Below are 57,671 nucleotides of genomic sequence, written 5' to 3' on the forward strand. Positions count from 1 at the left end.
CGTCGATTTTCGACAGCGGGTATTACGCGAGCATTCGCGTGGTGGATCTGGCGACGGACGCGGTGATCGTCGAACGCAGTGCAACGCCGGACAATCAGGGTGTGCCGCAGTGGTTCATCAATGCCATCGGGCTCGAGCCGGCGGGCGGCGAGGCGATTGTGAGCCGCGGCTGGCAGCAGACGGCGCGGGTCGAGGTGGTGAGCCATCCGATGTTCGCGCTGGCCAAGCTGTGGCAGAGCGCGCTGGGCAGTCTGGGCTGGTTGCTGGTATGTGGCGTGCTGAGTGCGATTCTTGGCGCGCTGCTGTTGCGTCGTCAGTTGAAACCGTTGGACTACATGGTTGCGCAGTCTCAGGCGATTGGTCGGCGCGAGTTTCTGACGCTGCCCGAACTGCCGCGCACGCCGGAGCTGCGTCGAGTGGTGCAGGCGATGAACCAGATGGTCGAGAAGCTCAAGGCGCTGTTTCAGGAGAGCACCGAGCGCAGCGAGCGGCTGCGTGTCGAGTCCTATCAGGACAGCCTGACGGGGCTGTCCAACCGCCGTTATTTCGACATGCAGCTCAAGACTCACGTCAGCAATCAGGACGAAGAACGCGCAGGTTATCTTCTGCTGTTGCGTGTGCAGGATCTGGCGGGCCTGAACGTTCGTCTGGGCGGCAAGCGCACCGATGCATTGTTGATCGCCGTCGCTCAGTTGTTGCTCAAGCACTGTGAGAAATACCCTGAAACCCGCAACCTGATCAGTCGGTCTCGCGGCGGCGAGTTTGCGGTGCTGGCGCCGGGCATGGACCGTGACGAGGCGCTGGAACTGGCTCGCGATCTGGAGCTGGCGCTGCAAGCGCTGGCTGCTACGGGCGCGTCCGATGTTGCTCCTGTCGCACATATGGGCCTTGCGCCGTACACGCCGGGCGATGCGCCGCTGACGTTGCTGTCTCTGGCGGATCGGGCGTTGTCTCAGGCGGAAACCCAAGGCGAGCAAAGCTGGAGCTGCGTCGAGCATGGTGTGGTGAAGAGCACGGGAGACGATCAGCATACCTGGCACCTGCTGTTGGATCAGGCGTTGACCCGGGGCGGCTTCGAGCTGTTCTTCCAGCCGGTGGTCGAGACTGGCGACTCCACCCGGGTCCTGCATTACAAAGTGTTGTCGCGACTGGTCAATAACGAAGGCCAGACTGTTCCGGCAGGGCGCTTTCTGCCGTGGATCGAACGCTTCGGTTGGTCGAGCCGGTTGGACTTGTGGATGCTCAAGCAGGTGCTGGCCCATCTCGAGAGTCATGACCAGTCGTTGGCCTTGAACTTGTCGGCTGCCACTCTGAACGATGCCGGCGCGTTGAACCAGGTGTTCGATGCGCTTCGCCAGCATCCGAAGTTGAGCGGGCGCCTGACGTTCGAGATCGGCGAGGAGCAATTGCCCGAGCAGAAAGTGCTGGAAAAACTTACCCGCCGTTTGCAGGAAGCCGGGTTCACCCTGGCGCTGCAGCGTTTCGGCGGGCGTTTCAGCATGATCGGCAACCTGGCGCATCTGGGGCTGGCGTATCTGAAGATCGACGGCAGTTACATCCGCGCCATCGACGAAGAAAGCCACAAGCGTTTGTTCATCGAAGCGGTGCAGCGTGCAGCGCACAGCATCGACCTGCCGCTGATCGCCGAGCGCGTCGAGACCGAGGGCGAGCGTCGGGTGATTGCGGAGATGGGAATAGAAGGGGTGCAGGGCCAGTTGATCGGTGATCCGGCGCCCTGGAAGTGAGCCTCCGTCGCTGATATTCGCAAGACACCTGTAGCAGTCCGGCTTGCCGGCGGAGGCGATTTCAACAACGCCACCGCCGGCAAGCCGGACTGCTATAGATATTCAGGGCACCGCCGTTCGGCAGCACACATCAGGTTTGTGGCCTAGGGCTTTAAATCAACCGCGTTTCATCGTCATTGATAAGGTCGCTCAGGCCGCCCAGTGTTTCACGGGCCTGGTTGCGGTCCATCAACTTCGCCTGCGCGGCAGCAGGTAGATCGGTGACATTGAGGATGCCTTTGCTGGTCAGCACCTGAATCAAGTCGTCGAGTACACGGATCATCTCCATGTCGCTCAACTTGAGCTGGTTCAGGCTCTTTTCCACCATCTCATCGGCGTACCAGGCCTGGATCTCATGATCGTCGGCTGGCAGTTGCCCGGTCGCTTCGGCGAACTCCGCCGCCTCGACTCGAACAAGCAATCCATCTGCATCGCGCTGAACGTAAAACATGGCTCATTCCTCAATGAATGCAAAGGCTGGCAGCCGTCGGTGACGGCTGCCAGCACAGTACATCAGCTCTCGCGACTCAGCTATCAGTGATGATCGACCTTGATGGTCGGATCGGCACCGCTTACCAGCGAGCTGATCATGGAGTTGTTCCATTGCACGCCTTCCACCTTGATATGTACATCAGCGGTGTTGGCGACGGCAGTGGCGTTGGCTTCAGCGGTGGTCGTGAACTTCCCGGCGCTGCTGACTTCGATGGTGGTGTCCTTGCCATCGTTGGTGATCTGCAGGTACTTGGTCAGATCATTCACGTTGTTACCATTCTCACCTTGCAGCAGATCGCTCAGATCAAGCTTGTCGCCCTCGCTCGCATGGAAGTCCTTGATCACGTCAAAGCCGCCGTTGTTGGTGTCGCCTGCTTTCCAGGCGAACGTATCGGCGCCAGCGCCACCGGTGAGGGTGTCGTTGCCTTTGCCACCAATCAGAATGTCGTTGCCGTAACCGCCATTGAGGATGTCATTGCCGCCCTGACCGAACAGAATGTCATCGCCATTGCCGCCCAGCAGCGAGTCGTTGCCATCCTGCAGCAGGGTGTACTTGGCTTCATACGTGTTCGACGCATTGGCCAGGTGAGCGACGTCATCAACGTGGGTGCTGACGAACTGATGCAGCGCTTTGTCATCGATGGTCGAGACGTTGACGTTCAACGTCGCGGCCGCGAATGCCTTCAGCGCGGCGGTGCCTTCCAGCGTGCCGTAGTTGATCATGTCGCCGAACAGGATGTCGTTGCCGTCACCGCCGTTCAAGGTGTCAGCGCCTGGACCCACGAGCGTCTCGTTGCTCAGGATCGCGTCCTTGAGCTTGGTGACGTCGATAACGGTTTGCGAGTGGTTGTTGGTGTCGTACTGATCCAGCGAGGTGGTGGTTTTGATACCAATCGCTTCAATCGCCGTTTTGGTGGCCAGGTCGTTGTAGGCCGCCATGGTTTCGGTTGGCGCCGCACCGCTCACGGCTTTGCCATTGGCGTTGTCGTGGTAGGTCGGCTCACCGTCGGTGATGAAGTACGTCAGCATCTGTGCGCCCGGGTTGCTGGCGGCAGAGCTGGAGAACCACGCGCTGGTCTGGTTGAACACCGACTCATAGTTGGTGTTGCCACTGGCCTGCAGATTGGTCAGGTACTTGTTCAGCGTATCGAGCGCTGCCTGCCCGCCGTGAGTCAGGTCAACCGTGATGCCTGTGTGAGCACTGGTGTCGAAGTTGGTCAGGTAGATTTTGACCGTTCCCGAGCCCGTGCCTTGAGCGGCGGCGGACAGCGTTGAGAACACCGACTTCATCTGTGCAATCATGGTGCTGAGGCTGCCGGACATGCTGCCCGACGTGTCGACCATGAATGCAATGTCATAGTTCTGACCGGGGACCAGCTTAATCGCCGACACATCGGCCACGACCACGTCGTTGGCAGCAGTGCCGGTGACGACGCTATTGCCCGCGGTGCCTTCAGTGGACGTGTAAGCACCCGCGTCGACCTTCACCACAATGTCCTGGCTGGCAGACGCAGTCGGAACCGCCGATGTAATACCGGTGAGGGGCGCTTCGGTCGCTGTCGCGGTGACATGCAGCGTGAAGTCGCCCTTGTAGTACTCAGGTGTCTTGATGACCAGGCTGGTCAGGTCAAGCGCGCTGATGTCTGCCGGCGTATTGGTGCCGACGATGGTCACGCTGTGGCCCGCCGCGTCAGTCAGAACGGAGCCCGCCGGGGCGCCGGTGACGGTCACGGTGTGAGTCTCGGAACCGTCTGTGCTGTCGCCGAAGCTTGCAGTCACGCCGCTCAGTTTGATCGGGTTGTTCTCGGTGCCATGGTTCAGCGCGTAGGCGGTGTAGTAACCCTCGCCTGCAACGGAGGCATTTTCCGTGAACGTCACACCGTTCAGGCCTGAAGCTTTCAGGTCGTCGACCGATGCGTAGAGCGCAACATGTGCACTGTCCAGCGCTACGGAGGTAACAACCTTGGTGCTGTTGTTCGTGTCGCTCAGGCCAATGCTGTAGTTGCCCGGACCCGCTTGGTTGTAGTGGTAGATATCCAGCGTGTAGTAGCCGGAAACCGTAGGGACGAAGCCCGAACCCACGTTGCTGACGGCTGCGCCCGCACCCCAGGTTGCGCTGGCGACCTGATTGCCACCGATGGTGATCAGCAGGCTGTCATCGGCAGAACCGGTGAAGTTGTAGGTGTGACCCGCTTCCAGGTAGATCAGGCCGGACAGCTTGGTACCTGTGCCTTGCGCCACAGAGCTTTCAGCAGCCGAATCGGCGGTGGTGTGAGTGGTCGCGGCGGTCGTGGTGGTGAAGCCCTTCAGAATGGTCGCCGGATCTGCGCCGTTACCACCAGTGCCCATGTTGGTCAGCGTGCCGACCCATACATCCTTGACCAGCCCGGTCGAATGCACTTGAGCGCCGGTCAGGTCTACGACTGGCGTATCGGCAACGGGTTTCACTGTGATGCTGCCAGTCGCCGTACCTGTGCTGCTCAGGCCTTGGCTGTCGACGGCCTTGTAGGTGAAGCTAGTGCTGCCGCTCCAGTCCGCAGTCGGCTTGAAGTACAGGGTGGCGGTGTTGTCGGTGGCCTTGATGACACTGTCTGCCGTCACTTCGTTCAGACCAGCCGCATCGCTGTAGAACTTGCCATTCGCCGCCGTGCTCGCCAGCTTGAAGGAGGCGATGGTTCCGTCGACATCACTGCCGTGCAGGACGACGGAGATCAGCGGGTTCGGATCCTCATTGCCCACAATGCTGGTCGAGACGTCGCTACCGGTCGCAGCGGAGACGGTCGGCGCATCGTTGGTACCGGTGATGGTCAGGGTCAGATGACCCGGATTGCTCACGGCGCCCGCCTTGTCGGTCGCGGTGAAGGCGACGTCGAAGGTGATCGACTGGCCCGCCCCCAGCTTCTGATAAACCTCGCTGCTGGTGTCGATGGTCCATTTGCCGGTGTTTGCATCGAGCACGAAGCCGGTTGGAACATTGCCGGTGGTGGCACCGCTGGCGCTCGTTGTCGTACCGGTTACGGCGTAGGTCAGCTTGTCGCCGGTGTCGATATCGGTTGCAACCAATTGACCCGCATTGCCTGGAGCGGAAGCATCTTCTGCAACGCTTTGAACGCTGTTGGTTGCCACTGGCGCATCGTTGGTGCCGGTAACGGTCAGAGACAGGTGGCCAGGATTGCTGACGGCACCCGCCTTGTCGGTCGCGGTGAACGCGACGTCGAAGGTGATCGACTGGCCGACACCCAGCTTCTGATAGACGCTGCTGCTGGTGTCGATGGTCCACTTGCCGGTGTTCGCGACGTCGAAGGTGATCGACTGGCCGACACCCAGCTTCTGATAGACGCTGCTGCTGGTGTCGATGGTCCACTTGCCGGTGTTCGCGTCGAGCACGAAGCCGGTTGGAACATTGCCGGTGGTCGCACTGCTGGCGCTGGTTGTCGTACCGGTTACGGCGTAGGTCAGCTTGTCGCCGGTGTCGATATCGGTTGCAACCAATTGACCCGCATTGCCTGGAGCGGAAGCGTCTTCGGCAACGCTTTGAACGCTGTTGGTTGCCACTGGCGCATCGTTGGTGCCGGTAACGGTTAGCGTCAGGTGACCCGGGTTGCTTACAGCCCCAGCCTTGTCGGTCGCGGTGAACGCGACGTCGAAGGTGATCGACTGGCCGACACCCAGCTTCTGATAGACGCTGCTGCTGGTGTCGATGGTCCACTTGCCGGTGTTCGCGACGTCGAAGGTGATCGACTGGCCGACACCCAGCTTCTGATAGACGCTGCTGCTGGTGTCGATGGTCCACTTGCCGGTGTTCGCGTCGAGCACGAAGCCGGTCGGTGCTTTCCCAGTGATTGCGCCGCTGGTCGCGGACGTGGTGCCGGTCACTGCGTAGGTCAGTGCGTCACCTGCATCTACGTCGGTGGCGGTCAGTTGACCCGCATTGTTCGGAGTGGTCGCATCTTCTGCAACGCTCTGAGCGACGTTGGTGGCAACCGGGGCATCGTTGACACCTACGACGTTGACGGTAACGGTCGTGGTATCGAAGCCGCCGTGGCCGTCGGTCACGGTGTAGCTGAACTTCACCTCACCGTTCACATCTTTGGCCGGGGTGAAAATCACGTTGCCGGTGGCGTCCATGATTACGGAGCCGACGACCTTGGTGCCCGATGCATCATAGACAGCAGACGCCACTTTCGGATCGTGGCCTTGCAGCGAGCTGATGCTCAGTTTGTCGCCGTCGACATCGGTGTCGTTGGTCAGCAGGGTAGTGGCCTTGATGACCAGCGGCTGGTCTTCGAGCGTGGTCAGGGTGTCATGACCCAGAGTGGCTGTGCCGCTGGTGCCCAATACGCTGAACGGGCCCACCACGTTGCCGTTCACGGAGGCGACTTCGACCTTGAGTTGCGCCTGTCCACCCTGATCCCAATAAACGATCTGGATATCGTGGGCGCCGCCGGTTGTCAGAGTGAAGTCCGTGGTGCGTTCGGTTGGCGACTGGTTAGCGTTGTACGAAGCAACCTGCTTGCCATCGATCAGGACGATGTAACCGTCGTCCGCCGTGATTTTCAGCTTGTAGGTGCCCGCGTCCATGGTGACCTTGCCGGCCAGCTCGAGGATGGCATCGGTCGAGGTGGTTTGCGCAGTACCCGCCGTGTAGACCAGCGAGGTCTTGTCGCCGCCCAGGAAGGTATCCAGGTTGCCGGTCTGGCCCAGGTTGTTGCCGAACGAACCACCGTAGTTGATTTTCGTTGCATCGAAGGTGGCATCGGCCTTGTGCGAGGCGATGAAGTCCAGCGCCTGCTGAATGGTGCCAAGGTTCGGGCCGTTCTTGTTGGCGCCGCTGTCGTTGTAGGCGTAGTAGTTACCTTGCAGGCTTGCCACTGGCGCGGCTGCGAAGTGGTCAGGCAGTGCGACCGGTGCGTCGTTCACACCCTTGAGGGTCAGCGTGCTTTGCGCGGGATCGGAGCTCACGCCGTTGACGTTGTTGCTGTCGTTGCCCGTGTCCGTAACGGTCACGGTGACATTGCGGGTACCGTCTTGCAGGGCCTGATTATCGTTGCTGTAGGTAATCGCCTTGATCACCGACTCGTAGTCGGCGCGGTCGGCATTACCCGACAGCGTGACAACCAGGTTGGTGCCGTTCCGGACAGCGGTGTAGTCAAGGGTCACGCCGTTGACGGTCACAGTGCCGGTGACGCCAGGGCTGCCGGCGGTGCCGGTGCCTACTGTGCCACTGACGTTGATCGAACCGCCCAGCTTGTCGTGGCTCGCGTCGTAGTTGCTCAACGTGACGGTCGCGCTCTGCAGCTGTTTAACGGCAACGCTGTTGTCTACGTCGGTGATGCTGAGGCTGCCTACCAACTGAGTAGAGCCAGTCTGGTCTTCGGTATACAGGCTGTTGCCCGCGGTCACGATCGGGGCATCGTCAACCGTGGTGATGTGGATCGTCGACGTGGTGCTGGAGGTACTGTGCTCAGCACTGCCGTCATCGATGGTGATGTCGATGATGCGGTTTTCTTTCACCGGATCATGCGACGTGCTGTCGAAGGTGATCGACGAAATCGCAGCCTGGTACTGCTCGGCGGTACCAGGACCAAAGGTGATGACTTTGCCGGTTACGTTGCCTTGAGCGTCCTTGATATCCGTCAGGGTTACGCTGAGGTTGCCAGGGTTGCCAATGGCCAGCAGGTCGCCCGTTTTGTAGTTGGTCAGGGTGACGGTCGCGCTCTGCAGCGTGGTGCTGTCCGGATCGCTCAGGGTGAAGTCGCGAGCGATCAGGCCCGGGCCTTTGCCTGGCGCGGTGACGTCGCCACCGACCAGTGTTTCGTTCCAGGTATTGCCGAAGTCAGTGCCATTGCCATCGTGGCCAATGATCGGTGCGTCGTTGACCGCGATGACGTTGATGTTGCCGGAGGCGATGACCGAGGTCGCGCCATTGACGCCGTCGCCGTTGGCACCCGAGTCAGTGACGGTGACAGTGACGCTACGGTCGCCTGCAACCGGATTGTCGCTGGTGTTGTTGAACTTGATCGCTTCGATCAGCGCCTTGTACTGATCGATGGTTGCAACGCCGTCGATGGTGTAGCCGGTCACTTTGCCGCCCACTTCGATAGGCGTCACGGTGACGCCGGTTGGAGGCGTGCCGGTGAAGCTCAGTACGTCGTTCGCCTTGACGTCGACCGATACCACGGCGTGGGACAGGGTGCTGTTGTCGACATCGTCCAGGTTCAGGTTGCTGACGACCGAAGTCGCGCTGTCGCCTTCAGTGAAGGTCACCGCATCCGTATGTACAGTTGGAACATCGTTGACGGTGGTGATGTGGATGGTCGAAACCGTGTCGGAAACAGCAGTGCCGTCGCTGACGCTGATGGTGATGTTGCGGTTTTCAGGGTTCGGGTTGTGCGTCGAGTTGTCGAAGGTGATCGATTTGATCGCCGTCTCGTACTGAGCAGCAGTGCCCGGACCGAAGGTGATGACCTTGCCGGTGACCTTGCCGTCGACATCTTTGATGTCGGTGGTGGCGTATTGCAGACCGGCAGCATCGACCACGTTCAGGATGTCGCCATCGTGGAAGTTGGTCAGGGTGACAGTCGCGCTAGCCAGCGTGCCGTTGTCCGGATCTTTGATGGTGATGTCAGCAGCGATCTGGCCCGGGCCCTTGCCTGGTGCAGTCACATCGCCGCCCACCAGGGTTTCGTTCCAGGTATTGCCGTAATCGTTGTAGCCACGGTCATGACCGAAGATCGGTGCGTCGTTGACGGCGACCACGGTGATTTCACCATGGGCCAGGACCGAGTCCTTGGTGCCGACGTTGTTGCCTTTGGCGCCAGTGTCGGTGACGGTGATTTCCACACCGCGAGTGCCCGCAGTCGGGTTGTCGCCCGGCGCGCTGAACTTGATCGACTCGATCAGTGCCTTGTACTGCTCGATGGTGGCGATACCGTTGATGGTAAAGCCGGTGACCACGCCATTGACCGTTGTCGGCGTAACAGTGACGCCGGTCGGCGCTGTGCCGGTGAAGGTCAGCAGTTCGCCAGTTTGCATGCCGGTGACGTTGACGACCGCCTTGCCCAGCGTGGTGTTGTCGACATCGTCCAGGTTCAGGTTGCTGACAACCGAAGTCGCGCTGTCGCCTTCAGTGAAGGTCACGGCATCGGTGTGCACGGTCGGAACATCGTTGACCGTTGTGATGCGGATGGTCGAAGTGGTCGACGCAATGTTATCCACAGCACCACCGTCGTCGATGGAGATGTTGATGATGCGGTTGTCCTTGACCGGGTTGTGCGAAGAGCTGTCGAAGGTGATCGACGCAATCGCAGTCTGGTACTGGGCAGCGGTGCCCGGACCAAAGGTGATGGTCTGGCTGATGACGTGACCCAGCGCATCTTTGGTCTCGGTGACGTTGTAAGTCAGGCCGGCATCCTTGACCACATTGAGGATGTCGCCATCCTTGAAGTTGGTCAGGGTGACAGTCGCGCTCTTGAGCGTGGTGCTGTCGATGTCCTTAAGGGTGAAGTCGCGAGCGATCTGGCCCGGGCCTTTGCCTGCTTCATGGACGTTGCCGCCGACCAGGGTTTCGTTCCAGGTGTTGCCGAACTCTTTGCCAGTACCGGTGTGACCGATGACCGGGGCGTCGTTGACCGGCGTGACGTTGACCGTCAGGGTCTGGCTGGTCGATGCCGCGCTGCCGTTGCTCGACTCGGTGGCGGTCGAGGTCACGGTCAGAGTAATCGTGCCGTTGGCGTCTTTGGCCGGGGTAATGGTCAGCGAGCTGAGGTCCCAGCCAGTGACAGAAACCTGGCTGTTGTTGGCGCCGGCAGTGAAGGTGTGGCCGGTCGTGCCGTCAGTCAGCACGGCACCTATCGGGATGCCGCTGATGACAGTGCTCAAGGTTTCCGAGCCATCGGTGTCGACCAGTGCTGGCGCGATGTCCAGGTGGATCGCGGTGTCTTCGTCGCCGTTAGCCGTCTTGACGGTAAGGTCTGGCGCGTCAGCGACCGCAATCACGTGGACGGTGAAGTCCAGCGGGGTGCTGACGGCTGCAGCGGCGCCGTCTTTGGCGGTCGCGATCAGGGTCAGCGCGACATCGCCGCTGAAGTTCGCTGGAGCCTGGAATTTCAGGGTGCTGGCGTTCCAGTTGGTGATGTCCACCGAAGCATTATTGGCATCAGCGGTGAAGGTGTGCCCTGGGGTGCCGTCGGTGATGACCGAGCCTTTCGGCAGACCGTTCAGGGTCAGCGTCAGGGCTTCCGAGCCGTCAATGTCGGTGCTGGCGGCATGAACCGCCGACAGCAGGATTGGCTGGTCTTCCAGACCCGTGTTGGCGTTCTGGGTCACCGAAATGTTGTCCAGAATACCGCCAGTGGAGTTGCTGTCCGCGGCCTTGAATTCAAGGTGAGCGGTGCCGTCGGCGGTGACCGGAACCTGGAAGGTGTAGGTTTTCAGGCCCAACTGGTTCGAGTTCAGTGTGCCGATCAGGGTGGTGCCCCAGAACACATTGATGACGGAGTTATCCAGAGCGCCCGCACGCGGCGAGTAGTCGACCGACACGGTGTAGGTCTGGCCGGCCTTGGCCGAGAACTCGGTCCACAGGTTGCTGGCGTCGCCGGAGTTGCGTTCCAGTTCGATGATCTGGTTGCCGGCTTTCGGATCGGTCACGCCATATACGCTGGCCTTGCCGATTTCCACAGTGCCGCCGGTGTTGTCGGTGTGCCATTGGCCGTTACTGAACTCGCTGACCGGGATGGCTTTCCAGTCGCCGATTGCAGTGGTGTTGCCCTGGAAGTCGATGGTTCTGACGAAGCCATCGGTGTCCATGGTCAGGGACGGCGTGTCGGTGACCGGAGCCACGGTGACGCTGCCGCTCACCACAGGCGAAGCAAGAACGTTCTGGCCGTTGGCAGCCAGGCCGTTATCCACTGCCTTGTAGGTGAAGTTATTGGTGCCGCTCCAGTCCGCATCCGGCACGAAGTAGATAGTCGCGCTGTTGCCCGACGCCGCGATGTTGCTGGTGGAATCGAGCAGGACGGTGTGGTCTGCATCGGCGTAGAACTTGCCGTGCGCACCCAGATCGACCAGGTTGAAGTGGTCGATGTGGCCGTCGATGTCACCCCCGTTAAGGGTGATGGCAATTGCAGGGGTGGTCTTGCCAGCGTCTTCGTCGCCGCTGCCATGAGCGCCCGCGACGACGGTCGGAGCATCGTTGACCGGGATGACCTTGATCACTGCCTGAGCCGGAGCGGAGTCGACCACGCCATCATTGACGGTGACAGTGACCACACGGTTTACGGCCGAAGGATCGTCACTGGTGTTGATGAAACGCAGGGATTTCAGAACATCGTTGTACTCGGCTTGAGTGGCGTCGCCGATGAGGGTGAACACCAGCTTGCCGTCGACGGTTGCCGAGGTGACGGTGATCTTCGCGTTGGTGCTGGCGAAGTACAGGTTGTCGTCGGTTTGCGGGTTGGTGAAAGTGACCGTCGCGCCTTTGAGGTTCGGGCTGTCCGGGTCATTGATCGTCATGTAAGGCATGACCTTCAGCGCAGTGCCGTTCTCGGTGAAGCTGGTGGTGCTGGCGGTGCCACCGGCCGGGCCGTTGAGGTCCAGAACCGGGGCATCGTTCACGGCGGTCACCGAGATGGTGCTGGTCGCTACGTTCGACAGATTGTGTTGCGCCGAGCCGTCATTCACTTGAACCGTGATGACGCGATCAATCGTGCTCGGATCATCGCTGGTGTTCTTGTACATGACCGATTCGATCATCGCCTTGTACTGATCCAGTGTCGCTTCGCCGGTCAGGGTGACGGTGATCTTCCCATCGGTGGTACGGGTGTCGCTGACAACTGCGTGGATACCGAACTTGTCGGTAGCCGTCAGTACGTCAAAGGCCTGAGCGTTGGTCAGGGTGATGGTTGCACCTTTGAGCGTGCCGTTGTCCGGGTCGATGATGCTGAGGTTGGCGCTGGAAATGCTGACGCCTGTGCCGTTCTCGGTGAAGTCGACGCTGTAGCCAGCGCCGGTCGCTGCCGGGCTGCTGTCCAGGTCCAGAACAGGTGCATCGTTGACCGCAACGACGGTGATCTTGCCGTCCACCAGAACCGAAGTCTCGTTGCCGACGTTGTCACCTTTGAGGCCGGTGTCGGTAACGCTGATCCGCACGCCACGGTCGCCCGGTGTCGGATCTTCACCAGATGCGGCGAACTGGATCGACTGGATCAGGGCCTGATAGTTGGCGACGCTGGCGTTGCCGGTCAGGGTGATGGTCATCGTGCCATTGGAGTCCGGGCCCGAAACGCTGTAGTCGATGCCCAGATCGGTTTTGCCGTTGCCCAGGTCGTGGCTGGAGCCGACCAGGTCTTCTGGCTGCACGTGGGTCAGGGTGATGACAGCACCGCTCAGTTGGGAGTTGTCCACATCCTTGATGACAAGGCCGTTGGCGATGGAGACCGCGTCGTGGTTCTCGGTGTAAGTGTTATTGCCCAGGACAACCTCGGGCCTGTCGTTCACAGCCGTCACGTTGATCGTGGTGGTCGTGGTGTTCGACTGGCTGTTCAGGATCTCGCCGTCGTTGACGGTGATGGTGATCTTGCGCGGCGTGGTGTCCGGGTTTTCGCTGGTGCTGCTGTAGGTGATCGACTGGATCATCTTCTGGTACGAAGCCAGGTCAGCAGAGCCGCTCAACACGACGGTAATCTTGCCGTTCTGAAGGCGAGTGTCGATTACGGTGGCGTGGATGCCGAACTGATCGGCTGCCGCCAGAACGTCACCGGCCTTGGCGTTGGTCAGGGTGATGACCGCGCCTTTCATGTTGGTGTTGTCGAAATCACCGATCTTGACGTTGCTACCGGAGATGCTGATGGCCGGATCGTTCTCGGTGTACGCGGTGGTGAAGCCGGTGCCCGAGGCGTTCGAGTCCAGATCCAGGGTTGGTGCGTCGTTGACCGGGATAACGGTGACATTGGCGGTGGCGACGTTGGAGCTGTCCTCGCCATCGTTGACCTGAACGGTGATCGCGCGGTTGCCGCCGACCGGGTCTTCGCCTTCGCTGACGAACGCCACGGATTTCAGTACGGCCGCGTATTCAGCCTGGGTTGCAGCCCCTTTGAGGGTGTAGACCAACTGACCGTTGACGGTTTCCGAAGTGATGGTGATTTTGCTGTTGGTGGTGTCGAACACCAGCTTGTCGCCGACCTGCGCGTCCTTGATGGTCACGGTGGCGCTTTGCAGGTTGGGGCTGTCCGGGTCGCTCAAGGTCAGCAGCGGCATCAGTTTGACCGGTGCGGCGTTTTCAACGTACGGCAGGGTGACCGTGTTGTTGCCCGGGAAGAACGGACCGTTGAGGTCGACAACCGGTGCGTCGTTCACGGTCGTCACGCTGACAGTGCTGGTCGCGACGTTGGACAGGTTGTGTTCGGACTGGCCGTCATTGACCTGCAGGGTGACGGTGCGGTCAGCGCCGCCTGGGTTATCGGTGGTGTTCTTGAAGGTGATTGACTGGATCACTTTCTCGTAAGAAGCAACGCTCGCATCACCGCTCAGGGTGATGGTGATCTTGCCATTCACGATACCGCTGTTGGTCACCTTGATGCCGAACTGGCTGGCGATACCCAGAACGTCGCCTGTCTGGGCGTTGCTCAGGGTGATGGTCGCGCCTTTGAGCGTGGTGTTGTCCGGGTCGACGATAGACACGGTGCCCATGATGTTGAGCGCCTTGCCATTTTCGACATAGGTCACGGCGTAACCGGTCTGCGAAGCGCCATCGGCCGAATTCAGATCCAGAACCGGTGCGTCGTTGACCGCAGTCACGTGAACGGTACTGGTGACTGGAACGGAGTCATTCTGGCCGTCGTTCACGGTCACGGTGATGTTGCGATCTACAACGCTTGGGTCGTCACTGCCATTGTGGAAGGTGATCGACTTGATCACGGCTTCGTATTCGGCAGCGGTCGCGTTACCGGTCAGTGTCAGCACGATCTGGCCGTTGACGGTGGTCGTGGCGACGTCGATGTTTGCGTTAGGACTGCCGACGACCAGCGTGTCGGAATCCTGAGGGTTGGTCAGGGTAACCTTTGCGCCTTGCAGGTTCGGGCTGTCGACGTCGCTGACCTTGATGTCGGCTGCAATCGGTACACCGGCGCTATTGCCTTCGGTGAAGGTGACTTCGCTGTTGACGCCGTTGGTGTCGCCATTCAGATCAACAACCGGCAGAGCATCGTTGTCGATGATCGTGGTGGTGACGCTGCCATTGGTGGTGCTTGCAACGATGTTCTCGAAGTTGCCACCAGTGATGGTGCCAATCGCAACGGTGACGTTTTCCACGCCTTCAGGAATGGTGTCGTTGATGGTTGCCAGGTCAAAAGTAACGCTGCTGGCGTTGGCCGGAATCTTCACGCTGACGACTTGGGTGTAGTCGCTGCCGTCGGCTGCGGTACCGCTGTAGGTCAGGTTGATGGTGACTTCGGTCTGCGCCGGGTTGCTCAGGCTGATGGTGTAGGTCGCAGGCTGACCTTCGGTCACTTCAGTGCTGCCGGTGATACTGGCAACAGTTGTGTCGATGGTATCGGTGATCTGCACCACGGCTGGCGTCGTGTCGGTCGCCAGGTTTTCGAAGTTACCGCCAGTGGCACCGGTGATGGTGGTGCTGACAGTGGCATTGGTGTTGTAGACGTCGTTGGCCTGAACTGGAACAACGACTGAGCCCGAGGAGTCACCGGCTTTGATAGTGATGGTCGAACCGTCGGACAAGGTCACGGTAACCGGAGTCTGCGCCGGGTTGGTCAGCGTCGCAGTGTAGGTGATCGACGTGCCTTCGGCAGACGTCGCAGCGCCAGCGGTCAGGCTGACAGTCGTGGTGTCCGGGGTGTCAGTGATCTGCACTACGGCTGGCGTTGGATTGGTCGCCAGGTTTTCGAAGTTGCCGCCAGTGGCACCGGTGATGGTGTTGCTGACAGTAGCGTTGGTGTTGTAGACGTCGTTGGCCTGAACTGGAACAACGACTGAGCCCGAGGAGTCACCGGCTTTGATGGTGATAGTCGAACCGTCGGAGAGGGTCACGGTCACCGGGGTCTGTGCCGGGTTGGTCAGCGTGGCGGTGTAGGTGATCGACGTGCCTTCGGCAGACGTCGCAGCACCTGCGGTCAGGCTGACAGTAGTCGTGTCCGGAGTGTCAGTGATCTGCACCACGGCTGGCGTCGTGTCGGTCGCCAGGTTTTCGAAGTTACCGCCAGTTGCGCCAGTAATGGTGGTGCTGACAGTAGCGTTGGTGTTGTAGACGTCGTTGGCTTGAACAGGCACGACGACGGAACCGGTCGATTCACCGGCTTTGATGGTGATCGTCGAACCGTCGGACAGCGTGACGGTGACCGGAGTCTGCGCCGGGTTGGTGAGTGTCGCCGTGTAGGTGATCGACGTGCCTTCGGCAGAGGTCGCGGCCCCAGCGGTCAGGCTGATGGTCGTGGTGTCCGGGGTGTCAGTGATCTGAACTACGGCTGGCGCAGGGTTGGTCGCCAGGTTTTCGAAGTTACCGCCAGTCGCGCCGGTAATCGTGGTGCTGACAGTAGCGTTGGTGTTGTAGACGTCGTTGGCTTGAACAGGCACGACGACGGAACCAGTCGACTCACCGGCTTTGATGGTGATGGTCGAACCGTCGGAGAGGGTCACGGTAACCGGAGTCTGCGCCGGGTTGGTCAGGGTGGCGGTGTAGGTGATCGACGTGCCTTCGGCGGAAGTCGCAGCACCTGCAGTCAGGCTGACAGTTGTAGTGTCCGGAGTGTCGGTGATCTGAACCACGGCTGGCGTCGGGTTGGTCGCCAGGTTTTCGAAGTTGCCGCCAGTTGCGCCAGTAATGGTGGTGCTGACAGTAGCGTTGGTGTTGTAGACATCGTTGGCTTGAACCGGAACGACGACGGAGCCAGTCGACTCACCGGCTTTGATGGTGATAGTCGAACCATCGGACAAGGTCACGGTCACCGGCGTTTGCGCCGGGTTGGTGAGCGTGGCCGTGTAGGTGATCGACGTGCCTTCGGCAGAAGTCGCAGCCCCAGCGGTCAGGCTGACAGTCGTGGTGTCCGGAGTGTCAGTGATCTGCACCACGGCTGGCGTTGGATTGGTCGCCAGGTTTTCGAAGTTACCGCCAGTGGCACCGGTGATGGTGTTGCTGACAGTAGCGTTGGTGTTGTAGACGTCGTTGGCCTGAACCGGGACGACAACCGAGCCAGTCGACTCACCGGCTTTGATGGTGATGGTCGAACCGTCGGAGAGGGTCACGGTAACCGGAGTCTGCGCCGGGTTGGTCAGGGTGGCGGTATAGGTGATCGACGTGCCTTCGGCGGAAGTCGCAGCCCCTGCAGTCAGGCTAAGAGTCGTGGTGTCCGGAGTGTCGGTGATCTGAACCACGGCTGGCGTTGGATTGGTCGCCAGGTTTTCGAAGTTGCCGCCAGTGGCGCCAGTAATGGTGGCGCTGACAGTAGCGTTGGTGTTGTAGACGTCGTTCGCCGGAACAGGCACGACCACGGAGCCAGTCGACTCACCGGCTTTGATGGTGATGGTCGAACCGTCGGACAAAGTCACGGTGACCGGCGTCTGAGCCGGGTTGGTCAGTGTGGCCGTGTAGGTGATCGACGTGCCTTCAGCGGAGGTCGCAGCACCAGCGGTGAGGCTGACAATAGTCGTGTCCGGGGTGTCAGTGATCTGCACCACGGCTGGCGTCGGGTTGGTCGCCAGGTTCTCGAAGTTGCCGCCAGTGGCACCAGTAATGGTGGTGCTGACAGTGGCATTGGTGTTGTAGACGTCGTTGGCCTGAACAGGCACGACCACGGAGCCAGTCGATTCACCGGCTTTGATGGTGATCGTCGAGCCATCAGACAGCGTGACGGTAACCGGGGTCTGAGCCGGGTTGGTCAGCGTAGCGGTGTAGGTGATCGACGCGCCTTCGGCAGAAGTCGCAGCACCGGCGGTCAGGCTAAGAGTCGTGGTGTCCGGTGTGTCAGTGATCTGCACAACGGCTGGCGTCGGGTTGGTCACCAGGTTTTCAAAGTTGCCGCCAGTGGCACCGGTGATGGTGGTGCTGACAGTAGCGTTGGTGTTGTAGACGTCGTTGGCTTGAGCAGGCACGACGACGGAACCGGTCGATTCACCGGCTTTGATGGTGATAATCGAACCGTCGGAGAGGGTCACAGTCACCGGCGTCTGAGCCGGGTTGGTCAGCGTGGCCGTGTAGGTGATCGATGTGCCTTCGGCGGAAGTCGCAGCACCTGCGGTCAAGCTAAGAGTCGTGGTGTCTGGAGTGTCAGTGATCTGCACCACGGCTGGCGTTGGGTTGGTCGCCAGGTTTTCGAAGTTGCCGCCAGTGGCACCGGTGATGGTGGTGCTGACGGTGGCATTGGTGTTGTAAACATCGTTGGCTTGAACCGGTACCACGACCGAACCGGTGGACTCGCCAGCACGAATGGTAATGGTCGAACCGTCCGACAAGGTCACGGTGACCGGCGTTTGCGCCGGGTTGGTCAGCGTCGCGGTGTAGGTGATCGACGTGCCTTCGGCGGAAGTCGCAGCGCCAGCGGTCAGGCTGACAGTAGTCGTGTCCGGAGTGTCAGTGATCTGAACCACAGCTGGCGTCGGGTTGGTCGCCAGGTTCTCGAAGTTGCCGCCAGTGGCACCAGTAATGGTGGTGCTGACAGTGGCATCGGTGTTGTAGACGTCGTTGGCCTGAACAGGCACGACCACGGAGCCAGTCGATTCACCGGCTTTGATGGTGATGGTCGAACCGTCGGACAAAGTCACGGTGACCGGCGTCTGAGCCGGGTTGGTCAGCGTGGCGGTGTAGGTGATCGACGTGCCTTCGGCAGAGGTCGCCGCGCCAGCGGTCAGGCTAAGAGTCGTGGTGTCCGGAGTGTCAGTGATCTGCACAACGGCTGGCGTTGGATTGGTCGCCAGGTTTTCGAAGTTACCGCCAGTGGCACCGGTGATGGTGGTGCTGACAGTGGCGTTGGTGTTGTAGACGTCATTGGCCTGAACCGGGACGACGACGGAACCAGAGGACTCGCCCGCGCGGATGGTGATAGTCGAACCGTCGGACAGGGTCACGGTGACCGGCGTCTGAGCCGGGTTGGTCAGCGTGGCCGTGTAGGTGATCGACGTGCCTTCAGCGGAAGTCGCGGCTCCTGCGGTCAAGCTGAGAGTCGTGGTGTCCGGAGTGTCAGTGATCTGCACCACGGCTGGGGTCGGGCTGGTCGCCAGGTTTTCAAAGTTGCCGCCAGTGGTACCGGTGATGGTAGTGCTGACAGTGGCGTTGGTGTTGTAGACGTCATTGGCCTGAACCGGTACCACGACCGAACCGGTGGACTCGCCAGCACGAATGGTGATCGTCGAACCGTCCGACAGGGTCACGGTGACCGGCGTCTGAGCCGGGTTGGTCAGCGTGGCGGTGTAGGTGATCGACGTCCCTTCAGCGGAAGTCGCCGCGCCAGCGGTCAGGCTGACTGTAGTGGTATCTACGGTGTCGGTGATGTTGGTCACCGCAGGCGCCGGGTTGGTGGTCAGTACCAGGCCCGAACCGCCAGTCGTGCCGGTGATGGTGGTCGTGACATCGTGGGCGTCCAGGTACGGCGTGTTGCCGTTTGGAAGCTGCACGGTCACGGTGCCGGAAGTCTGGCCGGCAGCGATGACGATGGTCGAGCCGTTGGACAGCGTGATGGTCAGATCGCTGAGCGGTGCCTGGGTGACGGAGGCGGTGTACACCAGCGCGCCGCCGGCTTCGGTCAGCGTCGAGGTAGCGCTCAGGCTCAAGGTGGATGCGCGTTGTGGAACGCCGTCATCTTGCAAGGTCGCTGCCGTTGCGTTGTTACCCAAGCCAGCAGTATTGAAGCCGATGTTCGGATTCACCACGTCTGCGGTTTCGGTCAGCATAACGACGCTGTGGCCGCCGCCCGCGTTACCGCCGTCGGTGCTGCCAGTAGTCTGGCCCGCTGCGGTAGCTTCCAGGTCTTTGGTCGGGTCGGCACCCGCAGCGATTGCTTGCTGCAGTTCGGCAACCGACGGCGCGGCTTGTGCGGTGGCTTCCGCCAGGTTGGTGGTGGACGTCGGGGCTTCAGAGCTCCACTGACTGTCACGGCCCATGTCCAATTGACGACCGTCAGGCAATTGCAGGGTAACGGCGCCTTCCGGGCCCGTAAGCACCTGCTCACCGGCCAACAGCCGGTCACCCTCGATGAGCACACGACGAATCCCTTCCGGGGAGACTGCGACTACTTGGCCAACAATGCTTTTGACGATGGCAACAACACTGCTCATGGGGGTGACTCTCCGCGATTACCGTTCAGTTGGTATCCATCATGCCGGGCGGGCTTCGATACGCCGCTTCATACTGGAGTACATAAAATTCACAAAACTATGGCGTCAAACAACTAAGCAATTGATTTGATTATTGTTAGTTATTTGACGCCAATTTATTTTTGGCCTGCTATCCGGTTGGCAATTAACTTTGTGCCAAACTATTGACCTATTCCGCGACATCCTAAACAATCGCATCCGTAATGTCACATTGATATTTGATGAGATCGCGTATTTCTGCTGTGTGATCCCAATCGCCCTACAGACACTCCGAAACGATCAGTTCAATGGCCATTTTTTTATGATGCAGCGACCTCTTATTGCTGCATTTGAACAAGTTCGTTCTCGGGGAAGTATCCAAATGCGTGTGCAATTTCTCACCGTCGTACCATTCGTTCTTTCGGTCGGCTTCGTGCAGGCACAAACCTTGCCAGAAGCCATGCGGAAGGCCATGCAGGAACATCCCGAGGTTCAGGCAGGCGTCAACGCTCGTATCGCGCAGGACTACGCAGTTCGTGCGGCCAAGGGTGGTTACCTGCCGCGTGTCGACGTGACAGCGGGCTACGGAAGGGCAGGTTCGGATACGCCGTCGACGCGTGCGGAAAGTGGCAACAACGACTGGAAGACAATGAACCGCGGCGAGTCTGCCATACGGCTTCGCCAAATGCTCTTTGACGGTTTCGCCACAACTAACGAAGTTGGGCGTCAACAAGCCACCGCCAATTCTCGGGCGTACTCATTGTTGAATACTTCCGAGCGTACTGCCTTGACAGTTGCGCAGGTCTATATCGATGTTCTTACACAGCGCGAGATGGTTCGCCTGGCCGAAGAAAATCTGAAAAGTCATGAACGTATCTACGACCAGATCAAGTTGCGCACCAGCCGTGGTGTCGGACGAATGGCAGATATGGATCAGGCCGACGCCCGTCTGGCGCAGGCGCAAAACAACCTGATCACCGAACAGACCAACCTGGCCGACGCCCAGACCAACTACTTGAGCGCTGTGGGTATCGTGCCGGATCAGCTGGAAAAACCAGCACCCTTCGCGCTGATGCCGGTTGATTTGCAAGAAGCGCGTCGTCAAATGCTCGACAACAGCCCGGTACTGCGTTCGGCTGAAGCGGACATCGCCGCTGCCGAGAAACAGTACGACGCTGCCAAGTCGACCTTCTCACCACGCTTCGATCTGGACCTGGGCCGCAATGCCGACAATAACGTCGGTGGCGACGAAGGTCACAACAATGGCTGGGAGGCGATGGTGCGCATGCAGTTCAACCTGTATGCCGGTGGCAGCAACAAGGCCGACCTGAGTTCCAAGTCGTATCTGGCCTCGCAGGCGCTGGACATCCGCAACAACGCGCTGCGCCAGTTGAACGAAGAGCTGGGCCTGGCCTGGAACGCCTACAACAACGCTTCGGCTCAAGTGCCGATCGCTCAACAGTACGTTGATCGAGCGACCAGCGTCCGTACGTCGTATCAGCAGCAATTCAGCCTCGGAGAGCGTACCCTGCTCGACCTTCTCGACAGCGAGAACGAGTTGTTCACCGCGCAGCAGCGCCTTGTGCAACTGCAGAGTCTGAAAACGTACACCCAATATCGCATTCAAGCCGACATCGGCACCTTGCTGAAAAGTCAGGGCGTCGTGGCTCCGCTGGCATCGGTTGTGCAGAACGATATAAAACCGACAGTAAAACTGCCGGGCATGAACTGATTCTTGACGCGCTTGCGTCAGGAGCCAGCTTCTTTTAATTGCTAAAGCTAAAGAGAGTGTCAGCGTGGATTTGGAATTACCTTCGGCTCAACTAGGTCATGATCCGCGCAGCCAGCATGATGATCCGTTGCTGGACGGTTTGCTGACACTCTGTGCCCTGCATCACAAACCAGCGAGCCGGGCGATGTTGAGCACCGGCCTGCCGTTGCCCGACCAGCGACTGAGCCCGGATCTGCTACCTCGCGCCGCAGCCCGCGCCGGTTTGCAGGGACGTCTGCTGGTGCGCAAGCTGGAACAGATTCCGGCCATTGCGCTGCCGGCGATGCTGCTATTAAAGGAAGGCCGTTGTGCTGTCCTGCTGGGCTGGGAAAATGACGTTGCTCGTCTGCTGATCAGCGAAAGCGATGGCGGTGAAGTACGAGTGGAGCGCGAGGCGCTGGCTCAGGACTACAGCGGCAAGGTGTTTTTCGCCCAACCGCAACATAAGTTCGACGTGACCAAAGGCTCGCTCATTCCCCGAGCGCGCTCCTGGTTCAAGGACACCCTCAAGCTGTCGCGCTGGCTGTATGCCGACGCGATTGCTGCAAGTCTGGTGATCAACCTGATCGCCCTGGCGGCCCCTCTGTTTGTGATGAACGTCTACGACCGCGTGGTGCCGAACCAGGCGACCGCGACGTTGTGGGTACTGGCGGCCGGCATCTGCGGCGCCTACCTGTTCGATCTTCTGCTTAAAGGCCTGCGCAGCTTGTGCCTGGACCTGGCCGGTAAGAAGACCGACCTGATCATTTCCGCCACGCTGTTCGAGCGCATCGTCGGCATGGCAATGAAGTTTCGTCCGGCGCGCGTCGGCAGCTATGCCCAGAACATCCATGAATTTCAGGGCATGCGCGACTTTTTGACGTCGTTGACGCTCACCAGCCTGATCGACCTGCCGTTCACCCTGATCATCCTGTTGGTGATCGCGCTGCTGGGCGGGCATCTGGTGTGGATTCCGATTGTCGCCTTCCCGCTGGCGCTGGGCATCGGTCATCTGTTGCAAAAGCCGCTGACTGCAACGCTTGAGCGCACCATGGCGCTCGGCGCAGAACGTCAGTCGAGCCTGATCGAAACCCTCGCCGGGCTGGATGCGGTCAAGGTCAACAACGCCGAGAGCGAGCGTCAATATCACTGGGAACAGACGATCGGCACCCTCAGCCGTCTGGAACTGCGAGTCAAGATTCTGTCTGGCCTTGCGATGAACATCACTTTGCTTATCCAGCAACTGGCTGGCGTGGCGATGATCTGCTTTGGCGTGTACATGATCATCGACGGCAACCTCAGCATGGGCGGGCTGGTGGCCTGTTACATGCTCAGCGGTCGCGCGCTGGGCCCGTTGGCGCAGTTGTCGGGCCTGTTGACTCGCTACCAGCAGGCCAAAGTGACCATGGTTTCGGTCGACCAGATGATGGAACTGCCGCAAGAGCGCAACTTTGACGAGCGCCCCCTCAGCCGTCAGGTCCTGCAAGGCGCAATGGAATTCCGCAACGTCGATTTCACCTACCCGAACCAGCAGAATCTGGCTCTGAAGCACATCAATCTGGTGGTTCGTCCGGGCGAGAAGATCGGGATCATCGGCCGTAGTGGTTCGGGCAAAAGCTCGCTGGCCAAGCTGCTGGTCGGGCTGTATCAGCCGGATGACGGTTCGCTGCTGGTGGACGGCGTGGACATCCGCCAGATCGACGTCAGCGAACTGCGCCACAACATCGGTTATGTGCCGCAAGACATTCAGTTGTTGGCGGGTACTCTGCGCGACAACCTGGTGTCCGGCGCGCGCTATGTCGACGACGAAATGGTGCTGCAAGCTGCCGAACTGGCAGGCGTGCACGAGTTTGCCCGTCTGCATCCGCAAGGCTACGAACTGCAAGTGGGCGAGCGGGGGCAGAACCTCTCCGGCGGTCAGCGTCAGAACGTTGCGCTGGCTCGGGCACTGCTGCTCAACCCTCCGATTCTGCTGCTGGACGAACCGACCAGCGCTATGGACAACACCGGCGAAGAACGCTTGAAACAGCGCCTGCAAGCCGTTATCGAGAAAAAAACCGTGATTCTTGTGACACACCGGGCATCACTGCTCTCGCTGGTCGATCGCCTGCTGGTGATCGACCGTGGCCAGATTCTCGCCGACGGCCCGAAAGCCGCCGTGATGGAAGCGTTGAAGAAGGGGCAGATCAGTGTTGCTTAAATCGGGTCCAAATTCCGGCGGTGGTCTGTTCGGCTATTTCAAGGGTTCGCCCAGCCTCGACGGGCAGCCAATGCCTGAAGTGGAAAAGGCATTGGTCGACGACGCGCCACGTATCGTGCGCCTGACCATCTGGGCGGTCATCGCGTTTTTCACTTTTCTGGTGCTGTGGGCCAACTTCGCGGTAATCGACGAAGTGACCAAGGGCGAAGGCAAGGCAATTCCTTCGACCAAGATCCAGAAGATCCAGAACCTGGAAGGCGGGATCGTCGCCGAGATTTACGCCCATGACGGCCAGATCGTCGACGCCGGCGCGCCCTTGATTCGTCTGGACGACACTCGCTTTGCCTCCAACGTCGGGGAAACCGAAGCCGATCGCGTGGCCATGGAATTGCGCGTGGAGCGCCTGAGTGCAGAGGTCGATGACCGCCCCTTGAACATCAGCGCCGATGCTCGCAAGACCGCCGCCAGCCAGGCTGCCAACGAAGAGTCGCTGTACAAGAGCCGCCGTCAGCAGTTGGCCGATGAGGTGGGTGGTCTGCAACAGCAACTGATTCAGCGTCAGCAGGAGTTGCGCGAGTTCGGCTCCAAGCAAGAGCAGTACCGCAACAGCCTGGGTCTGCTACGTCAGGAAATCGGTATGTCCGAGCCACTGGTTGCGCAGGGCGCGGTTTCACCTGTGGATATCTTGCGGCTGAAGCGTTCCGAAGTTGAAACCCGCGGTCAACTGGATGGCACCACTCTGGCGATTCCCCGTGCACAGGCTGCGATTGCCGAGGTTCAACGCAAGATCGATGAGACGCGCGGCAAATTCCGCAGCGACGCGCTGACACAGTTGAACGAGGCGCGCACCAATCTTTCCAAGGCGCAATCCACCGCCAAGGGTCTGGAAGACCGGGTCAACCGCACCATGGTGACTTCGCCCGTGCGCGGGATCGTCAAGCAGATGCTGGTCAACACCGTGGGCGGCGTTATCCAGCCGGGCAGCGATATTGCTGAAGTCGTGCCGCTGGACGATACCCTGCTGGTCGAAGCGCGCATTCGCCCGCAGGACATTGCGTTCCTGCACCCGGGCCAGGAAGCGATGATCAAGTTCACCGCCTATGACTACACCATTTACGGTGGCCTCAAGGGCAAGCTGGAACAGATCGGTGCCGACACCGTTCAGGACGAGGACAAGAAGAACACCTACTACGTGATCAAGTTGCGCACCGACCGCAGCCACCTGGGCACCGATGAGCATCCACTGCTGATCATCCCCGGCATGGTCGCCTCGGTGGACATCATCACCGGCAAGAAAAGCATCCTCAGCTATCTGCTCAAGCCTGTTCTGAAGGCTCGCGCCGAGGCCCTGCACGAGCGTTGATCCTGCGGCACTGGGCTCGACGCGGTGCTACCTCCTTGATGCAAACCCTGTGGGAGGGAGCTTGCTCGCGAAAGCGTCAGTCCAGACACATTCATGTCGACTGATTCACCGCTTTCGCGAGCAAGCTCCCTCCCACGGGCTTCGCCCTGTGGGAGGGAGCTTGCTCGCGAAAGCGTCAGTCCAGACACATTCATGTCGACTGATTCACCGCTTTCGCGAGCAAGCTCCCTCCCACGGGCTTCGCCCAGAATCAAAAGCAGGCCGAATTCTCCCGCCAGAAGTCATGCCTCGGCCCCGTCCTCAGCTATCTGCTCAAGCCTGTTCTGAAGGCTCGCGCCGAGGCCCTGCACGAGCGTTGATCCTGCGGCGCTGGTGCCAACTGCTTGATGCAACCCCTGTGGGAGGGAGCTTGCTCGCGAAAGCGTCAGTCCAGACACATTCATGTCGACTGATTCACCGCTTTCGCGAGCAAGCTCCCTCCCACGGGCTTCGCCCAGAATCAAAAGCAGTCCGAGTTGTCCCTCCAGAGTCATGCCTCAGCCCCGTCCTCAGCTATCTGCTCAAGCCTGTCCTGAAGGCTCGCGCCGAGGCCCTGCACGAGCGTTGATCCTGCGGCACTGGGCTCGCCGCAGTGCCAACTGCTTGATGCAAACCCTGTGGGAGGGAGCTTGCTCGCGAAAGCGTCAGTCCAGGCACATTCATGTCGATTGATTCACCGCGTTCGCGAGCAAGCTCCCTCCCACGGGCTTCGCCCAGAATCAAAAGCAGTCCGAGTTGTCCCTCCAGAGTCATGCCTCAGCCCCGTCCTCAGCTATCTGCTCAAGCCNCAAGCTCCCTCCCACGGGCTTCGCCCAGAATCAAAAGCAGTCCGAGTTGTCCCTCCAGAGTCATGCCTCAGCCCCGTCCTCAGCTATCTGCTCAAGCCAGTCCTGAAGGCTCGCGCCGAGGCGTTGCACGAGCGTTGATCCTGCGGCACTGGGCTCGACGCGGCGCTACCTCCTTGATGCAAACCCTGTGGGAGGGAGCTTGCTCGCGAAAGCGTCAGTCCAGACATATTGATGTCGACTGATTCACCGCTTTCGCGAGCAAGCTCCCTCCCACGGGCTTCGCCCAGAATCAAAAGCAGTCCGAGTTGTCCCTCCAGAGTCATGCNGTGGGAGGGAGCTTGCTCGCGAAAGCGTCAGTCCAGACATATTGATGTCGACTGATTCACCGCTTTCGCGAGCAAGCTCCCTCCCACGGGCTTCGCCCAGAATCAAAAGCAGTCCGAGTTGTCCCTCCAGAGTCATGCATCAGCCCCGTCCTCAGCTATCTGCTCAAGCCTGTGCTGATGGCTCGGTCCGAGGCGTTGCACGAGCGTTGATCCTGCGGCACTGGGCTCGACGCGGCGCTACCTCCTTTGATGCAAACCCTGTGGGAGGGAGCTTGCTCGCGAAAGCGTCAGTCCAGGCACATCCATGTCGACTGACTCACCGCTTCGCGAGCAAGCTCCCTCCCACGGGCTTTGCCCAGAATCAAAAGCAGGCCGAATTCTCCCGCCAGAATCACCGCTTAGGCCTAGCCCCACCACAGCCCCATCACGTCTGTCGATCATCCTCTCGGATAGTAGCCTTGTGACATATTTCGGTCGTAATTTATTGGGTCATTGCCCTAAAGATCCCGGGCAATCCAGCGATACGGATAGCTGAAGCTGTCGTCCACACGGCCATTAACCACAAGAGCTACTGGTCATTTTTTGAAAATGATTCTTCCTGCATATAAAGGAAATCGTCGTGACGTTGAACCTACGCCGCAAGGTCATTCTCCTTGCCATCATCCCGAGCCTGTTGCTCGCTGCGGTGATCAGCTGCATCACCTGGGTGGTACTGCAGAAGCTGGCTGCCGAGGAGGTCGAACAGACCCGCGCGCTGTTGCTCGAAGAGCGCAAGCTGTCGCTGAAGAACTACCAGCAGATCGGCGAAGCAGCGATCAAGCCGATCTACGATGCATCGGCACCCGGCGACATGGAAGCTCGCGACCGCGCACTTAAAGTCCTCAAGAGCCTGCAATACGACAAGGCCAGTTACTTCTTCGGCTACAACTCGCAGTACGTGCGGGTGTTCTGGGCCGACAAGGATCTGGACATCGGTAAGAACTTTTCCGACGCCAAGGACGCCAACGGCGTTTACGTGATTCGCGGCCTGGTGGACAAAGCCAAAGACGGCACCCATTTCTTCCGTTACGACTGGACCACGCCGGGCAGCGACAAGCCGATTCCGAAACTCGGCTACACCAACTACTTGCAGAAGTGGGACCTGGCGTTCGGCACCCAGGCCAATCTGGACGATATCGATCAACAGGTCGCAGCCATCGCCGCATCCACGCAGAGCCGCATTGGCTCTTCGGCGGCGCTGATCGTGGCCATCGTCGCCGTCTTATTGATCATCGTTGCGCTGATCGGCGTGTTCATGGGCAACGGGTTGGTCAAGCCGGTGCTGGTGATCAAACAGAATCTGGACGACATCGCGGCGGGAGACGGCGACCTGACGCGGCGTCTGCCGGAGACCAGCAACGACGAATTGGGCGCGCTGGCCAAGTCGTTCAACCAGTTCGTCGAGAAGATTCACGGGCTGGTGCGGCAGATCGCGGAAATGACCGGCCAGCTCAATGGCCTGGTCAGCGACATGTCTTCACAGGCGCAGCGTTCGGAAGAGGCCATGGGGCGCCAGCGTCAGGAAACCGATCAGGTCGCGACCGCCATTCACGAAATGTCTTCGGCGGCCCACCAGGTTTCCATCAGTGCGCAAGGCGCCTCACAGGCCGCGCGCAAGACCAGCGACGTGGGGCTGGATGCAAAAACCGTGGTGAATAAAAGCATCGACAGCATTCATGCGCTGATCGGAGAAATCGGAGACAGTAGCTCGTCGCTGGATAACCTGCGTCAGGATGTGCAGTCCATCGCGACCGTGGTCGATGTGATTCGCTCAGTGGCTGAACAGACCAACCTCCTGGCGCTCAACGCTGCCATTGAAGCGGCGCGGGCAGGGGATGCGGGTCGTGGTTTTGCAGTGGTGGCCGACGAGGTTCGTGCATTGGCCAGCCGCACCCAGCAAAGCACCCAGGAAATCCACGAGATGATTACCTCGCTGCAACGCGGAGCGCAGGAAGCCACGGTGGCAATGAGTCGATCCAGCGACACCGGCAAGACCACAGGCGAACTGGCCAACGAGGCGGGGACTTCGCTGGATGCCATCGGGCAGTTGATCGAAACCATCAACGACATGAACGCGCAGATCGCCAGCGCATCGGAAGAACAGACTGCCGTCGCCGAAGAGATCAGTCGCAGCATGACCCAGATCGCTCAGGCCGTTGACACCGTGGCCGACGATGCCCAGGGCGGCGCACTCACTGCGCGCAGCCTGACGGATCTGGGGGATCGGTTGGGTGGATTGGTGAAACAGTTCAGGATTTGAAGTAACCCGGCATTTCTGGGTTGAACGTACATCCCCAGTGGGAGGGAGCAAGCTCCCTCCCACATTTACAAAGGCGAATGCAGCAGGCTTACCGACCGCGCTTGCTGTCGATCCCGACCAACCGGCCGCCTTCGAAACGCAGGTACTGGTACATCCCGTTGTTCGGGCCATAGACCCATTCCTGGACCTGCACCTGATCGACCTGGCGGAAATGGTTAACTGTCTCTTTGTAGCCGATGATGTCCTGGCTGATCGGCTGGCCGCATTTCTGCTGCACCTCACCCATGCGGTCGCCAACACTGATCAACTGACTGCCACATCGCAATGAGTCGGACTGTGCCATACCGCTCAACGCTGTCAGACCGAGAATGAACATGGCCTTGGGTAAAAAGCTCTTCAAATTTATTACTCGCTATCCAGATGCAGGGGGCTGATGACGCGACCGTCTTTCTCCGGCTGACCGAGACTTGCGTCAACGAAGTAGACTCTATCATCGGATAATTGCCCCTTGTCCACCAGATAGTCCTTGATGCTGCCCGCGCGGGCCTGACCCAATTGACGCAACAGCAGGGCACTGGAACTCCAGGATTTGAGCACCGCGTCGCGCATCTTGTTCTGCCGTTCTTCCTTGCCCAGATCGACCCATTCAGCCGGTGGCTGACCTTTGAGGCGCGTGCGGTAGATGCCTTCGAGCATTGGCGGCTTCTCATTGTCCGGCACTTTCAAGTCGCTGGCCTGCGCAGGCACTTTGTCGCCACGGCGCTGGAGGATCTTGTAGTACGTGCTCTGGTACTCGCGCTCCAGACGTTGCTGGGCAATCAGCGGACCGTCGCTGGCTTCCGCGCTGGTGCCTTCAATTTCAAGGCGCAGGGCAGGGCGTTCTTTCAACGCCGCGGCCAGTTTATCCAGCGAACCCTGAGCTTCGCCGCTCAACTCATCCGAACCCGGCGCGAACGCCACCGTGCCCAGATCTTCCGAGCCGCCGCCACTGACCAGCCCGGCAATGAACTTGAACGGCGCCGCAGCGGCTTTCACGACGAGATTGCGCAGTGTTTGCCAGACGATCGGCATGACGCTGAATTGCGGGTTGTTCAGGTCGCCGGTCACCGGCAGCTCGATGGAAATCTTGCCGTCGACGTCTTTCAACAGCGCCACAGCCAACTTCAATGGCAGGTTCACGGCGTCAGGGCTGTCGACTTTCTCACCCAGTTGCAGCTGCTCGACCACCACCTTGTTCTCGGCCTTGAGCTGGCCTTTGGTGATCAGATAATGCAGGTCCAGATTCAACCGGCCCTTGCGAATCCGGTAACCGGCGAATTTGCCCGAGTAAGGCGTCAGCGTCGTCAGTTCCACGCGCTTGAAGCTGGTGGCGATGTCCAGACTGGCCAGCGGGTTGAAGGGGTTGAGCGCGCCTTTGATGGTGACCGGAGCATAGCGGTCGACCTTGCCCTTGATGTCCACCGGCGCCGGTTTGTCCTGGCGATTGTCCAGGGTGCCGATCTTACCGTTGAGCTGTTGAACGGCCGTGGCGAAGTTGGGCGTGAGGCTAAAGTCGGCGAAGTTGGCCGAACCGTTATTGATATTCACCTCGCCGATGTGAATGCCCATCGGTTTTTCATTCGAGGCAGGCTTGGCCGGGGAGGCTGGCTTTGAAGCTCCTTTGGCCGGGGCCGGGCTGCCGTCGGCTGGCTGTGGAATCAGTAGGTCGTCGATGTTGGTGGTGCGGTCATCGGCGATCACGAAACGGGCGTAGGGCTGCTCGAGGTTGACCGAAGCAATGCTCAGGCTGTCGCCGAGCTGGAAGTTCACGCCGTCGACGTTCAAGCGCTGCCACTTCACGAAGTCTCGTGATTTGAGTGTGTCCAGCGTATGCAGTTGATCGACCTGCGCCTTGCCGGTGATGCCCAACGCCAGCGGCTCGGTGCTCTTGAGATCGACCGCCAGATCGGTATTGAGCATGCCGCTGCGCACTTCAAGGCGAATGAACGGCGTGACATAGGACTGAGCCACTCGCAAATCGATGTCCCGCGTGGTGACATTGAGTTTGGCGCGCACTGGGGCGAGGTTGACCTCACCTTCGGCGGTGATCTTGCCCTGTTTACCCAGCCCGGTGTCGAGCTTCAGGTTGAAAGGCGACTGGTTGAGACTGTCGAAATTGGTCATGTCGAGGTTGAGCGGGCCGACTTCCAGCGCAACAGGCTCTTTGGGCACTTTGTCGGCCAGATGAATGCGGTAGTCGCGCAGTTGGGTGTCACGTAGCAGCACTTGCCAAGGTTTGCTTGGCGCGGCAGACGCGGCGGCGTCAGTCTCGGCGCCTGATGCTGTGGCCGGTTGCTGCTTTTCTTCCTGCGTGTTTTTCTCTTCGCTTTTTGACGGCTGGCTGGCGAACAGTTTCTGCCAATCGAGCTGCCCGTCCGACTCCCGCGCTGCCCAGGTTTCCAGGCCTTCGCTGCGGATTTTGCCCACGGTCACCAGTTGCTTGGCCAGATCGATCGATGTTTCGCTGACGTCGAGCTTTTTCAAACGCACCAGCGGCCGACCGTCCGGCGCGTCGATGGCGAACGGCGCGACACTCAGAGACGTGTTGTCCAGCAGCAACTCGGTGCCTTTGTCCAGGCTCAGCTTGTAATGAGTGTCGAGACTGAAGTTGCCGTCCTTCAAAACCAGCGGCAGCGCGTCACGCACGTACGGCCACCAGACCTTCATCTTGCCGTCGGTGACTTTCAGCGTACCTTCGGAGGTAATGGGCACCAGGCTGATACGGCCTACCCAGTCGATCTGCCCACCTGCCGGGCCGACCGCCACGAGGGTCATGTCGGCGTTGTCCTCGGGCAGAGTGCTGAGGTTCTTCAGCTCGAAATTGAGCGCGTTGTAGAGGAATTCGATGGGTTCGCTGGGGCGCAGATCCTGAAAATGCACGTAGCCGTCGGCGAGCTTGATCTCGCCGATTCGTAGTGGGAAGGGCTTGCTCGGTGGTTCGTCCGGTTTTGCAGGTTCGCTCGGCGGCAGCTTGAACAGCCCGGCCAGGTTCAGGGTGCCGTCCTTGGAAAACAGCAGCTCGGTCTTGGGTTTGTCCAGCTCCACAGCCTCGAGGTGCAGGGCTTTGGTCCAGAGACTGTCGATCTGCAGATTGGCGTACAGGCGCTCGAAACCGATCTGTTCCTTGCCCGGTGCGCCAATGCTCAGGCCCCACAACGTGACCTCAAGGCTGTAGGGGTTGAGCTCCAGACGGTCCAGTTTGGCCGGGACCGTGGCGTAGTTGGCCAGTTGTTGGTTGATCACCCGCAACGCAATGCCCGGCAGGATGAAGAATCCCAGCAAGCTGTAGATTGCGAAGACGGCCAGCAAGGCGCCAATGGCGCGTTTCAATCCTTTGGGCATGTAGGTCGCCAACTCTCTCGGTGTGAGGTGCCTTTGAGTATGGCACGTCAATCTGGTTCCGAAGCCGAGTCCTCGATCCTTGTGGGAAATTTCCCTGCTGCCCGCAAGTGATCAGAGTTGCAAGATCAAGGTCTTGAGCGGGGGCTGCTGGTCCAATGACGGAAAATCGGCGCCTGGCGTGAGCACTTGGCAGTCACGAACAGGGCGGCCGATCTTGCTTGCGCAACGCAGTACCTGGTCGCGCCAATCATCCATGCTGACCTTCGCCAGGTTGTTGCAACAGATCAGAACACCGTTTTCGGCAGTGGTCAGCAGGGCCGGTTTGAGCAGACTTTGATAGTCGCGCAACAGATCGACAGTGCCGAACGCGCTTTTCGCCCATGCGGGTGGGTCGAGCAGCACCAAGTCGAACAGGCGTTGTTCGAGGCGGGTGTAGGAAGGCAGTTTGTGGCCGCGACGAGAGGCGATCGGCAGGCCAGCGAGTTGGCGGATCGCTGGAAAGTAGTCGGACTGGATGAACTGCATTTCCGGCAATTGCGGGTTCAGCTCGCCGTTCTCCCGACCCACCGCAAGGTTCCCTTCTGCGAAATCCAGATTCCACACCTCGCGCGCGCCGCCTGCCGCGGCACTTAAGCCAACCCCGCAGGTGTAGGCGAACAGGTTGAGCACGCTCTTGCCTTTGGCGTGATCTTTCACCCAGCCGCGGGCGTTGCGCAGGTCAAGAAACAACAGCGGATCCTGCCCGGCATGGCGGCCGCGAACCCGATAATTCAACCCCCATTCGTGCCCCACCAGATCTACCAGCGCGGCGTCTTCTGCTTTATAGACGGCGTCGGTGCGATCGATTCGCGAGTTGCCCTGTGAGCGGTCGTTGTAGACCAGCATCAGATCAAGCCCCAGGCGCGCGTTGATGGCGGCGTGCAGGGCGAGCAGCGAGTCTCGATCCAGACCTGTGTGGAAGCTTTGCACCAGCAGTTGCGGGCCGTATCGGTCGATGGTCAGGCCGCTGGCGCCCTCTTGGCTGCCGTGAAACAGGCGATAGCAATCGGTGCCTTGGGCGTGCAGTTCGGCGAGCAGGGATTGACGGTTATCGAGGGCGACGCTGAGCGCCTGATTCAACGAAGACATGCGCGGCGCCTTGGAGCTGGAATAAGGCGCGCAAGTTTAGCAGTTTGGTCTTTGGCGGTGTTATGGCCTGTACCAGGTGCCTGGACACGATGGCTATTCCTGAACCAATCCTGAAGCCCTGAAGGATAGTCCTGGCGGGCCTGTAATGGCGGTTTACTCTCATAAATGCCGGGCGTATTCTTCGCCCGTTTTCAACCAAAGCGGAGACCCACAGTGGGTACTAGTTCGAGTGACAGACGTCAGCCGGGTTCGATGACCGGCCAATCCTCGGCAAGATAACGCGCAGTCATTTGGCTGCCGCTGTCTCGCCGAAAAATGCGAGAAGCGGCAGCGTTTTACTCCCGTAGCAGTCAGGCTTGCCAGCGGCGGCGTTCTTCGAGATCGCTCCCACCGGCAAGCCGGACTGCTGCAGAGGGAACCTCCCTGTCCCTTTCCTGATGTCACACCCGCGCGGCCTTTCGGTCGCGGGCCAGCCTTCGCGTGCCGATCCTTGTGGATGCGGCATGCGGTCGGTCGTACCTGCCTGGGCCTTTTTAGTCGTAATCCCTTCAGTCCAGGGGACACAGCCATGAAATTCATCCTTCTGAAAGAGTTCTTCGCAGGATTTCTGCGGACTCGTCATTTCGCCCGGCACTTCCGTCGGTTGGCAATGCTCGACAGCGTGACCGACGCCACCGTCAGCCGCGAAGTACCGCCAACGCTGGCGCAAACTCTGACCCGCGGCGCCAGCAGCGACGTGCCCGAGTTGCTCACGCGGCTGGACAGCCATCACGAAGGCCTGACCGAGACCGAAGCCCTGGCGCTTCGTGAGAAACATGGCCTCAACGAGGTCGAGCACGAACAACCGCTGCCGTGGTGGGTGCATCTGTGGCACTGCTACAAGAACCCCTTCAATCTGCTGCTGACCTTGCTGGCATTCATCTCCTGGCTCACCGAGGACATGAAAGCCGCCACCGTGATCTTCTCCATGGTGGTGCTCTCGACGCTGCTGCGATTCTGGCAGGAAACACGCTCCAATCAGGCGGCGGATGCGCTCAAGGCCATGGTCAGCAACACCGCTACCGTGATGCGCCGCGCAGAGGTGTCTGGCGACCAGCCCCAGGACACTGGCAAACAGCGTATCGAACTGCCGATCAAGCAACTGGTGCCGGGAGATCTGATCGTGCTCTCGGCCGGTGACATGATTCCCGCCGACTGCCGGGTGCTGAGTGCCAAGGACCTGTTCGTCAGCCAGGCCGCGATGACCGGCGAATCGATGCCGGTAGAAAAATTCGCCCGTCGTCAGGCGCTCGACACCGGCAACCCGCTGGATCTGGAAAACATCCTGTTCATGGGCACCAACGTGGTGTCGGGATCGGCTACCGGGGTGATTCTTGCGACCGGCAATAACACCTATTTCGGTGCCTTGGCCCAACGTGTCAGCGCCACCGATCGTGCGCCCACCTCATTCCAGGCCGGCGTCAACAAAGTCAGCTGGCTGCTGATCCGCTTCATGTTCGTCATGGCGCCGCTGGTGCTGTTCATCAATGGCTTCACCAAGGGCGACTGGATGGAGGCGCTGCTGTTCGCGCTGTCCATCGCGGTCGGGCTGACCCCGGAAATGCTGCCGATGATCGTCACCTCGACGCTGGCCAAGGGCGCGGTGTTTCTGTCGCGCAAGAAAGTCATCGTCAAACGCCTGGATGCCATCCAGAACTTCGGTGCCATGGACGTGCTGTGCACCGACAAGACCGGCACCCTGACTCAGGACAAGATTTTCCTCGCCCGGCATGTGGACGTCTGGGGCGATGAGTCCGATGACGTGCTGGAAATGGCCTACCTGAACAGCTACTACCAGACCGGCCTGAAGAACCTGCTGGACGTCGCGGTGCTGGAGCACGTGGAAATCCACCGCGAGCTGCGGGTCGGTACGGCTTTCAGCAAAGTCGATGAAGTGCCTTTCGACTTCAATCGGCGGCGTATGTCTGTGGTAGTGCAAGAGCAGGGGCAGCCGCATCTGCTGATCTGCAAAGGCGCGCTGGAAGAAGTGCTGGGCGTCTGCAAGCGTGTGCGCCACGGCGAAGCGGAGGAAGCACTGACCCCAGAGCTGCTGGAGCGCATTGTGCAGGTCACCGCTGAGTTCAACGATGAAGGATTGCGCGTGGTGGCGGTGGCTGCCCGGTCCATGATTGAGGGGCGTGACGCCTATGGCCTGGCAGACGAAAGCGACCTGACGCTGATCGGCTATGTGGCATTTCTAGACCCGCCCAAGGAAAGCACCGCGCCTGCGCTCAAGGCTCTGGCCGATCACGGCGTGGCAGTAAAAGTGCTGACCGGGGATAACGAACGCGTGACCGCGAAGATCTGCCGGGAAGTCGGGCTTGAGCGGCAAGGCTTGTTGCTGGGTGGCGATGTCGAGCGCATGAGTGACGCGGAACTTGCCGTGGCGGTGGAGACCACCAACGTTTTCGCCAAGCTGACGCCTTCCCACAAGGAGCGCATCGTGCGGCTGCTCAAAGCCAATGGGCACGTGGTCGGGTTCATGGGCGACGGCATCAACGACGCGCCGGCCCTGCGCACTGCCGACATCGGGATTTCCGTGGACAGTGCGGTGGATATTGCCAAGGAAGCAGCAGACATCATCCTGCTGGAAAAAAGCCTGATGGTGCTGGAGGAGGGCGTGCTGGAGGGGCGTCGGACTTTTGCCAACATGCTCAAGTACATCAAGATGACGGCCAGCTCCAACTTCGGCAACGTGTTCTCGGTACTGGTCGCCAGTGCGTTCATTCCGTTCCTGCCGATGCTGCCGATGCATCTGCTGGTGCAAAACCTGCTGTACGACGTTTCGCAGATCGCGATTCCGTTCGATAACGTCGACGAGGAACTGCTGAAGAAGCCTCAGCGCTGGCAGCCTGCGGACGTTGGGCGCTTCATGATGTTTTTCGGACCGATCAGCTCGATCTTCGACATCACCACCTTTGTAGTGATGTGGTACGTGTTCGGCGCCAGCACGCCAGAGCATCAAACGCTGTTTCAATCGGGCTGGTTCGTGGTGGGGCTGCTGACCCAGACGCTGATCGTGCACATGATCCGCACCCCGAAGATTCCGTTTCTGCAAAGCCGCGCGGCCATGCCGTTGATGGTGATGACCGGGGTGATCATGGCCGTAGGGATATTCCTGCCAATGGGGCCGCTGGCGCACTATTTCAAATTGCAGGCGCTGCCACCGCTGTACTTCGTCATCCTGCCGGTGATTCTGCTGGCGTATGTAGGGCTGACGCAGGCGGTGAAGGGGTTTTATGTGAGGAGGTTTGGTTGGCAGTGATGTTTTGGGCTGTTTGATCGTGCCCACGCAGAACGTGGGCACGACCATCGGGCTTTAGCGCGCCAATGCCAGCGCCACGCCCTGACCACCGCCAATGCAGAGGGTCGCCAGACCTTTCTTCGCATCGCGTTTGATCATTTCATGCAGCAGCGTCACCAGCACGCGGCAGCCCGATGCACCGATCGGGTGGCCGATGGCGATGGCGCCGCCGTTGACGTTGACCTTCTCCATGTCCCAACCCAGCTCTTTGCCCACTGACAGCGATTGCGCGGCGAAGGCTTCGTTGGCTTCGATCAGGTCCAGCTCGTCCAGCGACCAGCCGGCTTTGTCCAGGCAGCGATGGGTGGCGCTGACCGGCCCGATGCCCATGATTGCAGGGTCAACACCGGCGTTGGCGTAAGCAGCGATTCGAGCCAGTACTGGCAGGCCCAGTTCTTCAGCCTTTTTCGCGCTCATCAAGATCACTGCAGCAGCGCCGTCGTTCAGCGACGAGGCGTTACCGGCCGTGACGGTGCCGTCTTTCTTGAAGGCTGGCTTGAGCTTGCCCAGAGATTCGGCGGTGGTGCCGGCGCGCGGCTGCTCGTCGGTGGCGAAGGAGATCGGGTCGCCTTTGCGCTGCGGAATCAGGATCGGGGTGATCTCGTCGGCGAAACGCCCGGCCTCGATGGCAGCAGCGGCTTTCTGCTGGGACGAAGCCGCGAAAGCGTCTTGCGCTTCACGGTTGATTTCGTACTTTTCCGCCAGGTTTTCGGCAGTGATGCCCATGTGGTAATCGTTGAATGCATCCCACAGGCCGTCGCTGATCATGGTGTCGACCATGGTGGCGTGGCCCATGCGCAGCCCGGTGCGCGCGCCCGGCATGACATAGTTCGCCAGGCTCATGCTTTCCTGCCCGCCAGCGATGATCACATCGGCGTCGCCGCAGCGAATCGCCTGAGTGCCCAGATGCAGTGCTTTCAGGCCCGAGCCGCAGACCTTGTTCAGCGTCATCGCGGGTACGGCGAAAGGCAGGCCAGCCTTGATCGAGGCTTGGCGCGCAGGGTTTTGACCAGCGCCGGCAGTGAGCACCTGACCCATGATCACTTCGTCGACCAGCGCCGGGTCCAGACCGGTTTGCGCCAGCAGCTGGCGGATGACAGCGGCACCCAGGTCAACGGCAGGAATATTCGCCAGCGAACCCTGGAAACTGCCGACCGCGGTGCGGGTGGCGGCAACGATTACGACGTCTTGCATGGTACGAATCCTCACTGTTGTTGGTTCAGGCGCCGGGACCTTCAGGAAAGCTGGAAAGGGCGAGGTCCGGGACAGCGGAGTCAAGGGCGCACATGGTGGCATGAATGACGGGGATAATTTAAGCCCTTTGTCGTTTTGCTTCAGTGCCCGGCAGGCCCGAGATGCAACAACGACCTGACGGTCGGTGACGAACCCTGTGGGAGGGAGCCTGCTCGCGAATGCGTTGTGTCAGACAGTTTGATGTGACTGACTCATTCCTTTCGTGAGCAAGCTCCCTCCCACAGTTGATTTATGGTGTCTGGGAGATTCAAACCACCCCCATCCTGCGTCTGGCCCGATGAACCGACGCATTGCGCACTGCCCAACGCAGAATCGGAGCGGTCCGGTTTACGCCCGCGCGGATCATTCCACGCTTGAAGCCGCCCAGCTGGATATCGAACATCGCGCTGGCCCACTCGGGCATCAGCTCGATTCCGGCCTGCATCATCAGATTGCCCATGGGTTTTGCCATCCGGCTCGGCGCGGGAGCATGTCGCAGAATGCGCAGGACCTCATGCGTACGCTCATCGCACACCAGATGAGGGCGTATGTCGTCCAGGTAGCGGGCGATTTGTACGGCTGAGCGTGGTACGTCACGAGCACCGAGACGTTCGGCGACAAGGGCGGTTTCGGCGTAGTAGCGATCCCGATCGGCCAACGACAGATCAGGGTTCAGATAACGCAGGTGGGCAGCCATGAAACTGCTGACTTCTGCAACGTGCACCCACGTCAGCAGGGCCGGGTCATCGGCGGCATAAACGCTGCCGTCTGGAGCGGTCCCGCTGATCTGCGAATGAATGCCGCGTACTTTATCGATCAGCCAGTTGGCGTCATGGGTCGAGCCGAAGGTTGTGCCGGAAATGAACTGCCCGGTACGCCGCAGCCGTCCGAGCATGTCCTCACGAAAGTTGGAATGATCCCAGACACCGGCCAACACGCGAGGGTGAAGCATCTGCAGCATCAACGCGCAGATGCCGCCAATCAGCATGCTGGGAAAGTCACCGTGCACCTGCCAGCACACGGCCTGCGGCCCGAACAAGCCGGGATCGCCCTTGGGGTTTTCCATATCCAGTTGGCCCAAGGCCAGGCCGGTCATGCTCATGACCTGGGTTTCGATACGTGTGCGGATGAATTCCATGGGTGTCCGTTATTGGTTAAGCCGCTTCTCGATCAAACCCTCCACCACGCTCGAATCCGCTAGGGTCGAAATATCCCCCAGGCTGTCCAGTTCATTGCAGGCGATCTTGCGCAGAATGCGCCGCATGATCTTCCCTGAGCGGGTTTTCGGCAAGGCTGGCGCCCACTGGATCAACTCCGGTTTGGCAAAGCTGCCGATTTCCTTGCTGACCAGCGCCAGCAGTTCCTTCTGCAGCGCCTCGTCCGGTTCGACGCCGGCCATGGTGGTCACGAACGCGTAAATCCCCATGCCTTTGACGTCGTGTGGGTAACCGACGACCGCCGCCTCGGCCACGCTGTCATGCAGGACCAGCGCGCTCTCGACTTCGGCTGTGCCAATGCGGTGCCCGGACACGTTGATTACGTCGTCCACACGCCCGGTGATCCAGTAATGGCCATCCTGATCGCGACGTGCACCGTCGCCGGTGAAGTAGTAGCCGGGGTAGGGTTTGAAGTAGGTTTCGACCATGCGTTTCTGGTCGCCGTATACGCCCCGGATCTGACCGGGCCAACTGGCTTTGATCGCCAACAACCCGCTGGTGGCGCCTTCAAGCTCTTTGCCCTTGTCGTCCAGCAACACCGGTAGTACCCCGAACATCGGTTGGGTAGCGCAGCCCGGTTTCAAGGGCGTGGTGCTGACCAGTGGGGTGAGCATGATGCCGCCGGTCTCGGTTTGCCACCAGGTATCGACAATGGGGCAGCGCTCCTTTCCTACTTTGTGGAAGTACCACTCCCACGCTTCCGGGTTGATGGGCTCACCCACCGTGCCGAGCACTCGCAAGCTCTCACGGCTAGTGTTCTCCAAAGGTTTTGGGCCTTCACGCATCAGCGCACGCAGGGCTGTTGGCGCGGTGTAGAAGATGTTCACATGATGTTTATCGATCACCTGCCAGAAACGCGAAGTGTCCGGGTAGTTCGGCACACCCTCGAAGATCAGGGTGGTCGCGCCGTTGGCCAACGGCCCGTAGACAATATAGCTGTGGCCGGTGACCCAGCCGACGTCGGCGGTGCACCAGTAGATTTCGCCATCGCGGTAGTCGAACACGTATTGGTGAGTCATCGCCGCCTGCAACAGATAACCGCCGGTGGTGTGCAATACCCCTTTGGGTTTCCCTGTGCTGCCGGAGGTGTAAAGGATGAACAACGGATCTTCGGCGTCCATGGGCTCAGGCGGGCAGTCGACGCTGATGCCGTGCAAGGCCTCGTGATACCAGATGTCACGGCCCTCAACCCAATCCACCTCGCCCTCGGTGCGTTTTATCACCAGCACGGTGCCGACATTGGGGCAGCTTTGCAGTGCCTTATCGACGTTCTGTTTGAGGGGCACGTACTTGCCGCCGCGTACGCCTTCGTCGGCGGTAATCACAGTCTGGCAATCGGCGTCGAGGATTCGGTCGCGCAGTGCGTCAGGCGAAAAACCGCCGAATACTACCGAGTGCACCGCGCCGATCCGTGTGCACGCGAGCATCGCGTAAGCCGCTTCCGGAACCATCGGCATATAAATGCACACACGGTCGCCTTTCCTGACTCCACGTGCTTTCAGCACATTCGCCAGACGGGCGACGTTGTGGTGAAGCTTCTTGTAGGTGATTTCTGCGGATTCGGAAGGGTTGTCGCCTTCCCAGATGATCGCAACCTGATCGCCGCGCTTTGCCAGGTGGCGGTCAATGCAGTTGTAACTGACGTTCAGCTTGCCGCCTGTAAACCAACTGGCGGCCCCAGTTTTGAGATCGGACTGCTGAACCTGATCCCACTTCGAGGACCAGTCGAGGAATTTGTTGGCCTGCTCTGCCCAGAACACATCGGGCTGTTCAATGGATTGCCGATAAAGCCGCTGATAGTCCTCGGCGCTTAATTGGGCAGCCTTGCGCGTGGCATCGGCTTGCGGGAAATCGCTGAGATTGAACATGGCGTCTCCTGTTTATTCTTGTGAGTACGGCTCTCTTTCAGAGTAGCCGCTGGTGCCGAGGTTCAGGCTTGTCGCGATCACGGGTGGCGGTGACTGACATCCATGTATGACAGAAAGTGACGTGCGGTCCTACGAGATACAAAGCTGCAGCCGACAGTGATGTCTGGGCAGTCCGTGAATAATAACCGCCCAAATTTTTCGCGTACGCGCTGCAGGAGACCGCTTTGTCCGGCGACAATCACGGGTCACAGACGGGTGACAACAGTTTGAATGTGGGTGTTGGCGATTTCAGAGGTGCCCACCTGAACATCAACCAGACAGAGCGGCCCACCTTTACCCCGCAACAAATGGACATCCAGCGGGCGCCCGCGTTTGGCGGTCGTCACCTCAACAGTGAACGCGTTTCGGCATTTGGCTATGTCACGGGAGCCGCCAGTTTGTTTGGGCTGTATTTCGCGCTCTTTCCGTTTCCAGGCAAGCAGAGCTCCTGGACGATGCTATTGATGTTCGCGCTGATGGTTTCGGTTGTCATGGTGGTGACATCAGCGGTATTACGCCGACGCAAGTTCGAACATTTCTTCGGGTCGCGCCACTACCTGGAAATCGGCGATCGGGGCGGCATCTATGTCAATCGATTCACCGCAACGTGCCCATGGTGCGGCTCGAACATGCATCTGCGTCACGTGGGGCCGAAAGAAGGGCCACGCAGCGATCACTTCATCTGCGAAAGAAATCCACGGCAGCATGTGATCGATCTCGATCCGACGTTGTTGCCGGACATCGAGGAGTGACTGGTTTGCATTGACGGCGTGTCTGCCAGTCCAAGGGCATTAAAAACCCGCCGCCTCTTGCGAGGGGGCGGGTTTGAAGGTATTGCAGAGGGCGCGATCAGCCGCGGTGACGACCGCGGAAGTAGTTGATCAGACCTTGGGTCGATGCGTCCTCGGCAGGCGTTTCGTCGGTGCCGACCAAACGTCCGTAGACGCCTTTGCCCAGTTCTTTGCCCAATTCGACACCCCACTGATCAAAGGCGTTGGTGCCCCAGACCACGCTCTGCACAAAGACCTTGTGCTCATACATCGCAACCAACGCACCCAGGCGGCGAGGGCTGATGCGCTCGCACACGATCGTGTTGCTCGGACGATTACCCGGAATGACCTTATGCGGGGCGACGCGTTGCACTTCTGCTTCGGCAATGCCCTTGGCACGCAACTCGGCCTCTGCTTCTTCGCGGGTCTTGCCTTGCATCAACGCCTGGCTTTGCGACAGGCAGTTGGCGTATAGCCATTGGTGGTGGTCGGAGACCGGGTTGAAGCTGACGATCGGCACTATAAAGTCTGCGGGAATCAGCTGGGTGCCTTGGTGCAACAACTGGTGATAGGCATGCTGCCCGTTGGCGCCGACGCCACCCCAAATTACTGGGCCGGTATCGGTCTTCACCGGCACGCCGTCCTGGCGCACGCTCTTGCCGTTGGATTCCATGTCCAACTGCTGCAAGTGCTTGGTGATGTTGCGCAGGTAGTGGTCGTACGGCAGGATCGCGTGGCTCTGCGCGCCCCAGAAGTTGCCGTACCAGACGCCCAGGAGACCGAGCAGCACCGGCATGTTCTGTTCGAACGATGCGTTCTGGAAGTGCTGGTCCATGGTGTAGGCACCGGACAGCAGCTCCTTGAAGTTGGACATGCCGATGGCCAGCGCGATTGGCAGGCCGATGGCCGACCACAGCGAGTAACGACCGCCGACCCAGTCCCACATCGGAAAGATGTTCTCTTCACGAATGCCGAACGCCACGGCCGCAGCATTGTTGCTCGACACTGCGATGAAGTGACGATACAGCTCGGCTTCCGAGCCACCTTGTGCCAGGTACCAGGCGCGAGCGGCGGTGGCGTTTTTCAGGGTTTCCAGCGTGCTGAAGGTCTTCGACGAGACGATGAACAGCGTGGTCTCCGCGCGCAGCTTGGCGGTCAGTTCGTGCAGCTCGGTGCCGTCGATGTTCGCCAGATAGTGGCAGCGAACGCCTTTCTGTGCGTAGGACAACAGGGCTTCGGACACCAGCTCAGGGCCGAGGAACGAGCCACCGATACCGATGTTGACCACGTCTGTGATCGGCTTCTCGGTGTAACCGCGCCACAGCCCGTCGTGGATGCGGCCGACCAAGTCGGTGATCTGGTTCAGCACCTTGTGGACTTCCGGCATCACGTTGGTGCCGTTGACCATCAGCTTGTCGCCTACTGGGCGACGCAACGCGGTGTGCAGTGCCGGGCGGTTTTCCGAAGAGTTGACCGGCTCGCCGTCATACTGCGCCTTGATTGCGTCTTTCAGACCGACTTCATTGGCCAGGTTGACCAACAACTGACGGGTTTCGGTGGTGATCAGGTTTTTCGAATAATCGAGGAACAGCCCACTGCTGCTGAGGGTGAATTCGTTGAAACGTTGCGGGTCTTCGTTGAACGCCTCACGCATGCTGAAATTCTGCATGGCTTTGCGGTGATCGGTGAGCGCCTGCCAGGCGGGCAGGGTGGTGACGTCATGAGGAGTGCGGTAGTACGCCATCGCTGCGGGTTTCCTTGTACTTGGACTGCCTTTTGGACACTGAAAAGCCAGGGCGGGATCGAATGCGCGCGTCTGCGAAGACTAACCCCCGGACGCGCCGATGTCTGCGCCTTGCTTTACCTTTGCTCGGTACTTTTTCTCACAAGGTAGTGTCGCCTTTCTCAGGCGACATGTACCGGTATGGCATTGCTCATGTGGCGAAGTTCATTGCCCGGCGCCATATAGAGCATGCGCGGCCTCGGGCTAGTGAGCATAGTTGCGAATATCCGCTTTGCGGTCCTTGTCATTCCTTCGCCAGATGAAGATTGTCGATCAAACGGGTCTTGCCCAGAAACGCCGCGCCCAGCACCACCAGATCCTGATCGTCAGGAGTGGCCGGACGCAGGCTGACGGCCTGGCGAATTTCCAGATAGTCAGGGCGCAAACCTGCCGTTTCGAGCGCTTTTCTGCCGTCGTCCAGCAGTTGCGCGTAGTTCTTCTCACCTTTTTGCAGTGCGTCGCCGATCTGCTTGATGACGCGGTATAGCACCGGGGCGGTGGCGCGCTCTGCTTCGGTCAGATAGCCGTTGCGCGAAGACAGCGCCAGGCCGTCCGCTGCACGCACGGTCGGCTCGCCGATGATCTGGATCGGCATGTTCATGTCACGCACCAGTGCACTGATCACCGCCAGTTGCTGGAAGTCTTTCTGACCGAAGATTGCGAGGTCAGGCTGGACCATGTTGAACAGCTTGCTGACAACAGTGGAAACGCCATCGAAGTGCCCCGGACGACTGCCGCCGCACAGACCTTCGGAAACCACGGGCACGCGAACGATGGTCTGGTCGGCCATGCCATGGGGATACATTTCTTCGACGGTTGGCGTGAACAGCAAGTGGCAACCGGCTTGCAGCAGTTTTTCCTGGTCGGCAGCCAAGGTGCGCGGATAGGTCGCCAAGTCTTCGTTAGGGCCGAACTGCAACGGGTTGACGAAAATGCTCGCTACCACAAAGTCGGCCCGTTGCGTGGCCTTGGTGACCAGCGCGGTGTGGCCGCTGTGCAGGTTGCCCATGGTGGGGACGAGCGCGATACGTTTGCCTTCGCTGCGCGCACGTGCGACGGCAGCGCGCAGCTCGCGCACGGTTTTTACTGTGTTCATGCCGAGAATCCGTGTTCTGGAGCGGGAAAGCTGACGTCTTTGACGGCGCTGACATAGGCGGCGATGGCCGACTGGATGTCTGGCTGGCCAGTCATGAAGTTTTTCACGAACTTCGGCACGCGGCCGCTGATCGACAGCCCGAGCATGTCGTGCAGCACCAGGACCTGCCCGTCGGTGGCGCTACCGGCGCCGATGCCGATCACTGGAATCTTCACCGCTGAGGTGATTTCCTGGGCCAACTCGCTCGGGACGCATTCCAGCAGAATCATCGCCGCACCGGCCTGCTCCAGCGTGATGGCATCGGCGCGCATCTGCCGCGCCTGGGACTCATGACGCCCCTGCACTTTATAGCCGCCCAGCACGTTGACCGCTTGAGGCGTCAGCCCCATGTGCGCGCACACCGGAATACCGCGCTCGGCCAGCAGACGAATCGATTCGCCCAGCCATGCCGCGCCCTCGACCTTGATCATGTGCGCACCTGCCTGCATCAGCATCGCACTGTTGGCGAAGGTCTGTTCGGCGGTGGCGTAGGCCATGAAGGGAAGGTCGGCGAGGATCATTGCACCCTGATTGCCGCGTTTGACGCTGGCAACGTGATAGGCCATTTCGGAAGTGGTGACTGGCAGCGTACTGTCGTGGCCTTGCAGGACCATTCCCAGCGAGTCGCCGACCAGCAGCACTTCGACACCCGCCTGGCTGGCAGTGTGGGCGAAGGTCGCGTCGTAGCAGGTGAGCATGGTGATCTTCTCACCTTTCTGCTTCAGGCCCAGCAGGGACGTAACGGTGATATCTGGCATGAAAAAGTCCTCATTCAGGCGCTGTGAATACGACGGCGAGCAACGCGTGATTCATTCTGCAAACGCAGGCACATCGTCGTTTCGCGATGTTTGCAAAGACCTGTTTGGCGCCTAGGGGCCGGTACTCCGGCTTCGGGACGCTTATCTTCGTGAGGAGGGGGCGGGAAGTCAATTCCGGGTGTTACCGGTTTGATCGGGATGTTACCGAAGGGTGTAACGGAGAACATCGGGTGAACCGATTCTGTAGCAGTCCGGCTTGCCGGCGGTAGCGTTTCCCGGAACGCCACCGCTGACAGGCCGGACTGCTACAGGGACTTCGCCAGGAAGGAAGTGGCGATGGTCAACCGTGCAGCCGCTCCAGCCCTTCGAACGGGCAGCCTGCAAGCAGGCCATCCAGCGCGCGGCCGTCGGCAAGGGTAATTCCCGGCGCCAGTTCGGCGAGCGGATACAGCACGAACGCTCGGGCCTGCATGTGGTAGTGCGGCACTTTCAAGCGGGGCTCGTCGATCACTCGATCGCCGAACAGCAGAATGTCCAGGTCCAGGGTTCGCGGCCCCCAGCGCTCGAGGCGTTCGCGGCCCTGACCGTTTTCGATGGCTTGCAGGGCATCAAGCAGCGCCAGCGGTTGCAGCGCCGTGTCCAGGGCTGCGACCGCATTGGTGTAACGCGGCTGACCGGGTAGCAGCGAGTCGCTCACGTAGAACGAAGAAACGCCTGACAAACGGGTTTGCGGCAATTGCGCCAGCGCCTTGAGGGCGTCACGCAGCTGCTCGGCAGGATCGGCAAGGTTGCTGCCCATGCCGATAAACACACGCTCCATGTTCACTTGCCCTGACATCATTCCGACGCGTCGGCGCCAGCACGTTTGCGCTTGCCACCGCCACTGCGGCGACGTTTGCGCGGGCCCTGGCCAGTTGTTTCGGATTTGCTGCCCAGATCGCGGATCATGTCGCGACGACCTGCTTCGTTGGCGTCCTGATACTCGGTCCACCATTCGCCAAGGCCATCGGTTTCCTCGCCAGCGCTTTCACGCAGCAGCAGGAAGTCGTAGCCAGCGCGGAAGCGCGGGTTGTCCAGCAGCAGATCGGCACGCTTGCCGGAACGACGAGGCAGACGCTCCTGCATGTCCCAGATCTCGCGGATCGGCATGGTGAAACGCTTCGGAATGGCGATGCGCTGGCACTGCTCGGCGATCAGCTCGTGAGCCGCTTCCTGCATGGCGGGAATTGGTGGCATGCCGCGTTCCTGCAAGCGCAGGACACGCGCGGGCAGGGCAGGCCAGAGCAATGCAGCAAACAGGAACGCCGGTGTTACCGGTTTGTTCTGGCGCACGCGCAGATCGGTATTGGCCAAGGCCTCGCTGATCAGCGTGTGGGTATAAGTAGGGTTGTACTCCAGCGCCTTGGCGCTGGCCGGGAACAAGGGCTCGAAGAGTTCCAGATCCACCAGCATCTCGAAGGTCGGTTCGGCATATCCGGACAGAAACAGCTTCAGCACTTCTTCGAACAGGCGGGCCGCCGGAATATCGCGCAGCATCGGCGCCAGTGGGCGAATCGGCGTGGCGCTGTGTTTTTCAATGCCGAAATCCAGCTTGGCGGCGAAACGCACGGCGCGCAGCATCCGCACCGGGTCTTCTTTATAGCGCTGTTGCGGATCGCCGATCAGACGGATCAGGCGATTGCGAATGTCGTGAACGCCGTTGGCGTAATCGAGCACCCGCTCGGTGACCGGATCGTAATACAGGGCGTTGATGGTGAAGTCGCGACGCTGGGCGTCTTCTTCCAGCGTGCCATACACGTTGTCCCGCAGAATCCGCCCGCTCTCGTTGCGCGAAGACTGGTTGCTGTCTTCGTCTTCGTCATCTTGCGGGTGATTGGCGCGGAAGGTCGCCACCTCGATGATTTCGCGGCCGAAATGGATGTGAACCAGTTTGAAACGGCGGCCGATGATGCGGGCGTTGCGGAATTCTGCGCGGACTTGCTCAGGTGTGGCGCTGGTGGCGACGTCGAAGTCTTTCGGCGTGATGCCCAGCATCAGGTCACGTACGCAACCGCCGACCAGATAGGCCTGGTAACCCGCATTCTGCAGGCGCTCGACGATGCTCACCGCATAGCGGCTGAATTGATTGCGCTGCAACGAATGCTGGCTGCTGCTGAGCACTTCAGGCGTTGTACGCGTATGTTGCTGCGGTTTGCGCAGAGGAGAACGGAATGACTGGAACAGCTTCTTCAGCATGGGATGCACTGTTTGAAGGAATATTCGGCCAATTTCGAAGAATGACCGCATGATGGGCGGGGATTCTAGCATTTAGTCGAGGGATGGTGTAGGACGCTGCGCGAACGCCGTCTTGAGGCAGGCTGAACGGGGGTTTAGGGCTTGTTATGAGGGGATGTCGCGTCAGGATCTTTGTCCCGGAAGCTACTGGGGGAGCCGAAGCTCCCCCAAAGTGCGTGCTCTTATTTTTATTGTCTGTTGGGCTTTTTGTTTTTGTTGAGCGCCCAATTCACGGCTTTCGCCTGTGAAACCTCCCAATCGGGAGTCAAGAGCAAACGGATTGCTTTGGTCGCTGTGCTGCAATGATCAATCGATCCAACCAGTTCAGGCTCTACCTTAGGGTAGTTTTTTGTTGTTCTCGGCCTGGTTGCGGGACAAGTCCCAAATGCAACGCCTCTCCAAAAGAATCAGTTAGCTGCGCCTCCGCCGTGTTGTTCTTGTTATGCGTGAGTCGATTCGTCTTGTTTTTATTGTGTTGTTTTGCGGGTGACTGATTTTTGTTGTTCTTGTACGAATACATATAGCAGAAGCCGTGCCAACTTTTGTGTAAAACGCTGCAGGCCTTTAAATACGGGGGTGTGGCAAAACGACGCTATTTTGCGGAGGCCAAAAAAAACCGGGGTTACGTTACCGTACGCCCCGGCTTTTGTTACGTGTCGCTGATGAGGTAACAGTTTTTTCACAAGCCCTGAACACCGCGTGCCAGAGCCCTGTGCGAGGATTGCGCCTCAGGTTTCGCTGGCTACACCGGTCTTGCGACGAGGGATACCCAGACGCTGGCGACGTTCCCACAGGCACTTGCGGCTGACGCCGAGTTTGCGCGCCAGTTCGGTTTCGGTCATGTGGTCCTGATGCTCAAGAACGAAGTGCTGGAAGTAGTCTTCCAGTGAGAGATCTTCGGTAGGTTCATGGGCGGTGGAGCTTGCGGAACTGGAGGTCTGTGGTGCCAGACCGATGAACTCATCGACATCCAGATCACTGAGCTCGATGTCGATGCCCAGCAGGTCAGCCGAGATTTCCGGGCTTTCGCACAGAATGACCGCGCGCTCGACTGCGTTTTCCAGTTCACGCACGTTACCCGGCCAGGAATAGTGACGAATAGCCTGCTCGGCGTCGGGTCCAAACTTCAGATCGTTACGTCCGGCTTTGGCGCTTTGACGGGCGAGAAACGCATTGGCGATTTCGTTGACGTCGGCGCCACGCTCGCGCAGGGCCGGAAGCTTCAGGGCTATCACATGGAGACGGTAATAAAGGTCTTCACGGAACTGACCGACCTTTGCCAGGCTCTTGAGGTCGCGGTGGGTCGCAGCGATCAGACGAACGTCGACCTTTTGCGACTGGACTGAGCCGACCCGACGAATCTCGCCTTCCTGAAGCACGCGCAACAGGCGAGCCTGCGCTTCGAGCGGCAGCTCGCCGATTTCGTCGAGAAACAGCGTCCCACCGTCGGCGGCTTCCACAAGGCCTGCGCGACCTGCGCTGGCGCCGGTGAAAGCGCCTTTCTCATGGCCAAACAGTTCGGACTCGATCAGCGTTTCGGGGATCGCCGCGCAGTTCACCGAAATCATCGGCGCCTTGGCGCGGCGCGAAAGGTTGTGCAGGGCGCGGGCCACCAGTTCTTTACCTGTGCCGGACTCACCCTGGATCAGGACATTGGAGTCGGTCGGCGCCACTTTGCGGATCTTGTTGTACAGATCCTGCATCGGTGGACAGGAACCGATGATGCCAATCTCGCCATTGCTATTGTCAGCACCTGGCTTGTCGGAAGCGGATGCCTTGCCCGCCGCGACGCGTTCGGCCTGAATGCTTTGCACCGTCTGCCGGTCACGCAGGATGCGCGAAACCGCCTGGAGCATTTCATCGTGGTCGAAGGGTTTGGCGATGTAGTCCACCGCGCCCATCTTCATTGAATCCACGGCCGAGCGCAGGCTGGCGTAGCTGGTCATGATCAGCACAGGCTTACCCTGGCCGAGTTTGATCAGTTCGGTGCCGGGCGCGCCGGGCAGGCGCAGGTCACTGACGATCAGATCAAACGAGGGGATGCTGAAACGTTCCTGAGCTTCCTGCACGGATCCGGCTTCACTGACCTGGTACTGATTTCGTTCCAGCAGGCGACGCAAGGCAGAGCGGATGATGGTTTCGTCTTCGACGATCAAAATGTGCGGCATTGATTCGATTCTCTCGACGGTCTCAGTTCACGGCGGACGTCGCTTCGACATGTCGCGGCAGGGTCACCCGAATACGGGTTCCGCGCTGTTGCTCGGGGTCAGCCGGGCTGTCGATGGTGATTTGTCCATAATGCTCTTCAACGATGGAATAGACCAGTGCGAGCCCCAGTCCTGTTCCTTCGCCCGGATCCTTGGTGGTGAAGAACGGTTCGAACAAGCGGTCCATGATTGCTTTGGGAATTCCGGTGCCTTCATCTTCGACGATCAAATCCACCGTATGTTCGCAGGCCTCACTCTTTACCCGTACCGCGCTGCCCGCAGGCGAGGCGTCACGTGCGTTTGAAAGCAGGTTGATCAGCACCTGAGCCAGGCGCTGCGGATCGCCATCGACCCAGTGGTTCGGGTTGCACAGGTTATAGAAATGCACCTCGAAATTCCGGCGATTCAGCGCCAGCAGACCAATGGCATCCTGCGCGACTTCGGCCAGGCACACCGCTTCGTCGGCATGTTGATGTCCGCCTGCGTGGGCGAAGCTCATCAGCGACTGCACGATGCGCGACACGCGTTTGGTCTGTTCGATGATCTGGCTGCTGATTTCCGTCAGTTCGCCGTCTTCCTCGCGCTCTTCGCGCAGGTTTTGCGCAAGGCAGGCGATGCCGGTGATCGGGTTGCCGATCTCGTGGGCAACGCCGGCAGCCAGACGACCAATGCTCGCAAGGCGCTCCGAATGCACCAGTTTGTCTTCCAGCATCTGAGTGTCAGTCAGGTCTTCGACGAGGATCACCAAGCCGCTGTTACCCGGCGCCAGCGGCTCATCGATGGCGGCTTTGTGCAAATTCAGCCAGCGGGTCTGGCCGTCCAGCGCCAGACGTTGCTTGTGCAGGTGTTCGTCCGGCACGTTGATGAAGCCCAGCAGCAGTTGCCGCCATGGGTCGACGATGGTTTCAAGCCTCGATCCGACGACGCGTTGCGCGCCTATGCCGGTGAGCTCTTCCATGGCCTTGTTCCACATCAGGATCTCTTGATCCTTGGCCAGCGAGCAGACACCCATCGGCAGCTCCTGCAGGGTCTGGCGATGGTAGCGGCGCAATGCATCGAGCTCGGCGGCAAGCCCGGTAAGGCGCGAGTGATAGTCCTCGAGACGGCTCTCGATGAAGTGAATGTCTTCTGTCACGTAGTTTTCGCTGCCTGATTTATAAGGCAGGAAGGTTTCAACCATGTCTTGTGCGACGCTTGGCCCCATCAGCCCGGACAAGTTAGCCTCAATGCGATCACGCAAACGGCGCAGGGCATAAGGGCGGCGCTCATCGAATGGCAGATAGAGGTCGCGCAAAGCCTGTTCGACTTCCTTTTGCGCCGCCTTCGCCCCCAACGGTTTTGCCAGTTGCGTGGCAAACTCCTGAGGCGATACCGCGTGCAGCTCGCGTCGTTGCGGACGACGAACGTTGTCCACGGCGCAGGCTTCCGCGGCGCTGGCTTCTTCGGGGCTCGGATTGCTGAACAGCGAAATCAGCGTGAACACCAGCACGTTAGCGGCCAGCGACGCGATTGCCGCCATGTGCCAGCTGGTGTCGTCCAGCACGTAAATCATGTTCAACAGCGGGATGTAAAAGCCCTGGAAGTTGCCGATCAGCGGAAACAGCATGCTGAGCATCCACACCGCGATACCGGCGATCAAGCCCGCCATGAAGCCGCGACGGTTGGCTGCTGGCCAGTAGAGGACCGAAAGCACCCCTGGCAAGAACTGCAGCGTGGCGACGAAGGCGACAATGCCCAGATTCGCAAGGTCTTGCTTGGCGCCCAGCAGCAGATAGAAGCCATAACCCGCCATGATGATCGCTACGATCAGCCCGCGGCGGGTCCATTTAAGCCAGCGATAGATGTTGCCCTCGGCAGGCGGCTGATAGAGCGGCAGGACCAGATGGTTCAAAGCCATGCCGGACAACGCCAGCGTGGTGACGATGATCAGTCCGCTCGCCGCCGAAAGCCCGCCCACATAGGCCAGCAGCGCCAGCAGCTTGTTATTGGCTGCAATGCCGATGCCGAGGGTGAAGTATTCAGGGCTGGTGGTGGCACCCAGTTTCAGCCCGGCCCACAGTACCAGAGGCACTGCCAGGCTCATCAGCAGCAGAAACAGGGGCAGGCCCCAACTGGCGCTGACCAGTGAGCGCGGGTTGAGATTTTCGGTGAAGGTCATGTGATACATGTGCGGCATCACGATTGCCGAGGCGAAGAACACCAGCAGCAGCGTGCGCCATGGGCCTTCCTGCAAGGGGGTGTGCAGTGCAGCCAGCGCGCTTTGATTCTGCAGCAGCCATTGTTCAAGGCTTGCCGGGCCGTCGAATACGCCATACAGCGCGTAAATCCCGATCCCCCCGAGGGCCACCAGCTTGATCACCGACTCGAAGGCGATGGCGAACACCAGCCCTTCATGTTTCTCCCGCGTGGCGATGTGCCGCGAGCCGAAGAAGATGGTGAACAGGATGATCAGCACGCAGAAGGCAAAGGCCACGTAGTTGCGAACGGGCTCGCGGGTCAGGATCGCCATCGAATCCGCAACGGCCTGGATTTGCAGGGCCAGCAGCGGCAAAACGCCGATCAGCATGAAGATCGTGGTCAGTGCACCGGCCCAGGTGCTGCGAAAACGGAACGCGAACAGGTCAGCCAGCGACGATAGCTGGTAGGTGCGAGTGATCTTCAGAATGGGGTACAGCAGTACCGGAGCCAGCAGAAAAGCGCCCGATACGCCCAGATAACTGGACAAAAAACCGTAGCCGTATTGGTAGGCCAGGCCCACGGTGCCGTAAAACGCCCATGCGCTGGCATAAACACCCAGGGACAGGGTGTAGGTCAGCGGGTGACGGATGATCCAGCGCGGGATCAGGCCACGCTCACTGATCCAGGCCACGCTGAACAAAACCAGAAGGTAGGCGGCGCTGACCAGGATCATCTGGGTCAGGCTAAAGCTCATCGGCATCTCGTTGGCTCTGCAGAATGAAAGTCACCACGATCAGGATCAGCCATAGCATGTAAGGCCGGTACCAGGCGCCTGTCGCGTCGATCCACCAGTCCATGATGGCCGGGGAGAAGAGGTAGATGCCTACCACGAGAAGCAGGACCAATCGATAAATGTACATCTGGCCTCCCAGGTTGACTGACGCGACTGAAGGAGCGGCATGGTAACGGATGGCTATCAGGCTGCAAGCGACGTTTCGGCCAGCTTTGTGGTGCAGTTTGGAGCAACCGCTCTAGATCAGTCTATTCGAGCTTCTTCGATAGTGGCGACCCGTGGAATCAAATCGGCACTCCAATGGGCGATTCCCCAGTCGAGCACTTCCCGTGGTGTGGCATGGGACAGTTCGCTCGGTACCGGTTGCCCAAGCGCGCGCAACGCCCGAAGCAGAAGCGGTGTGGCCTGATCGGACGGCAGAGGCGGGGATCGGTAGGACTTACCCAGCTTGTGGCCATCGGGCTGGGTGATCAGCGGGACATGCAGGTATCGCGGTTGCGGCAGGCCGAGCAGTTCCTGCAGGTACAGCTGGCGCGGTGTGGAGTCCAGCAGGTCGGCGCCACGCACGATGTCAGTCACGCCTTGCCAGCCATCGTCGAGGACCACCGCGAGTTGATAGGCGTACAGACCATCGCGGCGGCGGATCACGAAATCGCCCACCTCTCGGCCCAGGTGCTGACGAAACTCACCCTGAACCCGGTCTTCGAACCGGTATTCCAGTTCCGGCACACGAATCCGGATGGCGGCATTGTCAGGCGAATGCCCTGCGTTACGACAGAAGCCTGGGTAAATACCCTGGAAATCTTCCAGCTGTTTACGCGAACAGGTGCAGGCGTAGGCGAGCCCGTGACTGAACCAGCGATTGATAATGTTCTGATAGGCGTCATGCCGGTCGCTTTGTCTGACCAGTTCGCCATCCCACTCGAACCCGTAGGTTTCCAGTGTCTTGAGGATCGCGGCTTGCGCACCCGGCTCTTCGCGGGGCGGGTCCAGGTCTTCCATGCGCATCAGCCATTTGCCGCCGACAGCGCGCGCGTCCAGGTACGACGCCAATGCCGCGACCAGAGAGCCGAAGTGCAGATAGCCGCTGGGCGTTGGCGCAAAGCGCCCTATATAAGAAGGGGATTTCATGGGCGGTGATGGTACTGGAAATCGTTTTTTGGACAACTCCAAAACAACAAAGGACGCCGAAGCGTCCTTTGTCTTATATGAAAACAGGATCATTTACCGATCTGTTTTTCCTTGATTTCAGCCAGCGTCTTACAGTCGATGCACAGGTCGGCAGTCGGGCGGGCTTCCAGGCGGCGCAAGCCGATCTCGATGCCGCAGGACTCACACCAGCCGTACTCTTCGTCTTCGATCAGTTGCAGCGTCTTGTCGATCTTCTTGATCAACTTGCGCTCACGGTCACGAGCACGCAGTTCCAGGGCGAACTCTTCTTCCTGACTTGCACGGTCAGCAGGGTCAGGGAAGTTGGCCGCTTCGTCCTTCATATGATCAACCGTGCGGTCGACTTCCTGCATCAGATCCTGTTTCCACTTGTTCAGGATCTTGACGAAGTGAGCGCGCATGGGCTTGCCCATGTATTCCTCATCCTTCGTCGGAACGTAGGGTTCGAAACCGCTGATCGTTTGATTGCTTTTTTGCTTTTCTTCGGTGGGCATGAACGGACCGCCTCTCACTCTTCTAAGCCATTGCGCAGGGTAATGATCCATCGCCGACACCTGCCGGCCCTGCGGCTGCAAGCGGGCGAACTTACCAGATCGAATCGGAGCGCGCTACTCCCGGTTGTCGAGCATGGCTCTACAACGCGCCCGTGAACTATGACCACAGCCAAAGCGCCCGGTTTTATATTATTTTGCAGTGCCATCAGTCTAGCCCCTTCTGCGACATCATCTGCTTTTGTGGATCACCGGCATATCTGCCCACAGAAGCGATAAAGCCTGTAGCGAGGCAGGCGGTTGGGTAGAATCGGCGAATCGTTTCGCACACTCGTCTTTAAAGGAAGGCCAATGCCCCAGCCCTACAGCGCGCGCAGTCGCGCCATCGAACCCTTTCATGTCATGGCGCTGCTGGCCCGTGCCAATGAATTGCAGGCAGCGGGGCACGACGTCATTCACCTGGAGATCGGTGAGCCGGATTTCACTACCGCTGAACCCATCATCAAGGCCGGGCAGGCTGCGTTGGCCGCCGGGAAGACCCGCTACACCGCTGCCCGAGGTTTGCCTGAGTTGCGCGAGGCCATTTCCGGGTTTTATGCACAACGCTACGGGGTGAATGTTGATCCGGGCAGGATTCTGATCACACCCGGGGGCTCAGGAGCCTTGCTGTTGGCGGCGAGCCTGCTGGTCGATCCGGGCAAGCACTGGCTGCTGGCCGATCCGGGTTACCCCTGCAACCGGCATTTTCTGAGGTTGGTGGAAGGCGCTGCACAGCTGGTGCCCGTTGGTCCGGAGGTGCGTTATCAACTGACGCCGGATCTGGTCTCTCGACATTGGGACCAGGACAGCGTGGGCGCACTGGTGGCGTCGCCAGCGAACCCGACCGGCACACTGCTGCATCGCGACGAGCTCGCAGCACTGTCCGCCTCGCTCAAGGCGCGGCACGGTCATTTGGTGGTGGACGAAATTTATCACGGCCTCACCTACGGAACCGACGCCGCCAGCGTGCTGGAAGTGGACGACGACGCGTTCGTGCTGAATAGTTTTTCCAAGTACTTCGGTATGACCGGTTGGCGACTGGGTTGGCTGGTCGCGCCGGAAGCGGCGATTGGCGACCTGGAAAAGCTCGCGCAAAACCTCTACATCAGTGCTCCGAGCATGGCGCAAAGTGCGGCGCTGGCTTGTTTCGAGCCTCAAACCCTGGAAATCCTCGAGCAACGTAGGGCGGAATTTGGCAAGCGTCGGGACTTCCTGCTTCCCGCCCTGCGGGAGCTGGGCTTCAAGATCGCTGTCGAACCCGAGGGCGCTTTCTATCTTTATGCCGATATCAGTGCGTTTGGCGGCGATGCATTCGCATTCTGCCGGCATTTTCTGGAAACGGAACACGTCGCCTTCACTCCGGGGCTGGATTTCGGGCGCTATCAGGCCAGTCACCACGTGCGTTTTGCCTACACCCAGAGCCTGCCGCGCCTACAGGAAGCGGTGGACCGAATCGCTCGTGGCTTGCGGAGTTGGCAAGGCTGATGCGTTTTTCTCCCGAGCTCGAAGAAGGCCGTCTGATTCAGCGCTACAAGCGTTTTCTCGCGGATATCGAAACGCCTGGCGGCGAACGTCTGACCATCCATTGCCCCAACACCGGCTCGATGTTCAACTGCATGATGCCCAACGGTCGCGTCTGGTTCAGTCGTTCCAACGACCCCAAGCGCAAGTTGCCGGGCACTTGGGAAATCAGCGAAACCCCTCAGGGACGCTTTGCCTGCGTGAACACAGGGCGCGCGAACAAACTGGTGGAAGAAGCGCTGCTCGCGGGGGTGATCACCGAACTGAACGGTTTTACTGCGCTCAAGCGCGAAGTGGCGTACGGGCAGGAAAACAGCCGCGTGGACTTCCGTCTGGACTACCCGCAAGGCCCGCTGTTCCTCGAAGTGAAGAGCGTGACGCTGGGCTTTGACGACAGCAACGTGGCGGCCTTTCCCGATGCCGTTACTCAGCGCGGTGCCAAGCATTTGCGGGAGCTGGCAGCGCTGGCGCGAGAGGGTGTGCGCGCGGTACTGCTGTACTGCGTCAACCTGACGGGCATAGAAGCGGTGCGCCCGGCGGAGGAAATCGACGCAGCGTACGCCGAGGCGTTGAGGAGTGCGGTACAGGCGGGAGTCGAAGTGCTGGCCTACGGCGTGCAACTGACGCCCGAGGAGGTGCGCGTTGATCGTCGCCTGGAAATCCACCTCACAGATAAGCGCCCGCTTAGTCCTGTTCTGGTGGATTGATCCAGATACCTTGAGCGTCTTCGCCGCAATCGATCGCGCTCAGATATTTGCCCTCGCAAGGGCCGGCGATGCATTCGCCACTCTCGATCAGAAACAGTGCGCCGTGGGTCGCGCATCGAATCAGGCTGGCGCGGGCATCGAGAAACTGGTCCGGGTGCCACTCCAGGGGCACGCCGCGGTGCGGGCAACGGTTCCGGTAGACATGAACCTGACCCGCGCGCCTGACCGCCAGGAGTTGCAGCCCGTCGACATCGAAACCTCGGCTTTTTCCCTCAGCCAGGTCATCCCCGTTACACAAGTATTCCAGCGGAGTCTCCTTCGCGCTTGACGCGTAAATGCAAATAATTATCAAATTGCCCGGCTGTGCCGAGCGTCCTAGTCTGACAGCTCGGCAAATCGCGCGTCGATCCGATACGGTTCCAAGCCAGATCTTCCAAGACCGATCAGGCGTGTTTTCTCCCTATAAAGGACTCCCCCGATATGCGCTCCATGACCAAGCTGACCGCGATCCTGACCGGGCTTCTGTTCACTCATCTGGCGTCGGCGCAGGAAGCCTCGCAACGTTGGGTGAGTGCCGGCGGTGCGTTGACTGAGTGGGTGGTCGCGTTGGGCGCAGAGTCGCATCTGGTTGGCATCGACACCACGAGTCAGCATCCCGAGTCGATCAAATCTCTGCCCAGCATTGGTTATCAGCGGCAGTTGTCGTCTGAAGGCATCCTGAGTTTGCGTCCGAATATTCTGATTGGCACTGAAGAAATGGGGCCGCCGCCCGTGCTTGAGCAATTGCGCGGCGCAGGGGTAAAGATCGAAGTGTTCTCCGCTGGCGCCGATGTCACTGCGCTGCAGGGCAATCTGAAGAGGCTGGGGGCGCTGCTCGGTGATGAGGCGCGGGCAAATCAGTTGAGCGAGCAATACGCCAAACAACTGCAAGGCCAACACGATTGGGTCGCCCAGGCACAGCTGCATCAATCGGCCCCAGGTGTATTGTTGCTGGTCAGCCATGCCGGGGCGGCACCCATGGTTGCGGGTGCGGGCACGGTTGGCGACTGGCTGATCAAGCAGGCGGGAGGCCGTAATCTTGCGACTCATACCGGTTACAAGATTTTTTCTGCCGAGGCCATGACCGGCTTGAACCCCCAGGTTCTGGTGTTCACCGACCGCGCGCAGAACGGCGCCTCATCCCGCGACGCGTTGTTGCGGGAAAACCCTCTGCTGGCTGCGACACAAGCTGCTCGTGATAACAGGTTGATAGAAGTTGATCCCACGTTGCTCGTCGGTGGTCTGGGGCCGCGTCTTC

General features: G+C 59.9%; 29 protein-coding genes and 1 pseudogene (2 of these 30 only partly in view). 10 read left to right on the forward strand and 20 right to left on the reverse strand.

Annotation, left to right across the window (positions count from 1 at the left end; translation table 11 throughout):
- A protein-coding gene (gene lapD, locus BWR59_RS30420; RefSeq protein ID WP_081569362.1) for a cyclic di-GMP receptor LapD crosses the window boundary here: on the forward strand, positions 1-1,745 show its 3' portion. 202 nt of this gene lie to the left of the window's left edge; 1,745 of the gene's 1,947 nt are visible here — the last part of the coding sequence; the start codon falls outside the window, past its left edge; it ends in the stop codon at positions 1,743-1,745.
- A gap of 151 nt (positions 1,746-1,896) precedes the next feature.
- Here lapD and BWR59_RS30425 read toward each other — a convergent pair whose 3' ends face one another.
- Together BWR59_RS30425 and BWR59_RS30430 are read right to left on the reverse strand one after the other, a co-directional pair.
- Positions 1,897-2,235 (reverse strand): tryptophan synthase subunit beta, encoded by a 339-nt coding sequence (locus BWR59_RS30425; RefSeq protein ID WP_081569363.1) that lies wholly within the window; start codon positions 2,233-2,235, stop codon positions 1,897-1,899.
- Between the two features lie 83 nt (positions 2,236-2,318).
- Positions 2,319-19,556, reverse strand: coding sequence for a retention module-containing protein (locus BWR59_RS30430; protein WP_081569364.1), 17,238 nt, complete (start codon positions 19,554-19,556; stop codon positions 2,319-2,321).
- Positions 19,557-19,956: 400 nt separating this feature from the next.
- On the opposite strand from BWR59_RS30430, the gene BWR59_RS30435 reads away from it, so the two are divergent.
- From BWR59_RS30435 to BWR59_RS30455, 4 genes are all read left to right on the forward strand, one after another.
- Complete coding sequence (locus BWR59_RS30435) at positions 19,957-21,306, forward strand: TolC family outer membrane protein (RefSeq protein ID WP_081569365.1); 1,350 nt, start codon at positions 19,957-19,959, stop codon at positions 21,304-21,306.
- Positions 21,307-21,370: 64 nt separating this feature from the next.
- Complete coding sequence (locus tag BWR59_RS30440) at positions 21,371-23,524, forward strand: type I secretion system permease/ATPase (protein ID WP_081569366.1); 2,154 nt, start codon at positions 21,371-21,373, stop codon at positions 23,522-23,524.
- Positions 23,514-24,887, forward strand: coding sequence for an HlyD family type I secretion periplasmic adaptor subunit (locus tag BWR59_RS30445; protein WP_081569367.1), 1,374 nt, complete (start codon positions 23,514-23,516; stop codon positions 24,885-24,887). The genes BWR59_RS30440 and BWR59_RS30445 overlap by 11 nt, the downstream gene beginning before the upstream one ends.
- 1,772 nt (positions 24,888-26,659) lie before the next feature.
- Positions 26,660-28,339 (forward strand): methyl-accepting chemotaxis protein, encoded by a 1,680-nt coding sequence (locus tag BWR59_RS30455; RefSeq protein ID WP_081569369.1) that lies wholly within the window; start codon positions 26,660-26,662, stop codon positions 28,337-28,339.
- A gap of 88 nt (positions 28,340-28,427) precedes the next feature.
- On the opposite strand, the gene BWR59_RS30460 is transcribed toward BWR59_RS30455, so the two are convergent.
- From BWR59_RS30460 to BWR59_RS30470, 3 genes are all read right to left on the reverse strand, one after another.
- The gene (locus BWR59_RS30460) at positions 28,428-28,715 is read right to left on the reverse strand and encodes a DUF2845 domain-containing protein (RefSeq protein ID WP_081569370.1); all 288 of its coding nucleotides are present in this window, start codon (positions 28,713-28,715) and stop codon (positions 28,428-28,430) included.
- Positions 28,716-28,744: 29 nt separating this feature from the next.
- Positions 28,745-31,720 carry a DUF748 domain-containing protein gene (locus BWR59_RS30465; protein ID WP_081569371.1) on the reverse strand — a complete coding sequence of 992 codons (2,976 nt, stop codon included), beginning with the start codon at positions 31,718-31,720 and terminating at the stop codon, positions 28,745-28,747.
- Positions 31,721-31,831: 111 nt separating this feature from the next.
- Positions 31,832-32,848 (reverse strand): class I SAM-dependent methyltransferase, encoded by a 1,017-nt coding sequence (locus BWR59_RS30470; RefSeq protein WP_081569372.1) that lies wholly within the window; start codon positions 32,846-32,848, stop codon positions 31,832-31,834.
- Between the two features lie 568 nt (positions 32,849-33,416).
- On the opposite strand from BWR59_RS30470, the gene mgtA reads away from it, so the two are divergent.
- A complete protein-coding gene (gene mgtA / locus BWR59_RS30475) occupies positions 33,417-36,152 on the forward strand; it encodes a magnesium-translocating P-type ATPase (protein WP_081569373.1) in 2,736 nt (911 codons plus the stop codon).
- Between the two features lie 54 nt (positions 36,153-36,206).
- On the opposite strand, the gene BWR59_RS30480 is transcribed toward mgtA, so the two are convergent.
- From BWR59_RS30480 to acs, 3 genes are all read right to left on the reverse strand, one after another.
- On the reverse strand, positions 36,207-37,385 hold the full coding sequence (locus BWR59_RS30480; RefSeq protein WP_081569374.1) for an acetyl-CoA C-acetyltransferase: 1,179 nt from the start codon (positions 37,383-37,385) through the stop codon (positions 36,207-36,209).
- Between the two features lie 307 nt (positions 37,386-37,692).
- Positions 37,693-38,562, reverse strand: a complete 870-nt coding sequence (locus BWR59_RS30485; RefSeq protein WP_081569375.1) for an oxygenase MpaB family protein — start codon at positions 38,560-38,562, stop codon at positions 37,693-37,695.
- Between the two features lie 9 nt (positions 38,563-38,571).
- On the reverse strand, positions 38,572-40,509 hold the full coding sequence (gene acs / locus BWR59_RS30490) for an acetate--CoA ligase (protein WP_081569376.1): 1,938 nt from the start codon (positions 40,507-40,509) through the stop codon (positions 38,572-38,574).
- Positions 40,510-40,733: 224 nt separating this feature from the next.
- On the opposite strand from acs, the gene BWR59_RS30495 reads away from it, so the two are divergent.
- On the forward strand, positions 40,734-41,300 hold the full coding sequence (locus BWR59_RS30495; protein WP_081569377.1) for a hypothetical protein: 567 nt from the start codon (positions 40,734-40,736) through the stop codon (positions 41,298-41,300).
- Between the two features lie 97 nt (positions 41,301-41,397).
- Here BWR59_RS30495 and pgi read toward each other — a convergent pair whose 3' ends face one another.
- The 11 genes and pseudogenes from pgi to dksA all read right to left on the reverse strand — a co-directional run bounded on the left by pgi (position 41,398) and on the right by dksA (position 54,110).
- Entirely contained in the window at positions 41,398-43,062 is a 1,665-nt protein-coding gene (gene pgi / locus BWR59_RS30500; protein WP_081569378.1) for a glucose-6-phosphate isomerase, read from the reverse strand.
- 161 nt (positions 43,063-43,223) lie between these two features.
- Positions 43,224-43,313: pseudogene (locus BWR59_RS32205) on the reverse strand (aspartate 1-decarboxylase); the annotation flags it as partial.
- Positions 43,314-43,345: 32 nt separating this feature from the next.
- Positions 43,346-44,197: a pantoate--beta-alanine ligase gene (gene panC, locus BWR59_RS30505; protein WP_081569379.1), complete on the reverse strand. Its 852-nt coding sequence runs from the start codon at positions 44,195-44,197 to the stop codon at positions 43,346-43,348.
- On the reverse strand, positions 44,194-44,994 hold the full coding sequence (panB, locus tag BWR59_RS30510) for a 3-methyl-2-oxobutanoate hydroxymethyltransferase (protein WP_081569380.1): 801 nt from the start codon (positions 44,992-44,994) through the stop codon (positions 44,194-44,196). The genes panC and panB overlap by 4 nt, the downstream gene beginning before the upstream one ends.
- A gap of 340 nt (positions 44,995-45,334) precedes the next feature.
- Positions 45,335-45,814 (reverse strand): 2-amino-4-hydroxy-6-hydroxymethyldihydropteridine diphosphokinase, encoded by a 480-nt coding sequence (gene folK / locus BWR59_RS30515; protein ID WP_081569413.1) that lies wholly within the window; start codon positions 45,812-45,814, stop codon positions 45,335-45,337.
- Between the two features lie 17 nt (positions 45,815-45,831).
- Complete coding sequence (locus BWR59_RS30520) at positions 45,832-47,229, reverse strand: polynucleotide adenylyltransferase PcnB (RefSeq protein ID WP_081569381.1); 1,398 nt, start codon at positions 47,227-47,229, stop codon at positions 45,832-45,834.
- A 767-nt stretch (positions 47,230-47,996) separates the two neighbouring features.
- Positions 47,997-49,436, reverse strand: coding sequence for a sigma-54 dependent transcriptional regulator (locus BWR59_RS30525; RefSeq protein WP_081569382.1), 1,440 nt, complete (start codon positions 49,434-49,436; stop codon positions 47,997-47,999).
- Positions 49,437-49,458: 22 nt separating this feature from the next.
- Complete coding sequence (locus BWR59_RS30530) at positions 49,459-52,413, reverse strand: sensor histidine kinase (RefSeq protein ID WP_168184551.1); 2,955 nt, start codon at positions 52,411-52,413, stop codon at positions 49,459-49,461.
- Entirely contained in the window at positions 52,397-52,573 is a 177-nt protein-coding gene (locus BWR59_RS32210; RefSeq protein WP_002552060.1) for a hypothetical protein, read from the reverse strand. The genes BWR59_RS30530 and BWR59_RS32210 overlap by 17 nt, the downstream gene beginning before the upstream one ends.
- A 116-nt stretch (positions 52,574-52,689) precedes the next feature.
- Positions 52,690-53,577 (reverse strand): tRNA glutamyl-Q(34) synthetase GluQRS, encoded by an 888-nt coding sequence (gluQRS, locus tag BWR59_RS30535; RefSeq protein WP_081569384.1) that lies wholly within the window; start codon positions 53,575-53,577, stop codon positions 52,690-52,692.
- A gap of 89 nt (positions 53,578-53,666) precedes the next feature.
- Positions 53,667-54,110, reverse strand: coding sequence for an RNA polymerase-binding protein DksA (dksA, locus tag BWR59_RS30540; RefSeq protein WP_081569385.1), 444 nt, complete (start codon positions 54,108-54,110; stop codon positions 53,667-53,669).
- Positions 54,111-54,458: 348 nt separating this feature from the next.
- Here dksA and BWR59_RS30545 point away from each other — a divergent pair, with 348 nt between their 5' ends.
- Together BWR59_RS30545 and sfsA are read left to right on the forward strand one after the other, a co-directional pair.
- Complete coding sequence (locus BWR59_RS30545; protein ID WP_081569386.1) at positions 54,459-55,631, forward strand: pyridoxal phosphate-dependent aminotransferase; 1,173 nt, start codon at positions 54,459-54,461, stop codon at positions 55,629-55,631.
- A complete protein-coding gene (gene sfsA, locus BWR59_RS30550; protein WP_081569387.1) occupies positions 55,631-56,374 on the forward strand; it encodes a DNA/RNA nuclease SfsA in 744 nt (247 codons plus the stop codon). The genes BWR59_RS30545 and sfsA overlap by 1 nt, the downstream gene beginning before the upstream one ends.
- On the opposite strand, the gene BWR59_RS30555 is transcribed toward sfsA, so the two are convergent.
- Positions 56,352-56,681, reverse strand: coding sequence for a Rieske 2Fe-2S domain-containing protein (locus tag BWR59_RS30555; protein WP_081569414.1), 330 nt, complete (start codon positions 56,679-56,681; stop codon positions 56,352-56,354). The two genes, sfsA and BWR59_RS30555, sit on opposite strands and share 23 nt — an antisense overlap.
- Before the next feature lie 173 nt (positions 56,682-56,854).
- Here BWR59_RS30555 and BWR59_RS30560 point away from each other — a divergent pair, with 173 nt between their 5' ends.
- On the forward strand, positions 56,855-57,671 hold the 5' portion of the coding sequence (locus BWR59_RS30560) for an ABC transporter substrate-binding protein (RefSeq protein WP_081569388.1). 80 nt of this gene lie beyond the right edge of the window; only the first 817 of its 897 coding nucleotides appear in the window; it begins with the start codon at positions 56,855-56,857; its stop codon lies beyond the right edge, outside the window.

Source organism: Pseudomonas sp. Bc-h, assembly GCF_002080045.1.
Classification (GTDB): Bacteria; Pseudomonadota; Gammaproteobacteria; order Pseudomonadales; family Pseudomonadaceae; genus Aquipseudomonas.

Bases quoted from the DNA above. Each gene is read 5' to 3' on its own strand.
- BWR59_RS30425 (WP_081569363.1), bottom strand. From the start codon at position 2,235: ATGTTTTACGTTCAGCGCGATGCAGATGGATTGCTTGTTCGAGTCGAG.
- BWR59_RS30430 (WP_081569364.1), bottom strand. From the start codon at position 19,556: ATGAGCAGTGTTGTTGCCATCGTCAAAAGCATTGTTGGCCAAGTAGTC.
- BWR59_RS30435 (WP_081569365.1), top strand. From the start codon at position 19,957: ATGCGTGTGCAATTTCTCACCGTCGTACCATTCGTTCTTTCGGTCGGC.
- BWR59_RS30460 (WP_081569370.1), bottom strand. From the start codon at position 28,715: ATGTTCATTCTCGGTCTGACAGCGTTGAGCGGTATGGCACAGTCCGAC.
- BWR59_RS30465 (WP_081569371.1), bottom strand. From the start codon at position 31,720: ATGCCCAAAGGATTGAAACGCGCCATTGGCGCCTTGCTGGCCGTCTTC.
- BWR59_RS30470 (WP_081569372.1), bottom strand. From the start codon at position 32,848: ATGTCTTCGTTGAATCAGGCGCTCAGCGTCGCCCTCGATAACCGTCAA.
- mgtA (WP_081569373.1), top strand. From the start codon at position 33,417: ATGAAATTCATCCTTCTGAAAGAGTTCTTCGCAGGATTTCTGCGGACT.
- BWR59_RS30480 (WP_081569374.1), bottom strand. From the start codon at position 37,385: ATGCAAGACGTCGTAATCGTTGCCGCCACCCGCACCGCGGTCGGCAGT.
- BWR59_RS30485 (WP_081569375.1), bottom strand. From the start codon at position 38,562: ATGGAATTCATCCGCACACGTATCGAAACCCAGGTCATGAGCATGACC.
- acs (WP_081569376.1), bottom strand. From the start codon at position 40,509: ATGTTCAATCTCAGCGATTTCCCGCAAGCCGATGCCACGCGCAAGGCT.
- pgi (WP_081569378.1), bottom strand. From the start codon at position 43,062: ATGGCGTACTACCGCACTCCTCATGACGTCACCACCCTGCCCGCCTGG.
- panC (WP_081569379.1), bottom strand. From the start codon at position 44,197: ATGAACACAGTAAAAACCGTGCGCGAGCTGCGCGCTGCCGTCGCACGT.
- panB (WP_081569380.1), bottom strand. From the start codon at position 44,994: ATGCCAGATATCACCGTTACGTCCCTGCTGGGCCTGAAGCAGAAAGGT.
- folK (WP_081569413.1), bottom strand. From the start codon at position 45,814: ATGGAGCGTGTGTTTATCGGCATGGGCAGCAACCTTGCCGATCCTGCC.
- BWR59_RS30520 (WP_081569381.1), bottom strand. From the start codon at position 47,229: ATGCTGAAGAAGCTGTTCCAGTCATTCCGTTCTCCTCTGCGCAAACCG.
- BWR59_RS30525 (WP_081569382.1), bottom strand. From the start codon at position 49,436: ATGCCGCACATTTTGATCGTCGAAGACGAAACCATCATCCGCTCTGCC.
- BWR59_RS30530 (WP_168184551.1), bottom strand. From the start codon at position 52,413: ATGCCGATGAGCTTTAGCCTGACCCAGATGATCCTGGTCAGCGCCGCC.
- BWR59_RS32210 (WP_002552060.1), bottom strand. From the start codon at position 52,573: ATGTACATTTATCGATTGGTCCTGCTTCTCGTGGTAGGCATCTACCTC.
- gluQRS (WP_081569384.1), bottom strand. From the start codon at position 53,577: ATGAAATCCCCTTCTTATATAGGGCGCTTTGCGCCAACGCCCAGCGGC.
- dksA (WP_081569385.1), bottom strand. From the start codon at position 54,110: ATGCCCACCGAAGAAAAGCAAAAAAGCAATCAAACGATCAGCGGTTTC.
- BWR59_RS30545 (WP_081569386.1), top strand. From the start codon at position 54,459: ATGCCCCAGCCCTACAGCGCGCGCAGTCGCGCCATCGAACCCTTTCAT.
- sfsA (WP_081569387.1), top strand. From the start codon at position 55,631: ATGCGTTTTTCTCCCGAGCTCGAAGAAGGCCGTCTGATTCAGCGCTAC.